54 protein-coding genes, 2 tRNA genes and 1 riboswitch (2 of these 57 running past the window's edge) are annotated in these 55,851 nt (G+C 64.9%); of the genes, 38 read left to right on the forward strand and 18 right to left on the reverse strand.

The features are described 5' to 3' along the window. The 5 genes from JQN66_RS04615 to JQN66_RS04635 form a co-directional block, all read left to right on the forward strand. Positions 1–220, forward strand: the end of a protein-coding gene (locus JQN66_RS04615) for a glycine C-acetyltransferase (protein WP_188947581.1). Its footprint begins 980 nt before the window's first position; the window shows 220 of its 1,200 coding nt (coding positions 981–1,200); its start codon lies beyond the left edge, outside the window; its stop codon occupies positions 218–220. A gap of 70 nt (positions 221–290) precedes the next feature. After that, the gene (locus JQN66_RS04620; RefSeq protein ID WP_204676823.1) at positions 291–1,307 is read left to right on the forward strand and encodes a LacI family DNA-binding transcriptional regulator; all 1,017 of its coding nucleotides are present in this window, start codon (positions 291–293) and stop codon (positions 1,305–1,307) included. Positions 1,308–1,441: 134 nt separating this feature from the next. Further along, positions 1,442–2,800 carry an ABC transporter substrate-binding protein gene (locus JQN66_RS04625; RefSeq protein ID WP_204676824.1) on the forward strand — a complete coding sequence of 453 codons (1,359 nt, stop codon included), beginning with the start codon at positions 1,442–1,444 and terminating at the stop codon, positions 2,798–2,800. Positions 2,801–2,868: 68 nt separating this feature from the next. After that, entirely contained in the window at positions 2,869–4,008 is a 1,140-nt protein-coding gene (locus JQN66_RS04630) for a carbohydrate ABC transporter permease (protein WP_204676825.1), read from the forward strand. Next, complete coding sequence (locus tag JQN66_RS04635; RefSeq protein WP_204676826.1) at positions 4,005–4,952, forward strand: carbohydrate ABC transporter permease; 948 nt, start codon at positions 4,005–4,007, stop codon at positions 4,950–4,952. Before JQN66_RS04630 ends, JQN66_RS04635 begins: the two co-directional genes overlap by 4 nt. An 858-nt stretch (positions 4,953–5,810) precedes the next feature. Here JQN66_RS04635 and JQN66_RS04640 read toward each other — a convergent pair. Further along, positions 5,811–6,428 carry a HutD/Ves family protein gene (locus JQN66_RS04640; RefSeq protein ID WP_204676827.1) on the reverse strand — a complete coding sequence of 206 codons (618 nt, stop codon included), beginning with the start codon at positions 6,426–6,428 and terminating at the stop codon, positions 5,811–5,813. A gap of 203 nt (positions 6,429–6,631) precedes the next feature. Here JQN66_RS04640 and JQN66_RS04645 point away from each other — a divergent pair, with 203 nt between their 5' ends. From JQN66_RS04645 to JQN66_RS04700, 12 genes are all read left to right on the forward strand, one after another. After that, the gene (locus JQN66_RS04645; protein WP_204676828.1) at positions 6,632–7,471 is read left to right on the forward strand and encodes an IclR family transcriptional regulator; all 840 of its coding nucleotides are present in this window, start codon (positions 6,632–6,634) and stop codon (positions 7,469–7,471) included. 212 nt (positions 7,472–7,683) lie between these two features. Beyond that, entirely contained in the window at positions 7,684–9,363 is a 1,680-nt protein-coding gene (hutU, locus tag JQN66_RS04650; protein WP_204676829.1) for a urocanate hydratase, read from the forward strand. Between the two features lie 4 nt (positions 9,364–9,367). Next, on the forward strand, positions 9,368–10,717 hold the full coding sequence (locus JQN66_RS04655; RefSeq protein ID WP_204676830.1) for a YjiH family protein: 1,350 nt from the start codon (positions 9,368–9,370) through the stop codon (positions 10,715–10,717). 4 nt (positions 10,718–10,721) lie between these two features. Beyond that, complete coding sequence (locus JQN66_RS04660) at positions 10,722–12,005, forward strand: allantoate amidohydrolase (RefSeq protein WP_420870948.1); 1,284 nt, start codon at positions 10,722–10,724, stop codon at positions 12,003–12,005. Continuing rightward, on the forward strand, positions 12,002–13,231 hold the full coding sequence (locus tag JQN66_RS04665; RefSeq protein WP_204676832.1) for a formimidoylglutamate deiminase: 1,230 nt from the start codon (positions 12,002–12,004) through the stop codon (positions 13,229–13,231). Before JQN66_RS04660 ends, JQN66_RS04665 begins: the two co-directional genes overlap by 4 nt. After that, positions 13,228–14,427 carry an imidazolonepropionase gene (hutI, locus tag JQN66_RS04670; RefSeq protein ID WP_204676833.1) on the forward strand — a complete coding sequence of 400 codons (1,200 nt, stop codon included), beginning with the start codon at positions 13,228–13,230 and terminating at the stop codon, positions 14,425–14,427. The genes JQN66_RS04665 and hutI overlap by 4 nt, the downstream gene beginning before the upstream one ends. Positions 14,428–14,472: 45 nt before the next feature. Then, complete coding sequence (gene tpx / locus JQN66_RS04675) at positions 14,473–14,970, forward strand: thiol peroxidase (RefSeq protein WP_161447673.1); 498 nt, start codon at positions 14,473–14,475, stop codon at positions 14,968–14,970. Between the two features lie 275 nt (positions 14,971–15,245). Next, positions 15,246–15,668, forward strand: coding sequence for a hypothetical protein (locus JQN66_RS04680; protein ID WP_204676834.1), 423 nt, complete (start codon positions 15,246–15,248; stop codon positions 15,666–15,668). Positions 15,669–15,673: 5 nt separating this feature from the next. Beyond that, positions 15,674–16,612: an ROK family protein gene (locus JQN66_RS04685; RefSeq protein ID WP_204676835.1), complete on the forward strand. Its 939-nt coding sequence runs from the start codon at positions 15,674–15,676 to the stop codon at positions 16,610–16,612. Continuing rightward, complete coding sequence (locus JQN66_RS04690; RefSeq protein ID WP_204676836.1) at positions 16,609–16,824, forward strand: hypothetical protein; 216 nt, start codon at positions 16,609–16,611, stop codon at positions 16,822–16,824. The genes JQN66_RS04685 and JQN66_RS04690 overlap by 4 nt, the downstream gene beginning before the upstream one ends. Before the next feature lie 39 nt (positions 16,825–16,863). Next, a complete protein-coding gene (locus JQN66_RS04695; protein WP_204676837.1) occupies positions 16,864–17,571 on the forward strand; it encodes a copper homeostasis protein CutC in 708 nt (235 codons plus the stop codon). A gap of 13 nt (positions 17,572–17,584) precedes the next feature. Further along, positions 17,585–18,364: a DeoR/GlpR family DNA-binding transcription regulator gene (locus JQN66_RS04700; RefSeq protein ID WP_188947594.1), complete on the forward strand. Its 780-nt coding sequence runs from the start codon at positions 17,585–17,587 to the stop codon at positions 18,362–18,364. Positions 18,365–18,405: 41 nt separating this feature from the next. On the opposite strand, the gene JQN66_RS04705 is transcribed toward JQN66_RS04700, so the two are convergent. After that, a complete protein-coding gene (locus tag JQN66_RS04705) occupies positions 18,406–19,260 on the reverse strand; it encodes a phosphotransferase family protein (protein WP_204676838.1) in 855 nt (284 codons plus the stop codon). Between the two features lie 91 nt (positions 19,261–19,351). Between JQN66_RS04705 and JQN66_RS04710 the strand changes: the two genes are divergently transcribed. From JQN66_RS04710 to JQN66_RS04720, 3 genes are all read left to right on the forward strand, one after another. Beyond that, positions 19,352–20,134, forward strand: a complete 783-nt coding sequence (locus JQN66_RS04710; protein WP_204676839.1) for a CPBP family intramembrane glutamic endopeptidase — start codon at positions 19,352–19,354, stop codon at positions 20,132–20,134. Positions 20,135–20,154: 20 nt separating this feature from the next. Further along, positions 20,155–20,568, forward strand: coding sequence for a GNAT family acetyltransferase (locus tag JQN66_RS04715; protein ID WP_204676840.1), 414 nt, complete (start codon positions 20,155–20,157; stop codon positions 20,566–20,568). 124 nt (positions 20,569–20,692) lie between these two features. Further along, the gene (locus JQN66_RS04720; RefSeq protein WP_204676841.1) at positions 20,693–22,021 is read left to right on the forward strand and encodes a hypothetical protein; all 1,329 of its coding nucleotides are present in this window, start codon (positions 20,693–20,695) and stop codon (positions 22,019–22,021) included. Between the two features lie 63 nt (positions 22,022–22,084). On the opposite strand, the gene JQN66_RS04725 is transcribed toward JQN66_RS04720, so the two are convergent. Continuing rightward, the gene (locus JQN66_RS04725; RefSeq protein WP_188947599.1) at positions 22,085–22,729 is read right to left on the reverse strand and encodes a VOC family protein; all 645 of its coding nucleotides are present in this window, start codon (positions 22,727–22,729) and stop codon (positions 22,085–22,087) included. 173 nt (positions 22,730–22,902) lie between these two features. Next, positions 22,903–23,021: riboswitch (SAM riboswitch) on the forward strand. An 89-nt stretch (positions 23,022–23,110) separates the two neighbouring features. On the opposite strand from JQN66_RS04725, the gene JQN66_RS04730 reads away from it, so the two are divergent. Then, entirely contained in the window at positions 23,111–24,454 is a 1,344-nt protein-coding gene (locus JQN66_RS04730; RefSeq protein ID WP_204676842.1) for a bifunctional o-acetylhomoserine/o-acetylserine sulfhydrylase, read from the forward strand. A gap of 2 nt (positions 24,455–24,456) precedes the next feature. Next, on the forward strand, positions 24,457–25,605 hold the full coding sequence (gene metX, locus JQN66_RS04735; protein WP_204676843.1) for a homoserine O-acetyltransferase MetX: 1,149 nt from the start codon (positions 24,457–24,459) through the stop codon (positions 25,603–25,605). Positions 25,606–25,678: 73 nt separating this feature from the next. Here metX and JQN66_RS04740 read toward each other — a convergent pair whose 3' ends face one another. Together JQN66_RS04740 and JQN66_RS04745 are read right to left on the reverse strand one after the other, a co-directional pair. Then, the gene (locus tag JQN66_RS04740) at positions 25,679–26,530 is read right to left on the reverse strand and encodes an SGNH/GDSL hydrolase family protein (RefSeq protein ID WP_204677480.1); all 852 of its coding nucleotides are present in this window, start codon (positions 26,528–26,530) and stop codon (positions 25,679–25,681) included. A 55-nt stretch (positions 26,531–26,585) separates the two neighbouring features. Then, complete coding sequence (locus JQN66_RS04745) at positions 26,586–26,966, reverse strand: SHOCT domain-containing protein (protein ID WP_204676844.1); 381 nt, start codon at positions 26,964–26,966, stop codon at positions 26,586–26,588. A 182-nt stretch (positions 26,967–27,148) separates the two neighbouring features. Here JQN66_RS04745 and JQN66_RS04750 point away from each other — a divergent pair, with 182 nt between their 5' ends. Then, a complete protein-coding gene (locus JQN66_RS04750) occupies positions 27,149–27,802 on the forward strand; it encodes an alpha/beta hydrolase (protein ID WP_204676845.1) in 654 nt (217 codons plus the stop codon). A 788-nt stretch (positions 27,803–28,590) separates the two neighbouring features. Next, positions 28,591–29,016, forward strand: a complete 426-nt coding sequence (locus JQN66_RS04755) for a hypothetical protein (RefSeq protein WP_204676846.1) — start codon at positions 28,591–28,593, stop codon at positions 29,014–29,016. A gap of 179 nt (positions 29,017–29,195) precedes the next feature. Here JQN66_RS04755 and JQN66_RS04760 read toward each other — a convergent pair whose 3' ends face one another. After that, a complete protein-coding gene (locus JQN66_RS04760) occupies positions 29,196–29,426 on the reverse strand; it encodes an RNA-binding S4 domain-containing protein (RefSeq protein WP_188947605.1) in 231 nt (76 codons plus the stop codon). A 181-nt stretch (positions 29,427–29,607) separates the two neighbouring features. Between JQN66_RS04760 and JQN66_RS04765 the strand changes: the two genes are divergently transcribed. From JQN66_RS04765 to chrA, 4 genes are all read left to right on the forward strand, one after another. After that, positions 29,608–30,993: a glycine--tRNA ligase gene (locus JQN66_RS04765; RefSeq protein ID WP_204676847.1), complete on the forward strand. Its 1,386-nt coding sequence runs from the start codon at positions 29,608–29,610 to the stop codon at positions 30,991–30,993. Between the two features lie 7 nt (positions 30,994–31,000). Continuing rightward, positions 31,001–31,930: a GNAT family N-acetyltransferase gene (locus JQN66_RS04770; protein WP_204676848.1), complete on the forward strand. Its 930-nt coding sequence runs from the start codon at positions 31,001–31,003 to the stop codon at positions 31,928–31,930. A gap of 83 nt (positions 31,931–32,013) precedes the next feature. Beyond that, positions 32,014–33,021 carry a DMT family transporter gene (locus JQN66_RS04775; RefSeq protein WP_204676849.1) on the forward strand — a complete coding sequence of 336 codons (1,008 nt, stop codon included), beginning with the start codon at positions 32,014–32,016 and terminating at the stop codon, positions 33,019–33,021. Positions 33,022–33,076: 55 nt separating this feature from the next. Further along, positions 33,077–34,300, forward strand: a complete 1,224-nt coding sequence (gene chrA / locus JQN66_RS04780; RefSeq protein ID WP_204676850.1) for a chromate efflux transporter — start codon at positions 33,077–33,079, stop codon at positions 34,298–34,300. On the opposite strand, the gene JQN66_RS04785 is transcribed toward chrA, so the two are convergent. The 4 genes from JQN66_RS04785 to JQN66_RS04800 all read right to left on the reverse strand — a co-directional run bounded on the left by JQN66_RS04785 (position 34,254) and on the right by JQN66_RS04800 (position 37,523). Next, entirely contained in the window at positions 34,254–34,844 is a 591-nt protein-coding gene (locus JQN66_RS04785; protein ID WP_204676851.1) for an RDD family protein, read from the reverse strand. The two genes, chrA and JQN66_RS04785, sit on opposite strands and share 47 nt — an antisense overlap. A gap of 50 nt (positions 34,845–34,894) precedes the next feature. Next, entirely contained in the window at positions 34,895–35,176 is a 282-nt protein-coding gene (locus tag JQN66_RS04790) for a putative quinol monooxygenase (protein ID WP_204676852.1), read from the reverse strand. A gap of 209 nt (positions 35,177–35,385) precedes the next feature. Next, positions 35,386–37,059 carry a DUF5671 domain-containing protein gene (locus JQN66_RS04795; protein ID WP_204676853.1) on the reverse strand — a complete coding sequence of 558 codons (1,674 nt, stop codon included), beginning with the start codon at positions 37,057–37,059 and terminating at the stop codon, positions 35,386–35,388. Positions 37,060–37,061: 2 nt separating this feature from the next. Continuing rightward, positions 37,062–37,523: a hypothetical protein gene (locus tag JQN66_RS04800; RefSeq protein ID WP_204676854.1), complete on the reverse strand. Its 462-nt coding sequence runs from the start codon at positions 37,521–37,523 to the stop codon at positions 37,062–37,064. An 85-nt stretch (positions 37,524–37,608) separates the two neighbouring features. On the opposite strand from JQN66_RS04800, the gene dusB reads away from it, so the two are divergent. The 4 genes from dusB to JQN66_RS04820 all read left to right on the forward strand — a co-directional run bounded on the left by dusB (position 37,609) and on the right by JQN66_RS04820 (position 42,176). Continuing rightward, positions 37,609–38,811, forward strand: coding sequence for a tRNA dihydrouridine synthase DusB (gene dusB, locus JQN66_RS04805; protein ID WP_204676855.1), 1,203 nt, complete (start codon positions 37,609–37,611; stop codon positions 38,809–38,811). Between the two features lie 65 nt (positions 38,812–38,876). Continuing rightward, positions 38,877–40,160 carry a deoxyguanosinetriphosphate triphosphohydrolase gene (locus JQN66_RS04810; protein WP_204676856.1) on the forward strand — a complete coding sequence of 428 codons (1,284 nt, stop codon included), beginning with the start codon at positions 38,877–38,879 and terminating at the stop codon, positions 40,158–40,160. 9 nt (positions 40,161–40,169) lie between these two features. After that, complete coding sequence (gene dnaG, locus JQN66_RS04815) at positions 40,170–42,047, forward strand: DNA primase (protein WP_204676857.1); 1,878 nt, start codon at positions 40,170–40,172, stop codon at positions 42,045–42,047. 53 nt (positions 42,048–42,100) lie between these two features. Beyond that, positions 42,101–42,176 (forward strand) — tRNA-Asn (locus JQN66_RS04820). Between the two features lie 54 nt (positions 42,177–42,230). On the opposite strand, the gene JQN66_RS04825 is transcribed toward JQN66_RS04820, so the two are convergent. Then, positions 42,231–43,052: a hypothetical protein gene (locus JQN66_RS04825; RefSeq protein ID WP_204676858.1), complete on the reverse strand. Its 822-nt coding sequence runs from the start codon at positions 43,050–43,052 to the stop codon at positions 42,231–42,233. A gap of 197 nt (positions 43,053–43,249) precedes the next feature. Between JQN66_RS04825 and JQN66_RS04830 the strand changes: the two genes are divergently transcribed. Then, complete coding sequence (locus JQN66_RS04830) at positions 43,250–44,071, forward strand: DUF4190 domain-containing protein (RefSeq protein ID WP_204676859.1); 822 nt, start codon at positions 43,250–43,252, stop codon at positions 44,069–44,071. Between the two features lie 76 nt (positions 44,072–44,147). Here the strand turns inward: JQN66_RS04830 and JQN66_RS04835 are convergent, their stop codons facing one another. The 4 genes from JQN66_RS04835 to JQN66_RS04850 are packed head-to-tail and all read right to left on the reverse strand — an operon-like array spanning position 44,148 to position 46,395. Then, complete coding sequence (locus JQN66_RS04835; RefSeq protein WP_275439070.1) at positions 44,148–44,915, reverse strand: ABC transporter permease; 768 nt, start codon at positions 44,913–44,915, stop codon at positions 44,148–44,150. Further along, entirely contained in the window at positions 44,912–45,682 is a 771-nt protein-coding gene (locus JQN66_RS04840; RefSeq protein ID WP_204676860.1) for an ABC transporter ATP-binding protein, read from the reverse strand. Before JQN66_RS04840 ends, JQN66_RS04835 begins: the two co-directional genes overlap by 4 nt. A gap of 2 nt (positions 45,683–45,684) precedes the next feature. After that, positions 45,685–46,056 carry a DUF1048 domain-containing protein gene (locus JQN66_RS04845; protein WP_204676861.1) on the reverse strand — a complete coding sequence of 124 codons (372 nt, stop codon included), beginning with the start codon at positions 46,054–46,056 and terminating at the stop codon, positions 45,685–45,687. Positions 46,057–46,059: 3 nt separating this feature from the next. Beyond that, positions 46,060–46,395, reverse strand: a complete 336-nt coding sequence (locus JQN66_RS04850) for a PadR family transcriptional regulator (RefSeq protein WP_204676862.1) — start codon at positions 46,393–46,395, stop codon at positions 46,060–46,062. Positions 46,396–46,573: 178 nt separating this feature from the next. On the opposite strand from JQN66_RS04850, the gene JQN66_RS04855 reads away from it, so the two are divergent. Then, complete coding sequence (locus JQN66_RS04855) at positions 46,574–47,203, forward strand: maleylpyruvate isomerase family mycothiol-dependent enzyme (protein ID WP_204676863.1); 630 nt, start codon at positions 46,574–46,576, stop codon at positions 47,201–47,203. A gap of 57 nt (positions 47,204–47,260) precedes the next feature. Here JQN66_RS04855 and JQN66_RS04860 read toward each other — a convergent pair whose 3' ends face one another. The 3 genes from JQN66_RS04860 to JQN66_RS04870 are packed head-to-tail and all read right to left on the reverse strand — an operon-like array spanning position 47,261 to position 52,373. After that, positions 47,261–49,603, reverse strand: coding sequence for a GNAT family N-acetyltransferase (locus JQN66_RS04860; RefSeq protein ID WP_204676864.1), 2,343 nt, complete (start codon positions 49,601–49,603; stop codon positions 47,261–47,263). Between the two features lie 8 nt (positions 49,604–49,611). Beyond that, entirely contained in the window at positions 49,612–50,922 is a 1,311-nt protein-coding gene (locus tag JQN66_RS04865) for a lysine N(6)-hydroxylase/L-ornithine N(5)-oxygenase family protein (protein WP_204676865.1), read from the reverse strand. Continuing rightward, positions 50,919–52,373 (reverse strand): pyridoxal phosphate-dependent decarboxylase family protein, encoded by a 1,455-nt coding sequence (locus tag JQN66_RS04870; RefSeq protein ID WP_239464143.1) that lies wholly within the window; start codon positions 52,371–52,373, stop codon positions 50,919–50,921. Before JQN66_RS04870 ends, JQN66_RS04865 begins: the two co-directional genes overlap by 4 nt. A gap of 398 nt (positions 52,374–52,771) precedes the next feature. On the opposite strand from JQN66_RS04870, the gene JQN66_RS04875 reads away from it, so the two are divergent. The 4 genes from JQN66_RS04875 to JQN66_RS04890 form a co-directional block, all read left to right on the forward strand. Beyond that, positions 52,772–54,037 (forward strand): MFS transporter, encoded by a 1,266-nt coding sequence (locus JQN66_RS04875; protein ID WP_204676867.1) that lies wholly within the window; start codon positions 52,772–52,774, stop codon positions 54,035–54,037. Positions 54,038–54,087: 50 nt separating this feature from the next. After that, positions 54,088–55,203, forward strand: coding sequence for a glycosyltransferase family 4 protein (locus JQN66_RS04880; RefSeq protein WP_204676868.1), 1,116 nt, complete (start codon positions 54,088–54,090; stop codon positions 55,201–55,203). A gap of 96 nt (positions 55,204–55,299) precedes the next feature. Next, positions 55,300–55,372, forward strand: a tRNA-Asn gene (locus tag JQN66_RS04885). 270 nt (positions 55,373–55,642) lie between these two features. Then, positions 55,643–55,851: the start of a phage holin family protein gene (locus tag JQN66_RS04890; protein WP_204676869.1), read on the forward strand. 634 nt of this gene lie beyond the right edge of the window; 209 of the gene's 843 nt are visible here — the first part of the coding sequence; the start codon lies at positions 55,643–55,645; its stop codon lies beyond the right edge, outside the window.

Below are 55,851 nucleotides of genomic sequence, written 5' to 3' on the forward strand. Positions count from 1 at the left end.
CCTGCTGGACGGGGAGCACGCCATCGTCCCGGTCATGTTCGGGGATGCGGTCAAGGCCGCAGAAGTGGCCGGCAAGATGCTGGAGCACGGCGTCTACGTGACCGCCTTCAGCTTCCCGGTGGTTCCGAAGGGCGCAGCGCGCATCCGCGTGCAGCTCTCCGCCGCCCACTCGGCCGAGGACATCGAGGCTTGCGTGCAGGCGTTTGTCGCCAGCCGCTGACCAGCGGTGTTGGCCCGGCGCCGTGTTTCAATTGGGATGACGAGTTGGCATAACCAAAGGCGGAGGGCTCATGGCTACCAGGAATGACGTGGCGCGCTTGGCTGGCGTATCTCCCAGTACCGTGTCCTACGTGATCAGCGGCCGGCGCACCATTTCCGAGGCGACCAAGTCCAGGGTCCTGGCGGCCATGCGGGAGTTGAACTATACCCCGGATGCATTCGCCCAGGGCCTGGCCGGATCGCGCCGGGGGATCCTTGCCCTGCACTTTCCCACCAGCGTGGACGGCTATTCATCCACCGAGTTCGAATACGTCACCGCCGCCATGGAGCGCGCCCGCGCGCTGGGCTATCACATGCTGCTGTGGTCCAATCCAATGACCGACGTCATGGGGTTGGAAAGCCTGGTCGGGCAGAAGCTGGTGGCCGGGGTGTTGCTGATGGAAGTATCGATCAATGACCCGCGCTTCGATGTCTTGCGCCGCGCAGGCATCGCCTTCGCTTCCATTGGCCGGCCCGATGACAGCGCTGACCTGTCCTATGTCGATAATGATTTCGCCGAGGCCGGGCGCATCGCGGTGGACTATCTGGCAGGCCTCGGCCATCAATCCATCATGTACATCAACGTATCCGTGGAAGACCAGGAAGCCGGTAACGGCCCGGCCATCCGCACGGCCCGCGCCATCTCGGATGCCGTGCGCGTCCGCGGCATATCGATGCGGGAAGTGCCGGTGGAAAACAATGCGCGCGGTGGACGTGCGGCGCTGGATGCCTACCTGGACCTGCAACCACGCCCCACCGCGGTGCTGGCGCTCAAGGAATTCGCCACCGCAGGTTTCGTCAACGCCGCGGGCATGGCATCGTTGCGCATCCCCGAAGACCTCTCGGTAATTGCACTGGGTGTCGGCGATCGATCGGCCGAAATGGTTGCCCCGGCACTGACCACTGTGGCACCGCCGAGTGAGGCAGTCACCTATGCAGCGGTGGACGCACTGGTGCAGAAAATCGAAGGCCGTTCCCAAGACGTCATGCAACAGCTCATCGCGCCGCTGATGACCGTCCGAGACAGCACGGGCCCGGCACCGCGCTGACCGTCCCACACCAATTTATCCCCGTTGTTCATTCCTAAGTGTTGACGCGCGTCGATGATCTGCGTCACTATTGAGGGGATCGTTCGTGCCAGGCTGATTCACTCGGCAAGGCACTAGTCAACGTGGAGGGCATCATGAAGAAAGCACAACGTAGGCTGAAGCTCGCGCCGATTATCTCGATGGCGGCCATCGGCATGCTCCTGGCCGGTTGCTCGGGCGGAGCAGACCCCAATGACCCCAACGCCTCCGGAGACGGCGGAGCCCAGGTGGGCGAAGCCGACGGTGTCGTCGACATCTACGGTCCGGTCACCGGACTGGAAGCGGAACTGTTGGAAAAGTCGTGGGCTAAATGGTCCGAGGAGAACGGCATCAAGATCCGCTACACCGGCGACAAGAACTTCGAATCCCAGATCGGGATCAAGGTCCAAGGCGGCGATACCCCGGATTTGGCAGTCTTCCCGCAGCCCGGATTGCTGCAGGCCACCGTGGCCCAGGGCAAGGTGCAGCAGCTGCCCGAAGCGGTGCAAGCCCAGCTGCAAAGCAACTGGTCCGAGGACTGGCAGAACTACGGCAAGGTCGACGGTGTGCAGTATGGCGTGCCGTTGATGGCCAGCGTCAAGGGCTACATTTGGTACTCACCCAAGCAGTTCGAGCAGTGGGGCGTGAACGTGCCGGAGACCTGGGATGAGATGACCGCACTCGGCACCGAAATCTCGAAGAAGACCAATGAGCCGGCCTGGTGCGCCGGATTCGCATCGGGCGAAGCGTCGGGTTGGCCGGGCACCGACTGGATTGAAGACGCGGTGCTGCGCCAGTCCGGGCCCGAAGCCTACGACAAGTGGGTTGCCGGCGAGCTGAAATTCACCTCGCCTGAGATTACCAGCGCCTTCGAGTCCGTTGGAAAGATCCTGCTTGACCCCGAGCAGGTCAACGCCGGATATGGAGATGTGAAGTCGATCAACGCTACCGCTTTCGGCGATGTTGGAACGGTCGTGGCCAAGGGAACCTGCCCGCTGACCCACCAGGCGTCCTTCCTGGAAGGATATGTGCTCGATTCCAAGAACGCCGATGGCGAGAAGGCTACCGTGGCACCTGACGGAGATGTCTGGGCCTTCATCGCCCCGCCAGTCAAGGCTGATGATCCGGTATCCATCGTCGGCGGTGGCGAATTCGTGGCAGCCTTCTCCAACGATGAAGATACCGCCAAGGTCCAGGAATACCTGGCCAGCGCGGATTGGGCCAATAGCCGAGTCTCACTCGGCGGCGTGATCTCAGCCAACTCCGGGCTCGATCCAGCGAATGCCAGCAGCGACCTGCTGCGCTCTGCCGTCGAACTGTTGCAGGATCCGAACACCACCTTCCGCTTTGACGGGTCTGATCTGATGCCCAAGAGCGTGGGCTCCGATTCCTTCTGGAAGGGGCTGGTGGACTGGATCGACGGCAAGCCGACCGAGGAAGTGCTTGAAAACATCCAGTCCGGTTATGACTCCTAGTCACCACCTTGCAAGCCGCCAACGGCCGGGAACCCCGGCCGTTGGCGAGATTACAGGAGGCTGAGGCCATGTCCGAATTCTTCCAATGGCTTGCTGGCGTCCCGCCGCTGATCCAGGTGCCGGTGGTGCTGTTTGCCTTCGCGATCCTGATCGCGGCGATCCTCGGCTTTGTCGAGGTAGCGACCAAGGGCGGACGCGCATTCGCCGTGGTGCGCTTTCTCGCCGCAGTCGTGGTTCCGGTAGCGATCCTGCTGGTCCTGGGCCTGTACAACTCGGTGATGTGGGTGGCCGCGCTGGCCGCCGTGCTCGGCGCGGTGCTGTTCTTCGTGGACCGGCGCTCCCGATCCGGCGCCGGCTCGCTGCTGCAGCTGTCAGGCTTCCTGGCTCCGGCCATGCTGCTGCTTACGATTGGGTTGATCTACCCCATGATCCGCACCGCGATCAGCGCCTTCATGGCCAATGACGGGTCGGGCTTTGTCGGCCTGGGAAATTTCCGCTGGGTTTTCACCAGCCCCGATGGCCTGACCGCACTGCTCAACACCTTGGTCTGGGTTCTGGTGGCGCCCGTGGTCTCCACCATCATCGGATTGGCCTATGCGGTCTTCATCGACAAGAGCCGCGGCGAGAAGTTCTTCAAGCTTCTGGTATTTATGCCCATGGCGATTTCCTTCGTGGGCGCTTCGATCATCTTCAAGTTCTTCTACGACGTTCGCCAGGGCGATCAAATCGGCGTGCTCAACGCGATTATCACGGCATTCGGCGCCAAGCCGGTCGACTGGCTTGGGCTTGAACCGTGGAACACGTTGTTCCTGGTGGTCATCTTGATCTGGACACAGGCGGGATTCGCCATGGTCATCCTGTCCGCGGCCATCAAGGGCGTGCCCGCTGAGCAATTGGAAGCAGCGGCCCTGGACGGAGCCACCCCATGGCAGCGCTTCGCCAATGTCACCCTGCCGGGAATTCGTTCCACGGTCATTGTCGTGTTGACCACCATTTCCATTGCCTCGCTTAAGGTCTTCGATATCGTCTCATCGATGACCGGCGGCCGCTCGGATACGACGGTCCTGGCCTACGAAATGGTGCGCCAGTTCCAGCTCGGGGCACGCACCGGCTACAGCTCGGCCCTGGCCGTCATCCTGTTCATCCTGGTGCTGCCGATCATCATCTACAACATCCGGCAGCATAAGAAGCAAGGGGCAATGCGATGAGCACCGTGGGCGAATCCTCTCGGCGACTATGGGTGGCCACCGAGAGAACCAGCGGGAAACTGCGCAAAGCCACCACCTCCCGCGGAGCCACGATTGCGGCGTTCATCATTGCCGCAGTGTGGACCGTCCCCACCTTCGGGCTGTTCGTCTCCTCCTTCAGGCAGGCTGACGACATCAAGACCTCGGGCTGGTGGACGACTCTGTCCAACCCGTCGTTCACGCTGGATAACTACGCGCAGGCCTTTGTCTCCGGCGACAGCCTTCCGCTGTCCAAAGCCTTCCTGAATTCGCTGGTCATCACCATCCCGGCGGCGATTGTGCCGATCCTGATTGCCAGCTTGGCAGCTTACGCTTTCGCCTGGATCAACTTCAATGGACGCAATACGCTCTTCGTGCTGGTGTTCGCCCTGCAGATCGTTCCAATCCAGATGGCGTTGGTTCCGCTGCTCCAGCTCTTCTCGGACGGCGTGAAAATTGGCGGGCTGTACATCCTGCCCGGTTTGGGAGTCAACGGATTGGACGGAGCCTACGCCAAGGTCTGGATCGCCCACACGATCTTCGCCTTGCCGTTGGCGATCTTCATGTTGCACAACTTCATTTCGGAGATCCCGGATGAGGTCATCGAGGCCGCGCGCGTTGACGGTGCCGGGCACGGGAAGATCTTCTCGAAAATCGTCCTGCCCTTGACAATGCCGGCCATTGCTTCCTTCGGAATTTTCCAGTTCCTCTGGGTATGGAATGACCTGCTGGTGGCAACGGTCTTCACTTCGGGTGGAGAATTGCCGATTACGAAGGCGCTCCAGGACCTCTCGGGTACGTACGGGCAATCCTGGGAACTGCTCACCGCAGGTGCTTTCATCTCGATGATCATTCCGCTGGCCGTTTTTTTCGCGCTGCAGCGGTTCTTCGTGCGCGGATTGTTGGCTGGCGCCACCAAGGGTTGAGACAACGTGGATTGCGTCAGCGCACTCGGCCCTCGGCTCCCCGATGCATTTGGCATTTGCCCGGGGAGCTAGGCATTGGTCAATTAGCCGGATGCTGGCAAGCTGCGTCTGGAATCCCGGAGCGCAGCAGGATCTGACAATGGATGCGCTTTCCGAATAACGCGTAGCTTCTGATTGACGACGCAATCGGAACTGTTCTGGGAAACTGCGTGATTCCAGTGCCGACTCGCCTCACCACATTGCCCGATTCTTGCTAGCGCCTGGCACTCGGTGCGGATCACGCCGCGGAAGCCGCGAGGCGTTTGTCCGGAAAGTACTACGGGACTGGTGGCCTTGCATTGACCCGATCGAAAACCAGCTAGCTCGGCAACGGTGAACTTCGCATTCTGATTTGTCAGTGGGCATGGGTCTGCCCGGAACCGCAGGGATCAGAAGGCAAAACCCATGAAGTCTCCTGCGGCTGCAATGGCCAGGTTTCCCCGGGCGATTTCGCGAATGAACATACGTGAAGATTCGAGGACCGGTGGGATCCTTCGCGGCAGTCCCGAGTTTTGTGCAGCTTCGCCAATGCCCGGGCTTTGACCACAGCTAGGGCCTCGTCGCGGGTCGGGGCTCCAAAGATGGCCATGGGACCGGCTTCGATTCCAAGCCATTCACCCCGGTCGGAGTGCCGGGGTCTCTGCCAAGTCATCTCGTCTACCCGGTTTGTTCCCTCATCGGTTTGTTTTCACGGTGCTCGTTCCAACTTTGGGGGACAAATCAGACCGGTGCTCTTTTTTTGATCCAAGCTTTAAAAGGCCCCGCGACCAGATTTTTGTTCTGTTCAAGGGGCTTTGCTCAGGTCCGGGGTATGAGGACTTATTCATCTGTGAGATCCAGTGAGATGACCGCCATGAAGCCGCGGCCGCTGATGCGCGGCGAATCCTCTTCGCCGCCGATCACGGTGTCGCGAAGCTCCAGCGCCGACTCGGAGTTCTCGCGCAGGACGCTGGCCTTGCCCTGCAGCAGCACCCCGAACTGGGAGCCGAACAGGTGCTGTTCACGTTTCTTCGACAGCTCCACGATGCGCACGTTGCCGCGTACCTTGCCGTTGCGGGTGATGAGGTTCAGCGCCAGGATCTCCCCGGTGGGCAGCGCCGCGGAGGTGGCCGCCGCGCCGGGGAACTTGAAGGGACGGTAGATCTCCAGCGCCTGCGAGGCGTCGTCGACGGTGAGTTCAAGCAGCTCCCCGGCGATGACCGTGAGGGTGCGATCGCAACCGTCGTAGGGCGTGAAGTCCCCGGCTTTCTCGATGGATGCGACCGAAATCCGCCAGTCCCAACCGCCTTCCGGAGCAGTGGCCAGTGATCCGTCATCGGCCAGGATGCCCTTGGCGATTTCCCGGATCTGCCCCTGGGCTGCTCCCCACGGTTTCTTGGGGCTTGAAGAAAGCTGGATCTGAGTTCCGGTGGACAGCGAGGCATTGCTTTGGCTCATGGTTCGAGCCTAATCGTCCGGACTCGTGAATGCGGGCCCTGACACTTATTGAGCTAGCTACAATTTGCCGTGCACGGGAGCAACACCGTGCGCTGCCGCCGCTGGAACCAACTGGAACAACCAATGGGACGCCGAGCCGCTCGCCGGTGGGCCCCAATGCCAGGGGAGGCGCGGAGCCCCTTCTATGCGCATAGGATCAGCGCATGGGGAAAAACAACCATCCGCAGGTGCCGGCCGCAAAAAATGTTCTCTCGGTGCTGCGTTATATCGCGGCACAGGCGGGCTCTGTCGGCGCCGGCACGATCATCAGGGATGTCGGATTGCCCCGGTCGACGACCTACCACCTGCTGGCCGCATTAATCGATGACGGATTTGTAGTCCACCTGCCCGAGGAACGCAAATACGCGCTGGGTGTGACCGCCCATGAACTGGGTACGGGGTATTCCAGGCAAGCACCATTGCAACGGATCGCGCGGTTCCCGATGCAGCGGCTTGTTGAACGGACCAAACGCACGGCGCACCTGGCCATCATGCACGGCCGCGACGTCATCTACGTCATTGAGGAGCGTGCCAAAAGACAAGCTGAACTTGTCACCAACCCCGGGGTGAGGCTGCCGGCCCATCTCACCGCCAGCGGGCGAGCCATGCTGGCGACATTTTCTTCGGATCAGCTGGCGGCCCTGTACCCGGGCCCGGAAGCCTTTCCCACGAGGTACGAGACCGGAGTTCATTCCGTCGAAGCGCTCAAAGAACTTCTGGCCCAAATTCGCGAGGTGGGTTACTCCTGGGAACAGGACGAAGTGACCGAAGGGTTCTCGTCCATCGCCGTCCCCGTAAAGGACCACGCGGGGCACGCAGTTGCCAGCGTGACTCTGACCATCGCCAACAGGGCGAAAGCCGGCAAAGCGGTTTCGGCCCGCAGCGCATCGCCCGGGCTCGCGGCAGAGAGAACGGTGCACTTGGAAGACCTGGTGTCCCAGTGGCTTCCCGAGGTGACCAGAACAGCAACCGAAATTTCCCGCCGCCTACGTCCGGCCGGTTAAGACGAACTTGTCAGCGGTGACGCCCCGCGCAAGGACCGCCCCGTCCGGCAAATCAGAAGATTCCTGCCCACATCGCATCAAAGTCTCGTATCCCAGACTGATTAGTGTGCCTCAGGGCACATTTCCGCTCGTATGAATGCTTGGATGGAAATCAAGCAACGGGCCGCAGAACACCAACCTGCGTCTTCATTATTACGAACGAAGGAATTTCGATGAGCTTCACCCAGCACGACCCGTCACGGGTCATCCGAGCACCTCGCGGCACCACCCTCACCGCCAAGTCCTGGGCCACCGAAGCCCCGCTGCGCATGCTGATGAACAACCTTGACCCGGAGGTCGCCGAGCGTCCCGAAGACCTGGTGGTCTACGGCGGCACCGGCCGCGCCGCCCGCTCCTGGGAAGCCTACGACGCCATCATCAAGACCCTGACCGATCTTGAAGAGGATGAGACCCTGCTGGTCCAGTCCGGCAAGCCGGTCGGCGTGTTCAAGACCAACAAGTGGGCGCCGCGCGTGCTGATCGCCAACTCGAACCTGGTGGGCGACTGGGCCACCTGGCCCGAGTTCCGCAAGCTCGAGGCCGAGGGCCTGATGATGTACGGCCAGATGACCGCCGGTTCCTGGATCTACATCGGCACCCAGGGCATCCTGCAGGGCACCTACGAGACCTTCGCCGCCATCGGTGTCAAGCGATTCAACGGCACCCTGGCCGGCACCTTGACCCTGACCGGCGGCTGCGGCGGCATGGGCGGCGCCCAGCCGCTGGCCGTCACCCTCAACGGCGGCGCCTGCCTGATCGTTGACGTCTCAGAGGACCGCCTGCGCCGCCGCATGGGCAAGCGCTACCTGGACGACGTGGAGCTGGACCTGGACGCAGCCGTCGCCAAGGTCACCGCAGCCAAGAACGAAAGCCGCGCACTGTCCGTGGGCTACGTCGGCAACGCCGCCGAGGTCTTCCCTGAACTGCTGCGCCGCCAGAAGGCCGGCGAGATCTCCATCGACATCGTCACCGACCAGACCTCGGCCCACGACCCGCTGTCCTACCTTCCGGTGGAATACACCGTGGAGCAGTGGGACACCGAGGCGAAGGCCGACGAAATCGGCTTCACCAAAAAGGCCCAGGCCGCCATGGCCGCCCACGTCGAAGCCATGGTCGGCTTCCAGGACATCGGCGCCGAGGTCTTCGACTACGGCAACTCGATCCGCGACGAGGCACGCAAGGGCGGCTACATGCGGGCCTTCGAATTCCCGGGCTTCGTTCCGGCCTACATCCGCCCGCTGTTCTGCGAGGGCCTTGGCCCGTTCCGCTGGGTGGCCCTGTCCGGCGATCCGGAGGACATCCGCGTGACCGACGAGGCACTGAAGGAACTCTTCCCGGAAAACGAGCACCTGCGCCGCTGGCTCGATGCGGCCGCCGAGCACGTTGAATTCGAGGGTCTTCCGGCCCGCATCTGCTGGCTGGGCTACGGCGAGCGCCACAAGGCCGGCCTGCTGTTCAACAAGCTGGTCGCCGAGGGCAAGGTCTCCGCACCGATCGTGATCGGCCGCGACCACCTTGATTCCGGTTCGGTGGCCTCCCCGTACCGCGAAACCGAAGCCATGAAGGATGGCTCGGACGCGATTGCCGACTGGCCGCTGCTCAACGCCATGACCGCGGTGTCCTCCGGCGCCAGCTGGGTTTCGCTGCACCACGGCGGCGGAGTCGGCATTGGCCGCTCCATCCACGCCGGCCAGGTCTCGGTGGCCGATGGCACCGAGCTGGCAGCGGCCAAGCTCGAAGCGCTGCTGACGAACGACCCGGGCATGGGCGTCATCCGCCACGTGGATGCCGGCTATGAGCGCGCGGTAGAAGTTGCCAGCGAGCGCGGCGTGCGCATCCCGATGGCGGAGTAGCGACATGTCGAATGACGGCGCCATTGGACGGCTTGTAGAACGCGAACGCGAGGACGACGGCCCGCGCGGGGTCTGGCGGTTCTTCGTCTTCTCCCTGATCGGGATCTTCATGTTCTTCATCCCGATCAGCATCGGGGGCAAGGAGACCATTCCGCTGGACCACCTGGTGGGCTGGATTACCGGCCTGCTGGGTCCCAGCGTGAAGTACTTGATCCTGGGACTCATCCTCGCGGGAACCGTCTACCCCTTCGCCACCGGCAGGTGGAAGGAATCCAGGCTGAAGACGCTCTTCGCGTTCCTGAACGTGCTGGGTCTGGCCACGGGTATTGCGCTGGTCTTCAACGTGGGACCGGTCTGGCTCTTCGACCCGGATATGGGTCCTTTCCTGTTCAACAAGTTGGTGATGCCGGTAGGGATGATCGTTCCGATTGGCGCCGTCTTCCTGGCCCTCTTGGTCGGCTACGGACTGATGGAGTTCGTCGGCGTGCTGGTGCAGCCGGTGATGCGCCCGGTGTGGCGCACCCCAGGCCGCTCGGCCATCGATGCGGTGGCCTCCTTCGTGGGCAGCTACTCGCTGGGTCTTTTGATCACCGACCGCATGTACCAGGCAGGCCGCTACACCGGGCGGGAGGCGGCCATTATCGCCACCGGCTTCTCCACGGTCTCCGTCACGTTCATGCTGATTGTGGCCAAGACTCTGGACATCATGCATCTGTGGCTGCCGTACTTCTTTCTGGCTTTCGGCGTCACCTTCCTGGTGACCGCGATCGCCGTGAGGATTCCGCCGCTCAGCCGCATCCCGGATGAGTACTTCCACCTGTCCACCCCGCAGCCGGAGGCGAAGGTCACCAGCCGACGCTTCGCCACGGCGTGGAAGGAAGCCATGGGGATGCTGGGCAACGCACCGAAGCTCGGCGCGAACATCCGCGAGAATTTCAAGGACGGGTTGCTGATGGCCATGGCCATCCTTCCCTCCATCCTCTCCGTGGGCCTGATCGGCCTGGTGCTGGCCCGCTTCACCCCGGTCTTCGACTGGCTGGGCTACCTGTTCCTGCCGATCACCTGGGCGCTGGGCCTGCCCGACCCGCTGCTGGCGGCCAAGGCCTCCTCGGTGGGCATCGCGGAGATGTTCCTTCCGGCGACCATCGTCGCCGGGCACGAATCCGACGCGCTGCGCCTGGTCATTGCGGTAGTCTGCGTGTCGGCGATCATTTTCTTCTCCGCCCTGGTGCCCTGCATCCTCGCAACCCGCATTCCCATCAAGGTATGGCATCTGCTGGTCATCTGGGCGCAGCGTGTCGCCCTGACCCTGCTGATCACCACCCCGATCGCCTACCTGATGGTGGGCAGATAGGACCATGACGATGCCTACACACGGCGTAAATTCCCTGCTAGCCGCGATCAGCGGCGAGGGCCGCGACGCCAAGCGCGGCGGCTACTCGCGCCCGGTCTACTCGGACGCCGAGATCACGCTGCGCGAGTGGTTCATTGCCGAAGCCTCCGTGCGCGGGCTGGAGGTGTCCACGGATGCCAACGGCATCATCTGGGCCTGGTGGGATCTTCCGGGGTCCGCCGGGGACGACGCCTCGCGCAAGGGTTCGCTGGTCACCGGCTCCCACCTGGACTCCGTGCCCGGCGGCGGCGCCTTCGACGGCCCGCTGGGCGTGGCCAGCGCGCTGGCCGCATATGACGTGCTGGCCGACCGGGAAGCCTCCGGCGAACTGGTGCGAAACCGTGCCCTGGCGCTGGCCGTCTTCCCGGAGGAGGAAGGCTCGCGCTTCGGGGTGGCCTGCCTGGGCTCCCGGCTGCTCAGCGGCGCCATCGACCCGGTGAAGGCGCTGAACCTGCGCGACGCGGAGGGCAACACCTTCGCTGACATCGCCGCCGCCAACGGGCTGGACCCGGCGCGCATGGGCCGCGACGAGAAGGCCCTAACCCGGATCGGCGACTTCATCGAGCTGCATGTGGAGCAGGGCCGCGGGCTGAACACCGAACAATACACCGACGCCGCCGGCCGCGGGCCGGCCGTCGCGGTGGGCAGCTCCATCCTTGGCCACGGCCGCTGGCGGCTGAGCTTCAGCGGCCAGGGCAACCACGCCGGCACCACCTTGATGATCGACCGCGCCGACCCGATGGTGGCCGCCGCCCAGCTGGTGCTGAAGGTCCGCGAGATCGCCACGGCGCAGCCCGACGCCCGCGCCACGGTGGGCCGGCTGGAGCCGGTGCCCGGCGGCACCAACGTGATCGCCTCCCGCGTGGACATCTGGCTGGACGTGCGCCACCCGGACGACGCGGTCACCGCCCTGCTGGTGGAGAAGATCCACGGCCAGGCGCAGAAGATCGCCGCCTTCGAGGGCTGCTCCGTGGTGCTGACCGAGGAATCGCTCTCCGGCACCGTGCACTTCGACGCCGCGCTGAGCGCCTCGCTGGAACGCTCCGTGCACCGACTGGTTCCCGACGCCCCGGCGTTGCCCACCGGCGCCGGCCACGACGCCGGCGTGCTGGCCGCCTACCTGCCCACCGGCATGCTGTACGTGCGCAACCCTTCGGGCATCAGCCACTCGCCGGAAGAATACGTGGAAGACGCCGATGCCGAGGCCGGCGTGCTGGCCCTGGCCGACGCCCTGGAGGACCTGCTGTGAGCGGAAAAACCACTACCGTTCCGGCGCCGGTCAACGCGCACTCGCACGCCTTCCACCGGATCCTGCGCGGCCGCACCCACCAGGGGGAAAACGGCGGAGCCGGGAACTTCTGGACCTGGCGCGAACAGATGTACGCCGCCGCCGCCGGGCTCACCCCGGCCTGCTACGAGCAGCTGGCCACCGCGGTCTTCGCGGAAATGGTCGTCAACGGCTACAGCGCGGTGGGGGAGTTCCACTACCTGCACCACGACACGACCGGTGCGCCCTACGCCGGGACAGATGAGCACGGTATGGAGCTCGCGCTGGGCCGCGCGGCGAAGGCCGCGGGCATCCGCCTGGTCCTGCTGGACACCTGCTACCTGCAGGGCGGGCTGGACGCCCTGGGCAACGCCATCGAGCTGAACGAAACCCAGCGGCGCTTCACCGACGGGGACGCCGCCGGCTGGCTGGCCCGCCACGCGCGGCTGCGCGAGGCCCTGGCCGAGCTGGACGCAGGGGAAGGGCTGCTGAGCCTGGGAGCCGCCATCCACTCGGTGCGCGCGGTGCCCCCGGCCCAGCTGGAAGCCATCGCCGCCGGGCTGGACCCTGCCTTGCCGCTGCATGTGCACCTGTCCGAGCAGCCGGCCGAGAACGCGTCCTGCCAGGCGGCCTTCGGGCTGAGCCCGACCGGGCTGCTTGAACGCCACGGCCTGCTGGCCCCGCGGCTCTCGGCAGTGCACGCCACCCACCTGAGCGATGCGGACATCGCCGCGCTGGGCGCCGCTGGCGCGGGCATCGTCATGTGCCCCACCACCGAGGCGGACCTGGGCGACGGGATCGGCCCGGCCCGCGAACTGGCGGACGCCGGTGCCGTGATTTCGCTGGGCAGCGACCAGCACGCGGTGCTGGACCCCTATCTGGAGCAGCGCGCCCTTGAACACGGCGAGCGGCTGCGCAGCGGGCAACGCGGGCGCTTCTCCCCGGCGGAAATCTCCGCCGCCGCCCGCGAGGGCGGTCTGCGCTCGCTGGGCCTGGCGGAGAACGAGGACCACCTCGTGGTGCGCACCGACACCATGCGCACCTCCGGGTCGCGCACCGCCCAGCTGCCGCTGAGCGCCACCGCCGCAGATATCGCGCAGGTCCACGTCAATGGCAAGCTGGTAGCCAGCAATGGCCTGCACACCACGCTGGGAGACCCGGCGGATTTGTACGCAGCATTCTTCACCGAGTACCCGGAGTTTTCATGAGCACCACACTGATCACCAACATCTCCGAGGCCTTCCTCTCGGACGCGGCGCACACCCTGATCGAGAACGCCGCCATCCTCATCGACGGCGAGGACATCGCATGGGTCGGCGAAGCGGAGCACGCCCCGGAAGCCGATTCCGTGATCGACGCCGGGCAGCGCGCCGCGCTGCCGGGCTGGGTGGACTCCCACAGCCACCTGGTCTTCGCCGGGGACCGCAGCCGCGAATTCGTGGCCCGCATGGCGGGGCAGGACTATGCCGCCGGCGGCATCGCGGTAACCACCAAGGCCACCCGGGCCGCCTCCGACTACGACCTGACCCGGCTCGTGATGGGACGGGCCGCGGAAGCGCTGGCCGGCGGCACCACCTACCTGGAAACCAAAACCGGCTACGGGCTGAATGTGGAGGAAGAAGCCCGCCACGCACGCATCGCCTCCACCGTGGTCGACCAGGTCACGTTCCTCGGAGCCCACCTGGTCCCTTCGGACATGGACGCCCAGGAGTACACGGACCTGGTGTGCGGCGAGATGCTCGAACGCGTGCTTCCCTTCGTGCAGTTCGCCGACGTGTTCTGCGAGCGCGGCGCCTTCGACGAGGCGCAGTCGCGCCAAGTGCTTGCCGCGGCGAAGGACGCCGGGCTCGGGCTGCGCGTGCACGGCAACCAGCTGGGTCCGGGCCCCGGCACCCAGCTGGCCGTGGAATTCGGCGCGGCCAGCGTGGACCACGTGAACTTCCTTGACGCAGAGGATGTCGCGGCGCTCGCCGGATCCTGGGCGGACTGGGATGCCCGGGCCCGTACCGGCACCGCGGGGACCGTGGCCACCTGCCTGCCCGCCTGCGACCTGTCCACCCGCATGCCCTTCGCCCCGGGCCGCGAGCTGATCGATGCCGGGGCGCAGATTGCCCTGGCCTCGAACTGCAACCCGGGCACCTCCTACACCTCGTCGATGGCCTTCTGCGTGAGCACCGCGGTGCTGCAGATGCACCTGAGCATCGAGGAAGCGATCGTCGCCGCCACCTACGGCGGCGCGCTGGCGCTGGGTGTGCAGGATCGTGTGGGAAGCCTGGAAGTGGGCAAGAGGGCGGACATCCAGCTGCTGAACGCCCCGTCCGTGGCGCATCTGGCCTACCGCCCCGGCATGAACCTCTCCGGTCCGGTCTTCCGGGCCGGGCAGCTTGCGGCGGGGCAAATTTAGCGAGTCCGGTAGTGGGGCCGGGCACCTTCGTGGTAAACAAGGAGTATGGCTAATACTGCATTCAAAGGTACCCCTGTCCAGACCATTGGCGACCTGCCAGCCGTAGGCTCGCAGGCACCTGCCTTCACCCTGACCGACACCGGCCTGGCCGACGTCACCAGCGAATCGCTGGCCGGACGCCGCGTCGTGTTGAACATCTTCCCGTCCGTTGACACCGGTGTGTGCGCAGCCAGCGTCCGCCGCTTCAACGAACTGGCCGCCGGCCTGGAGAACACCACCGTGGTGTGCGTCTCCGCTGACCTGCCATTCGCCATGGGCCGCTTCTGCGGCGCCGAGGGCATTGAGAACGTCGTGTCCGGCTCCGTGTTCCGCTCGGACTTCGGTTCCGATTACGGCGTCACCCAGATCGACGGCCCGCTGGCCGGCCTGCTGGCACGCTCCGTTGTCGTGCTGGACGAGTCGGGCAAGGTCATCTACACCCAGGTGGTCCCGGAGATCACCACCGAACCAGATTACGATGCAGCTATCGCAGTCCTGAACTAGCAATCAACCGGCGGCAGCCAGCCGCTGAGGTGGTTCTCCAATGGCGTCTTTGCCGACCTGTGGTCGACGAAGACGCCATTTTTTGTGCGCGCCCGAACCTGCTGTCCAAGATTCCCCAACGACTTTGCCCCGGGGGATTCTCAAGACGCACTTCTATCCCCATATTCTTTGTAGATTGCTTATGATTGTTATGATCGAAAAGAAATCATAAAACATCAGATACTTTTCACTGAGTGGTCAAACGGTTTCACTGTGAATGATGAGGGAGAATATCGATGAGCGAGCGGTCCCTTCTGGGTGCGCACATGGAACAGGAGCTGGTTTCCCAGCCAGAGATGTGGCGCCGCGCCATCGCCGAGCAGCAGCCCGAAGACCTGCTTCCGGCCAAAGGCGCCAAGGTCGCAGTGGTCGGATTCGGTGCCTCCTGCTTCATAGCCGATGCCTACCCGGCCATGGGCCACCGCCACGACCCGATCTCCAACGCAGCGCCGAACCGAGTAACGTGGATACTTGGCACCCAGCCCGAAGGCCTGGACACCGACGTGACTCGCACCGGCGCGATCTACGCGAACGAGGACCGCCGCCCGCTGGCCGACCTCGCATCTATCCACCGGGTGACCCTGGACCGGGCTCGCGCGTGCAATCTCGATCCGGATAGCCCACGCAACCTGACCCGTTCGGTCATCCTGGAAGGCTAAAGGCCATGAGTGAACATTTCCTGCTCTTCGACGTCGGAGGCACTGACATCAAGGCGGGGCTGGCCAACACCAATGGCGATATCCTCCAGGTGCTGCGCGAACCAACCCGCAAAACAGCACCTGAGGAATCCGCCGCCGAGCGGGTCACCCAGCTCGGCGAAATCTCGCGCCGCCTGACGGCCGAATCCGGTACCACCCCGGTCTCCGCCGGCCTGGCTGTCTGCGGCCTGGTCGACCCTGAAAACGGCATCGGCATCTTCTCCGCTAACCTGGGCTGGCGCGACGCGCCGCTACAGGCCATGGCCCGCGAAACACTCGGCGTCCCGGTGGGCTTCGGGCACGACGTCGCCATGGCCGCTCGCGCCGAGCTCGAACTGGGCAGCGGCGCCAAGGACGCGGCGCTGCGCCGCAATGCCGTGGTCATGGTCATCGGCACCGGGATTGCCACTGCGCTGATGGTCGACGGGCGGCTGATCAGCGCCGGGGGATACGCCGGGGAACTGGGCCATGCCCAGGTGCCCGGCGGGCTGCCGTGTGCCTGCGGCGCTACCGGCTGCCTGGAAACCCTGGGATCCGCCGGGGCCATCGCCAAACGCTATCTGGCGGCCACCGGCAAGCGCGGCGGAGCCCGTGAAGTGTTCGCCGCCCGGGCAGCAGGAGACCAGGTCGCCGCGGGCATCATCCACGATGCCATTGAGGCGTTGACCTTCACCATGGCCCAGCTGTGCTCCTCGGTGGCTCCCGAGGGCATCGTGCTGGGCGGTGGACTGGCCCAGGCCGGCCCGTCGTTCTTCGCCGAGCTGCGCGAATCCCTGCACCGCAGGCTGTCCTTCCACCGCGAACCGCGGCTGATCCCCGCGCACCTGGGTGCCGACGCCGGCCTGCAGGGCGCGATGATCCTGGCTCGGGATGCCGCCGGGCGCTCGGCGCGCATCGCCCTGTGATCCTGGCGCTGAGGCCGACCCCGGCGACCGACAAAACCTGCGTGGTCCCCGGGGGCGGACCTGCTGGAACGAATTCGCTGCCGAGAACCAAACCGCTGAGCGTGGCACTGGCCAAATTCATCGGCCAGTACGCGACCGCCTGGCCAGAAGTCTTCGACGTTTCCATCGTGGCTATCGTGCCGCTCATCATCCTTTTCGCGCTGAATGAATAAGCGCCTGAGTGGCGGCCTGGCCGCCGGAACGGTCAACTAATGTCGCAAAATACAGCTCTGGAAATCGTCGCCACCAGCGGAGCCTGCGCCCGGAGGGCTTTCGCCGCCGGCGCAGACCGCATCGAGGCCTGCGAAGCACTTGAACTGGGCGGCATCAGCCCGGGGCCTGAAGTCTTGGAAGATATCTTGGAGCACCGACCAGCGCTAGGCGTGCACGCACTGCTGCGCAACCGGCCCGGGGACTTCCACAACGGCGAGGCGGATCTGCAGGTCATGGAACGCCAATCAAGGCGGCTGGCTCGCACCGGCGTGGACGGTCTGGTGCTCGGCGCGGTGGATGCCAGCGGGACGGTGGATCTCAAGGCGGTCGCACGGATGGCGGCGGCTGGACTGGAGGTGAACCCGGAGCTGGAAATCACCATGCACCGGGCCATCGATGCCAGCACGGACCCGGTGGCATCCGTGACACAGCTTTTGGACCTTGGCATCCACCGAGTGTTGACTAGTGGAGGGCAAGACTGCGCTGGTGAAGGCCTGGAAGTCATAGAGCGGATGGTGCAGGCCGCCGGCGGCCGGATCCAGATCATGGCCGGAGGCGGCATGAAGGCCCGGGACATCGGCCCAGCGCTCCGCGCCGGAGCCGCGGCTGTGCACTTCTCCGCCAAGACACAGCATGCCGGCACCATCAGGGTCTCGGAGCAACATGTGGAGCAGCTGCGCAACATGCTGAACGCGCTGACCGATTAAGGAGGCAGGATCCATGAAACGCGAGGAGCGACTTAACCATATCCTCGACCTGCTGGCCAGCCGCGGCCAGATCGATGTCGATGAGATTGTGCAGCAGCTGAGCACCAGCCCGGCGACTGCCCGGCGGGACCTGGATTCCCTGGCTGCGGCCTCGCTGCTGACGCGCACCCACGGCGGGGCGGTCTCCAACTCCGTGGCCTACGACCTGCCCTCGCGCTACCAGCGCGAGGAACACGACGAAGAAAAAGTGCAGGTGGCCAAGGCTGCCGCGGCGCTGGTGGAAAAAGACATGGTCATCGGACTGTCCGGCGGCACCACCACCAAGGCCATCGCCACCGAACTGGGGCTGCGCCAGGAATTGGTCGGAGAACCGGGCAGGGTTACCCTCACCGTGGTCACTAACGCGGTGAATATCGCCTCGCTGTTGGCAGTGCGCCCGCATATCCGGGTCATGGTCACCGGCGGGGTGCTCAACGACCGCTCCTACGAGCTGGTCGGGCCTATGGCACAGGCTTCGCTGGCGAAGATCACTCTGGATCTGTCTTTTGTCGGGGCCAACGGACTGGATGCGCAGACCGGCCCGATGGTAGGAGACGAGATGGAAGCGGCGGTCAACGAGCAGCTGATCCGCCAGTCAGAGCGCAGCTTCGTGGTGGTGGACTCCTCCAAGATCGGACAGCGCTCGTTTGTCATTCTGGACAGGGAACACCTCACCGGGATCATCACCGATACCAAGGTCACCGATGCGCAGCGGGCGGCATTGGCTACAGGCGGCATGCCGGTGTACAGCTAGGCAGACCCCTGTCCGGAAACGGCGGGCGGCCGTCCGAAGTGCTACCGGTTGCGGGCGCCGGCCGCGGCGGCCGCGCGCAGGATGCGCGGGCCGATCTTGCGCATGAGCTTGTCCAGCCGGGGATTGTCGCTGCGCGAGAGGGCATCCGAAAGCCGTTCCAAGCCCATCAGGCCCAGCCAGATCCTGGCCCGGCGGGCCTGCTCGGCGTCCGGGGCGATCTGTTCGACCAGGTCCTGCCCGTGCCACAGCGCCAGGTATGCGGTGTTCAACGCAGGGTCCCAGGCGCAGGCCAGATCCCAGTCCAGGATCCCGACCAGCTTCCCGTCCGCCCAGTGCATGTTCTGGCCCGCCAGATCGCCGTGCACCAGCGAGGGCGGCACCTGATCCAGCTGGGCGATCTGCGCAAACACGGACTCGGCCGCGGTGCGCAGCTGCCCGGACAGGTAGCCCAGGCAGCGGCTCCGCGAGCCGTCGTTCCATCGGCCGCGGAACGCGAACGGCTCGGCCAGGTCCGCGGCCAGCGGTTGGAGGTCCACGGCCGCGAGGTCCTGCACGATCCGGCGCAGCACCGCAGGATCCCCGCGATGCGGTGCGTGGGCGGTGCCGGGGATGAAGCGCAGGGCCACCGCGTTGCGTCCTTCGAATTCGAGCATCGCGCTGCAGGCGGTGGGCACCCGGTATGGCAGCTGCCCTGCCACGAGGTTGTGCAGCCGGATGCTGCGCGGCATCTGGGCGCTGGAGGCTTCGGTACGAGCCATGCGGATGACGGCTTGGTCGTTGGCCAGCAGCACGGTGTGGAACTGCCCGGCCTCATTGACCACCCCGCCCTCCCAGGGCAGCTCGGGGCACAGGGCCCGGCCCAGGTTGATCTCGGCTTCGGTGGCGGGACGGGACACGGCAACTCGCTTCGCGGATCAGGGAAAACAGCCTCTTCAGGCTACCGCATGGCGTGCCGATCGCTGGGTGTCCGCACAGCTTGCGCGGTCTATGATCAAAGACGTGAATGCACAGACCAGCACCCAAACCGTGTACCGGCGCACGCTGAAGATCGAGATCGCGCTGGTGATGGCCCTCTGCCTGGGACAGAGCGCGGTGTACTCGATCATCAGCTTCGCCGACAAGGTCACCAAGGCGCCGCTGTCCGAGCAGACGACCTCGATGAACAACCCGCTGAGCACCCGCGAGTACTTCGACCTGGCCTACCAGCTGCTGGACATCGTTTTCGCCCTGGTTCCCGTGCTGCTGGCGCTTTATCTCATGAAGCGCAGCACCGGCACCACCGTGTCGATGATCGGCTTCGACCTGCGCAAACCCGGGCGGGATACGCTGCTGGGCGCCGGCCTGTTCCTGGCCATGGGGCTGGGAACCCTCGGCGTCTACGCTGCGGGAAGGGCGCTGGGCATCACTACGGCGCTGTCCACCGCTAATCTCGGGGACTACTGGTGGAGCATCCCGGTGCTCATGCTCTCGGCCGCGCGGCATGCGGTGCTGGAGGAGGTCATCATGCTCGGCTTCCTGTTCACCTACGCCAGCAAGCTCAAGCTGGGCCTGTGGACCACGATCATCGCCTCGGCGCTGATCCGCGGCAGCTACCACCTCTACCAGGGCGTCGGCCCGATGATCGGCAATGTTGTCATGGGTGTGGTGTTCGGCTGGGTCTACCACCGTTACGGCCGGGTGATGCCCCTGGTCGTCGCCCACTTCCTGCTCGACGCCATCGGCTTCGTCGGCTACCTGCTGCTCGGCCCGGCAATTGGCATCGGCGCCTAGCCTGGACGTAGCCTTCTGACATGGAAATCATCGAACTCTCCGAGACGTGGGTGGACCAGGCCGTCGAGCTATGGGAACGCACCGGGCTGACCCGTCCCTGGAACGACCCGCAGGCCGATGCCCGCAAGGCCCTCGCCGGTACGGATTCCACGATCTTGGGCCTGGTCCATGGACAGCGGCTCATTGCCACCGCCATGGCCGGCGATGACGGGCATCGCGGCTGGCTGTACTATGTCGCCGTCGACCCGGGCTCGCAGCGCCAGGGATGCGGGCAGCGCATCGTGGAGGCGGCGGCGCAGTGGCTGCGCACCCGGGGCACCGTCAAGGTGCAGCTGATGGTTCGCACCGGCAATGATGCGGTGACGCGGTTCTACGAGAAGCTCGGCTACGAACGCCAGGAGGTCTCGGTGCTGGGCAAGCGGCTGGTTCCCTGACCGGCGGGACATTTGAAGCGCACGTTCAGAAAAAGCGGATAAAGTAACTCCGGTACAAATATCCGCCACTGTGAAGAAACCCTTCCTGATGAAAGAGCATCCGGCAGGGACTTGAAGGGACGACATGCCGTTCGCCGAACTCTGGAGCAAATCGCGCGCCTGCCTGGCACTGATGGCGATGCTGATTCTGACCGAGCTCTTGGCGCTGCTGGTCCCGGTGGAGATCGAAAATACCAGCAGGGAAGGCCTGAGCGTCGTTTCCTCCTTCGGCGTGCTCTTCTGCGGCGCGGTGTTGGGCACCTACGCTGCGTGGGTGGGAAGCCGCTTCGGCGTGCAGGCCCTGCGCCGCGTCCGCGGAGCGCACCGCATCGCGGCGACCGCCCTGAAGCTGTTGGCGCCACCGCTCGTTGTCGGCGCCAGCGCCTACCTGCTGGGCTACGCCACGGCCATGTACCGGATGCGCGAGATAATCTTTCCCGATCCCGGCCTGTTCCTGCTCTCGATGCTCATGATGCTGGGTTTGTGCCTGGGCGGCCTGGGGCTGGGATTGCTGTTCAGGCCGGGGCCGGCCATCACCTTGAGCATCGTGCTGTTCTCTGGGCTGCAGCTCTTTTCGTTGCTGGCGCCGGGCCCGGTGCTCTCCAACATGGCCGGACTTTCTGGATGCTGCAGCCTGGATTACGGGCCGAACCCCGGGGTGATCCAGGCCGTGGCCCTGTGCTACCTGGGCTGGGCGGCGCTCGGTCTCTGCGCGATCTGTCTCAGGGTGCAGGCAGTGGGCAAAACGCTGCGCCGGCTCCTGGCGGTGGCCGGTGCGGCGTCGCTGGCCGTGCTGTGGGGCGGCGGGGCCTTGGCCGCCCAGGAGGCGGGATCCGAGCAGGAGCTGAGCCGTACCTCGCAGTTGCTGTGCGAGCGGCCGGGCGACGGGCACCAATACTGTTTTTGGCCCGACCAGGCCGCGCATTGGGGCGACTGGGGCACGAATATCGTCTCGGGCATTGCCCGCATGGAAGAAGCCAGCGGGATCCGGCAGCCCGAGGTCATTACCAGCAGCAAGGCCCACGCCCTGGCGACTGGAGGACTGCGCCTGGATTTCGAGGACCGTTATTCGCCCGAGTCGGTCATGTGGGAGCTGGTAATGGCAATGGCGGTCAGCCCCACCGAAGAATGCCTGGGCGGTTTGGCGGAAGATCATGTTTTGCCCGACATCGCGGCGGTCGATTCCGAAGCCCAGCAGCAGATGTGGGCGCAGTACGACCTGCTGTACCAATGGTGGGCCGGCAAAGCCGATCGCGACTACCTGGATGACGCGGAAAACCATGAGCTCGCCGGGCTGCGGGACCTGGACGAGCGGGCCCAGGCCGCCTGGGTGCGGCAGGCGGCTGCCGGTATCGAAGACTGCCAGCTGGTGCCGCTGCCCGGTTCCCAGGACGGCCGCGGGCTTTCGGGTTAAAGGACCAAAGGTAGGTGGGGACGCCGTTGTCCCCGCCTACCTTTGGTGTGGTGCCCGGTAATCCTAGAGGACCACCGTGCCCTTGCCGGTCTTGAACGTCACCGACAGGATGCCAGGAGTTCCGTTGGGTGCCTGGTACTTGGTGGTCACCGGCCCGAGATTGACGTTCTCCGGCTGTCCCAGCCATTCAAGCACGCGCTCGCGGGAGCCGGCGATGCTGATCTCGCTGATCTCACCGGTCGGATCCAGCGCGCGCGAGGGATGCAGTTCCTCGGTGCCGTCGTCCCAGCGCAGCAGGTAGGGTACCTGCGGGTCCGCGATCAGCCCCTTGATGCCGATCTGCTGCCAGGTCAGTTCGCGGCCGTCGGGGAACTTGCGGTTCCCGGGAACGGCCTTGCGTTCCAGGCGTTCTTCTGCGCCGCTCAGGTCGTCCAATGAGACGCACCAACCCATCCATCCGCCGCCCAGCTCGGAGCGGGCGCGAACGGCCTGACCGAAGGGAGCCTTGAGGCTGGCCGGATGATTCAGTACCTCGACGACCTCAAGGTACTGGTTGTGCTTCAGCGGGAAAATGACATTGCGAGTTCCAAACCGTGGATGCACGCCTCCCTTGACGAATTCCAGGCCCAGGGACTCTGCAATTCTCTCAGCAGTTGGCATCAGCCCGTCTGGGCCGCATGCGTACGTAACGTGATCTAGCCTCATCATGTGCCAATCATGACAACAATGTGATCCCAGTCTCTACTTAGTCGATCCTAAGACGCGCGTGTCCTTCGAATTCTGTGCGGCAACCGGGCGGATCGCCGTGAATATGACTGATTGAGACTCCGTCCGCGCCGGCGAGTTGTCAAAATATTCGATTCTCAGGCACACTGGAAGCAGGTCATGAGTCCCAGTAACAAGCCCCGGCTTACTGGGCGGCAACCCTCCAACCGCGGTGGGGTGCCCCGGGTGAAGACCTGGCCCTTGAGCTATTCGGCGTCGAGGACAAGCGCGGGTTACCCCTCTGGCAACACCTCCTAGAGGTACTGCCCGGCGGTGTGTGTTCAGTGGTGTACCCCCATAGTTACGGAACTTTTGGAGGCTGCCATGAGCAACAACTGGTCGTTTGAAACCCGTCAGATCCACGCAGGCCAGACCCCTGACCCGGTCACCGGCGCACGCACCCTGCCGATCTACCAAACCACGTCCTTCGTTTTCCCGTCCGCGGAGAGCGCCGCCGCGCGCTTCGCGCTGCAGGAGCTGGAGCCGATCTACACCCGCATCGGCAACCCGACCACAGAAGCCGTGGAAAACCGCATCGCCGACCTCGAAGGCGGCGTGGGCGCGCTGCTGCTGTCCTCGGGGCAGGCCGCAACCACCTTCGCCATCCTGAACATCGCCGAGGCCGGCGACCACATCGTGGCCAGCCCCAGCCTTTACGGCGGCACCCAGAACCTGCTCAAGCACACCCTGAAAAAGCTGGGAGTGCAGGTCACCTTCGTCTCCGACCCGGACAACCTGCAGGAATGGCGCGAAGCCGTCCAGCCGAACACCAAGGCGTTCTTCGGCGAGACCATTTCCAACCCGCGCCAGGACGTGCTGGACATCGAGGGCATCTCCGCGATCGCCCACGAGGCCGGCGTCCCGCTGCTGGTGGACAGCACCCTGGCCACCCCGTACCTGATCCGCCCCATCGAATGGGGCGCGGACATCGTGATCCACTCGGCCACCAAGTTCCTCGGCGGCCACGGCAACGCCATCGCCGGGGTGATCGTGGATTCGGGCAACTTCGACTTCGCCAAGAACCCGGAGCGCTTCCCGAGCTTCAACACCCCGGATGAGTCCTACAACGGCCTGATCTACGCCCGCGACCTGGGTGTCAACGGCATCCTCGGCGCCAACTTGGCCTACATCCTCAAGGCCCGCGTGCAGCTGCTGCGCGACCTGGGTTCGGCTCCGGCCCCGTTCAACGCATTCCTGATTGCCCAGGGACTGGAAACCCTGTCCCTGCGCATCGAACGCCACGTGGAAAACGCGGCCAAGGTGGCCAACTGGCTCGAAGCCCGCGCCGATGTCGAGGCAGTGGCCTATGCCGGCCTGGAATCCTCGCCGTGGTTCGAGCGCGGCCGCAAGTACAGCCCCAAGGGCGCCGGCTCCGTGCTGGCCTTCGACCTGCCCGGAGGAGTGGAAGCCGGCAAGGCGTTTGTCGATGCCCTGCAGCTGCACTCGCACGTGGCGAACCTGGGCGACGTCCGCTCGCTGGTCATCCACCCAGCTTCCACCACCCACGCGCAGCTCTCCGACGCGGAGCGCCTGGCCGCCGGGGTCCGCCCGGGCCTGGTGCGGCTGAGCGTCGGACTGGAACACATCGACGACATCCTGGCCGACCTTGAGCTGGGCTTCCAGGCCGTTGCAGCCCTTGATGGCAAGGAACTGCAGGAAACACGCTAGGCATGGCATCCATTGTGACTACCGAAGACGCCCTTGACGCCGAAGAGCTCACCGACGGGACGCACGGCATTTTGCGCCGTGCCTCGGTGGGGGAGTATTCCTTTGAATTCGGCGGCTACCTGCCGCAGGTGACCCTGGCCTATGAAACCTGGGGCACGCTGAACGCGCAGCGCAGCAACGCCGTGCTGGTCATGCACGCCCTGACCGGGGACGCCCACGTCTCCCGTGGCGATTCGCAGACCGACGGCTGGTGGGAGGACTTCGTAGGCCCCGGCCTGACGGTGGACACCAACCGCTTCTACGTGGTGTCGATCAACATGGTCGGCGGTTGCAATGGGTCCACCGGTCCCTCCTCCCTGGATGAGCAGGGTGTGCCGTGGGGTTCGCGGTTCCCGTTCGTCACCATCAAGGATTCGGTGCGCCTGGAGCAGCGCCTGGCCGGGCAGCTGGGTGTTGAACGCTGGCACACCGTGCTCGGCGGATCCATGGGCGGGGCCCGAGCGCTCGAGTACGCAGTGGAATTCCCGGACCAGGTCGCAAACCTGGTGGTCATGGCCTCCACCGGCCAAGCTAGCGCCGAACAGATAGCGTTCGCGCAGGTGCAGACCCAATCCATCCGGCTTGATCCGCATTTTGCCGGGGGAGACTACTACCAGAACCAGACGCGCCCGGACGAAGGCCTGGGGCTGGCCCGCCGGCTGGCCCACCTGACCTACCGGTCCGAGGCGGAGCTGGAGCACCGCTTCGGCCGCAAGGCGCAGGACGGCGAGGTCCCCGATGCTCCCTTCGAAGGGCGCCGTGGACGCTACCAGGTGGAGAGCTACCTGGACCACCAGGCCAGCAAGCTGGTCAACCGCTTCGACGCGAACAGCTACCTGGTCCTCACCGAGGCCTTGATGAGCCACGACGTGGCCCGCGGGCATGAATCCTTCGAACACGCGCTGGCGCGGCTGGAACAGGTCAACGTGCTGGTGGCGGCAGTGAAGTCCGACCGCCTGTACTACCCGGAGCAGTCGGTGAAGCTCGCTGCTTCCCTGGCCACGCCCAAGCCGGTGCACTACATCGATTCGCCGATCGGCCACGACGGATTCCTGACAGACGCCGCCCAGCTGGACGGGGTGCTGCGCACACTGGTTTTCGACGAGGACTAATCGAGAGCGACATGGCATGGAACGAAGGCCGCACCACCAGTTATCGGTGATGCGGCCTTCGGCATGTTCGGGGCTAGGGAGCGCTGTCGCCGGCTCCCAGCGAGTCGTTCGGCGTGCTCTCGGCAAAAGGCGTCGGGGTGGGTCGCTTGGCCGTGATGCCGTCGCCTGAGGACTGGTGGCGCAGCCGGCGCAGTACCCACGGGGCCAGATGCTCGCGGGCCCAGTGCAGGTCCTCGATCCGCGCTTCCTTCCAGCTGCGGGTGTCCTGAACGGCGTCGATGCGGGTATCGAGCGTGTGCGGGACGTTCAAGGCATCCAGCGCCATCGCCGCGATGCGCTGGTGGCCCAGCGGCGAGAAGTGCAGGCGGTCGGCGGACCACATGACCGGCTGGTGCAGTTCGCGCAGCGCCCACATGTCGGCCACGATCGCGTCGTAGCGGGCGGCGATGGTGCGGACGTTTTCGTTGTAGATGGCCACGCGGCCGCGGATGCTTCCGAGCACCGGGGTGTCGCGGATATCCGGTCCTGTGAACAGCAGGATGGTGGCCCCGGTGGAATTCAGCCGGGAAATGGTGGAGTCGAGCTGGTCGGCGATCTTGTCCGGATCCCCGCCCGGGCGCAGCACGTCGTTGCCTCCGGCGCAGATGGAAATCAGGTCCGGTTTCAAGTCGATGGTCGGCTGGATCTGCTCCTCAATGATCTGGGCAATCAACCGGCCGCGGATGGCGAGGTTGGCGTAGGCGAAGTCCGGCACACCCCGGCTGAGCTCCTGGGCCAAGCGGTCGGCCCAGCCGCGGAAAGACTGCGGGGACAGGGGATCGGGGTCGCCCACGCCCTCGGTGAATGAATCCCCGACCGCTACGTAGCGGCGCCAGGGGTGCACCGTGGAATTCTCGGAATCAGGGGTTTCGAAACTAGGGGAAATAGCCACAAGCTACATTGTTACTCGTTAGTAACGTTGTGTCAACGATTCGAGAAAACTATCCGAGCAGGACCTTGCTGCGGGCCTCGGCGTATTCCTCGGCGCTGATCAACTGCTTGGAGCGCAGGTCGTCCAGCTCACGCAGCCGGTCCTCCTTCGACTGGGCCGGGGCGAGCAACGCTGACTTCGAAGCCTTGGCCGCGATGTCGGTCTGCACGGTGAAGATGTCAACCCCGGCGTTCTTGGCCGCTCGGTAGTTGCGCACCCAGACCACAATGATGAATACGACCACCAGCGTGAAAACGACAATGAAGAGTATGGACAAGATGCTGACGCCGGTAAACACGGTTTCCATGGTGTCCATGGGATCGGAGTCGAGCAGTGACGAGGGGGTGTCGACCTCTTCGATGAACTCCACTGGGGCATCGTCAAAATTCATTGCAGGTACGGCCTTAAGTTGGCGGACATGGGCTTGAAGAAACTGATGGCACTAGTCAACCACGAGTTCCGGGACAGCGAAACAAGTAAATCCAAACGTTACAGATTCGCAATAACGTCGACCGGCGCCTCGGTGTCGATTGATATGCCACGGACCCCGACTGTCGATAGGCTTGAACCACTATGAATAATCCTGAAGCATCAACGGTTGCCCTGATTTCCCGCAACGACGAAACCCGCCTCGACACACCGCTGCTGGTGTTCCTGCACGGCTACGGCTCGAATGAAGAAGACCTCATGGGCTTGTCCCGCTACCTGCCGGAGGAGTTCACCTACCTTTCGGTGCGCGCTCCGCTGCAAGCAGGGCCCGGCTTCAGCTGGTTCCCATTGACCCAGGAAATTGACTACTCGATCGATGCAGTGGCGCAGAGCGTGAAGGACCTCTGGGTCTTCTTGGAGCCGATTGCCGCTCAGCACTCGTCGCTCACACTGCTCGGCTTCTCGCAGGGTATGGCCATGGCCACCTCGCTGGCCCGCTACCAGCGCGATGCAGTGTCTGCAGTAGTCGGCCTATCCGGTTTCGCGGTCGAGGCTCCGGAGCTTGACCTCTTTGACGACGCGAAGCTCAAGGCTAACCCGCTGCCGCTCTTCTGGGGCAGAGACCTGGCCGACCCGGTCATCACCCACGACAAGATTGAATTCACTCTCGGCTGGGTTCCAGCCCACACCGAGCTGACCAGCGAAACCTACCCGCAGATTGCCCACTCGGTGAGCATGGAAGAAATCCAGGATGTCGATTCTTTCCTCAAACGCGAGGTATTAAAGCTCAAGGGTTAGGCCTGCTTCGCAGGGCCTGGGCAATCGACTGGGCCCTGCTCAGGGTGTTGGATAATCGCAAGCAAGACTGCTCTCAATGGTGACGTGGCCCCCCCGATCCCACGACCTTTGACCGGTGCAAGCCTGAAGTGAAACCCCTGTCTATCGCCGTTTGCGAGTCCACCGACGAAGTCGGCCGCAGAGCAGGGTAAAAGCCTGGATCTAGCTGGCTTACCGCTTATGGGGCCGAGGGTTATTCGATGATGCGAAACCGTTGACAACGGTGTGTCGGATAAGACCGGTGTATGGAAAACTTTCATCATTCCCCAGCCGTGTCCTGATTGCAGCTGCCATGGCTGGACACAGGGAACTCTGCTCGGACGCTCCGAACCCGCGGGTCGGTGATGGAACCTCCGGTGTCGCATTGGAGCTGAATGAACGCATAGACTCTACTTCGGCCTCATGGACTTCCCGGATGTCGCAGATGGCGTGACCGGCGGGTAGATCGTTGCGCACCATCTGTGGGGAATTGCCGACGGTATGCCGGGGAATGATATTGACGTTTTGAATAAACCGCACTGCGCATGCACGCTTTGGGAATGAGTCCGACCCTAATCGGACTTCCGGGGTGGCAAGGAAACTTCGATACCCCGGCAACGTCTCTTGCTTGGTTCTTCAACAGGTGTTTCCATGTCCTCGACATGCGCGACGGTGTGACAAGGCCTGAATTACTTGGAACGAAGTCAACCGAGTCGAATTTAAGTGCCGGTCAAACGATGCATTGAGTCGATCGTTTGTAGGCTTGTCTTATGAAACCTCTGGTTGGCAAACTCACGAAGATGCTGGCCGTCATTCTGGCAGCAGTAGTCATCATCGTCATTTCGGTATCCACGCTCATATCAAATGCGATGGAAGACTTGATCGCGGCCGTTGAGGATTCATCGCACCACGACCCGGCTACGATGTACAAGGACGACGAACGTAAACTTGCCAATAAAATAGCGAAGCTTCCTGCCGTCGAAACATCGGATTCAGGCAAATCGGACGTCAATACGACAAGAATTCAGATCGTCTTATCTACGCCGTATCCAAGCAGCGGCGACCTTATGGCGATTTCCTCCGCCTGCACTTCGCATGCAACACTGTGGGGTCCTTTCGAGACAAGACCCGTCGTCTGCACAGTCGTTTCCGGTTCAGGTGAATCCGTGGACACATACAAGTGGCTCTTGGACTGACCTGCCTGCCATTGGGGAGTCTCGCTTCGCCACGGTGCCGGTAGGCCTCGTCGAGCATGAACCTTGGCAAAGGGGTTGTTGAAGCCGCTCCAAACTACAATGACTCAGCAAGATGGTTCACGCGGAACGGGGCACTATCGCTGGGCTAGCGCTCGCCGAGGAGGTATCGCTCCTCGGAACTAGGCGCGGCTGGAAATCTTGACGCATTCGCCGTTAACGCAGACCACGTCGTTCTGGTGGATCTGTGCCCCGCGGCGGGTTTCCACTTGCCCGTTCACTGTAACCGCGCCTTCGGAAATCAGCTCCTTGGCATGGATGCCGTCCTCGGCGAGGTTGGCCAGCTTCAGCAGCTGTCCCAGTCGGATGGACTCGTCGCGGATTTCCAGATCAAAAGCTTCGTTTGCACTCATGGGCACCATTCTTCCCTATTGAAGACGCGCCAAGTCGCGCTTCGGGGAAAAGAGCGGGGAAGTTCACCTGCCGATAACTTGGACCGACTTAGTTTCACGGGCCTTGAAACGATAGTCTTGGAAGGTATGTATTTTTCTACGGACCGCAACCAGCGGCCTCGTAATTTCCTATGGAGTTGATATGGCGCCACAGTCCAAGCTTGATCAGGTCATTTCCCTCGCAAAGCGTCGCGGGTTCGTCTTCCAGGCCGGTGAAATTTACGGCGGTTCCCGCTCCGCATGGGACTACGGGCCCCTGGGCACCGAACTGAAGGAAAACATCAAGCGCGAATGGTGGCAGTCCTTCGTGCGCGGCCGCGAGGACATGGTGGGTCTGGACTCGTCCATCGTCCTGCCCAAGGCCGTCTGGGAAGCATCCGGCCACGTCGCGACCTTCACCGACCCGCTGGTCGAGTGCACCCAGTGCCACAAGCGCCACCGCCAGGACCACCTGCTTGAGGCCTTCGAGGCCAAGAAGGGCCGCGCCCCGCAGGACGGCATGAGCGAGATCGCCTGCCCCGACTGCGGCACCAAGGGCCAGTTCACCGAACCGCAACAGTTCTCCGGCCTGATGAAAACCTTCCTCGGCCCGGTGGATACCGAAGCCGGACTGGCCTACATGCGCCCGGAAACCGCGCAGGGCATCTTCGTGAACTTCGCCAATGTGCTCACCGCCAGCCGCAAGAAGCCGCCGTTCGGCATCGGCCAGATCGGCAAGGCGTTCCGCAACGAGATCACCCCCGGCAACTTCATCTTCCGCACCCGCGAGTTCGAGCAGATGGAGATCGAGTACTTCACCGCTCCGGAAGACGCACCGAAGTTCTTCGACCAGTGGGTCAAGGACTGCTGGGAATGGTTCCTGGACCTTGGCATCAAGGAAGAGAACCTGCGCCAGTTCGACGTGCCTGATGACGAGCGCGCGCACTACTCGGCCGGCACCATCGACTTCGAGTACCGCTTCGGCTTCCAGGGCTCGGAGTGGGGCGAGCTCATGGGCGTCGCCAACCGCACCGACTACGACCTGTCCAGCCACGCCAAGGCCTCCGGCGCCGAACTGAGCTACTTCAACCAGGCCACCGGCGAACGCTACACCCCGTACGTGATCGAGCCGTCCTTCGGCCTGACCCGTTCGATGATGGCATTCCTGGTCGACGCCTACACCGAGGATGAAGCCCCGAACACCAAGGGCGGCGTGGACAAGCGCACCGTGCTCAAGCTCGACCCGCGCCTGGCCCCGGTCAAGGCCGCCGTGCTGCCGCTCTCGCGCAACGAGAACCTCTCGCCGAAGGCCAAGGATCTGGCCAACGAGCTGCGCAAGCGCTGGAACATCGATTTCGATGACGCCGGGGCCATTGGCCGCCGCTACCGCCGCCAGGATGAGATCGGCACCCCGTTCTGCATCACCGTGGACTTCGACACCCTCGAGGACCAGGCCGTGACCATCCGCGAGCGCGACACCATGGCCCAGGAGCGCGTCGCCCTGGACCAGGTGGCGGCCTACCTCGCCGAGCGTCTGAACGGAGCCTAAGCGCCCGATGAATGAACTGGAATTCCGCCCCTGGCGTTCCGGGGACGACCTTGAGCTGCTGCAGATCTTCGGCGACCCGCGGTCCCCGCAGGCGCACCAGGATCGCACCATGCTGCGCGAGAACAGCGATGCGTCGTTTTCCCGCACGCTGGTGGCCACCGTCGATACGGTGGCCGTCGGCGCGGGTGTCGTCTTCGCCTCGTCGCTGCATCCGCAGCGGCTGTGGCTGTACGTCGAGGTCGCCCCGGACATGCGCCGCCACGGCGTGGGCCGCGAACTGGCTGCGCGGCTGCGCGAGCAGATCCCGGAAGGCACCACGGCCGAACTCAAGGCCCGCTACACCGTGACCGCCGGCGACAGCGCGCAGGCCGCCGCGGGGTTCTGCGCCGCGCTGGGACTGGGCGAAATCCAGGTCTCGCGCGACGTCGTCATCGAACCCGGAGCCCTGGCGGAACCGGTGTTCGACACCAATGACCGCGTCATCGAGGAGCTGTCCACCGGCAGCGTGGAACTGACCCGCCTGGTCATGGACTTCTACAATGCGGTGCACGCCGACTGGGATCCGGCGGCCATGACCGTGGGCTCGGCCCAGCGCATGCTGCTGGACGAGAACACCGGGGCGCAGGCCGCGCTGGTGCTGCGCGACAAGCCGAAGTCCGAGGGCGGGGTGCCGCTGGCCTTCGCCGTCAGCTACATCCCGGCCCGCGAAAACGCCCCCTCCGACGTGCTGGTGGGCCACAACCCGGCCTTCAGCGACGACGAGGTGGCCGAGGCGGTGCGCGACATGGTCGCGATGCTGGTCTACCAGTACCCGGTGAAGCTCGAAGTCGACTCGTCGATGTTCGTGCTCTCCTCGCTGGTGGATGCCTTGGCCAGCGTGGAGCAGGCCACCGTCATCTCCACGACCCACATCATGGCGTCCGACGCCGTTCGCTAGCCCTGGCACACCGCAACGGGACCTGCACTGCAGGTCCCGTTGCGGTTTTCTGAACCGGAAACCTTCTGCACGAAAGCCAGCTTTTGACCTCCCGTACCACCCCGCCGCCGGTTCACGCCGGCGGCACCCTGCTTTTCATCCTGCTCAGCGCGGCCTCCGGGCTGCTGCTCTCCCTCCAGTCGAGGATTAACGGCGCACTGGCCACGGCGCTGGGCGATCCGATCGCCGCGGCCACCTTCAGCTTCGGGGCGGGCTTGCTGGCGTTGGCGCTCACCGCGCTGGCAGCTCCCACGGCCCGCCGGGGCGTGCGGCGGATCCCCGCGGTGCTGCGCGGGCGCCGTGTCCCGTGGTGGTACCTGGCCGCCGGAGCGGTCGGCGCGCTGATCGTGTTCAGCCAGTCCGCCACGGTCCCGCTGATCGGGGTGGCTCTGTTCACCGTCTGCCTTGTCACCGGCCAGTCCATCGGCTCCATGGCCATGGACCGCGTGGGCTTCGGCGGGGCGGCGCCGCGCAGGATCAGCATTCCGCGCATCATCGGCGTGGCGCTGACCATCGTGGGCGTCATCTGGGCGGTGGACCCCGGCGCCGCCGGCACCGGGCTGTCCGGGCAGCTGCTGCCCATGGGCTTCGCCGTGCTGGTGGGCATGCTGATGGGGTTCCAGGGCGCGGCCAACGGGGCGCAGTCCGCGGCCTACGGCAGCGCGATCGCCGCCACCTTGGTGAACTTCGTCGTGGGCTTCGCGGTGCTGGGCGCGGTGATGCTGGCGCGGCTGGCCGGCGGGGCACGGCTTGCGCCGCTGCCGGCGGAGCCCTGGTACTACATCGGCGGGCTGCTGGGCTGCATCTTCGTGGGCCTGACCGCCACCGTGATCAAGCGGCTGGGAGTGCTGGTCACCAGCCTGGCCGCGGTGGGCGGGCAGCTGGTGGGCTCGCTGGTCCTGGACATCGTGGTACCCGCGGCCGGAAGCCGCGTGAGCACCGCGACGGTGCTGGGCACCGCGCTGACCCTGTTGGCGGTGGCGCTGGCCTCGGTGTCCGGGGCGCGCGGCACCGCGGCGGCGGTGGAAACCCGGCAGAAGATCCGCCGCTAGCGGCACCGGAAGCGCTGTTTACCTGGCGTTTTCCTTGCCCGCGTAGGCTGGTCGCATGAACAGCGAGCAGCACACCCGCAGGGGATCGGCAGGGGAAGTGTTCCGCGTCTTCCTGAAGCTTGGTCTAACCTCCTTCGGCGGCCCGATAGCGCACCTGGGGTATTTCAGGACCGAGCTGAGCGAACGCCGCCGGTGGGTCACCGACACCCAGTATGCGCAGCTGGTGGCGCTGTGCCAGTTCATCCCCGGACCCGCCTCCAGCCAGGTGGGTTTCGCGCTGGGCCTGCACCGGGCCGGGCTGCGCGGGGCTTTGGCCGCCTTTGCCGCCTTCACCCTGCCCTCGGCGGTGCTGCTGGCCCTGTTCGCCTACGGCGCCTCGTTGTTCACCGGAACCGTGGGGGCGGGGCTGCTGTCCGGGCTGAAAATCGTGGCGGTGGCCATCATCGCCCAGGCGGTGCTCGGCATGGCCAAGACACTGACCCCGGATGCCACCCGCGCCTCGATTGCGGTGGCGGCGGCGATGGCAGCCTTGCTGCTGGGCGGAAGCCTGGGACAGGTGCTGGCGATCGTGCTGGGGCTGGCGGCCGGCTACTTCCTTTGCCGCACACCCCCGTCCGCGAAGACAAGCAGTGACGAGGCGCCGCTGCGGTTCACCGTCAGCCGCCGTGCCGGCGTTTTCAGCCTGGGCGCGCTGGCCCTGCTGCTGGTGGGCGTCCCGCTGGCCGCGGCCGCCACCGGGTGGGGAGCGTTCTCGCTGTTTGACGCGTTCTACCGTTCGGGCGCACTGGTTTTCGGCGGCGGGCATGTCGTCCTGCCGCTGCTGCAGGGAGCGGTGGTGGACACCGGCTGGGTCTCGAACCAGGACTTCCTGGCCGGCTACGGTGCGGCGCAGGCCGTCCCGGGACCGCTGTTCACCGTCGCAGCCTATCTGGGAACCATCTCCACGGTGGGTCCCGGCGGCATGCTCGGTGCCGCGATCGCCTTGACAGCCATCTTCCTTCCCGGATTCCTGCTGCTGGTGGGGGTGCTGCCGTTCTGGAACGTGATTTCTCGCCGCCCGCGGGCGCAGGCCATCATGCGCGGCGCCAACGCCGCGGTGGTGGGGATCCTGGCCGCCGCGTTGTACAGCCCGGTGTTCACCAGCGCGGTCACCGGGCCCGGGCAGTTCGCCCTGGGTCTGCTGTGCTTCGTGCTGCTGGTGTCCTGGAAGCTTCCGCCGTGGAGCGTGGTGGTTATCGGAGCCCTGGGAGGAGTTCTGCTGGCGCTGGCCGGAGCCTGACGACCTTGGTGCCGGCCGCCAGGTCATGCGGTCCGCGGCCCTCGCGCTGCATCCCGACCATCAGCAGGTAGACCGCCGGCAGCACGTTGGCGACAACCGCCGCCGTGTACAGCCAGACCGGAAACGTGGTGCTGCCGGTGGAAGCGATGGCCGCGAAATTCCAGACGGAGAAATGCGCCATCTCCCACGGCAGCAGCTTGACCGCGGTGCGCAGCAGGATCCGCGGCGTGGAGGCCCGTTCGCCGGTGCGCCCGTCGACGACCTGCAGCTGCAGCCGGCGTTTGCCCAGTGTCGCTTGGGCGGCGGAGGACTCGGTGAGAAACAGGTAGATGCCCACGGGCAGCACCAAGACCGCGAAACCCAGCAGCTGGGCGCCGGCCGGGCCCAGCTCAAGCCAGTTGCAGAACTTGCCGGTGCTCAACCGGAGCAGAGCGACGGTGGCCGCGAGCGCCAGCATCCACCCGAGGATCACCAGGTAATCCACGAGCGAGGCCAGAACCCGACTCCACAAAGCGGGCCTGGTCGACTCCTGCGCGGCCGCCATGGCTGTACGCTAACACGACTTTGGAGGGCCTGCCATGGCTTGCGGCGTTATCAGTCCAGTCCGCTGATCGTGTAGTCGCGGGTGATTGCGCGGGTCATCCGTCCCCATAAGCTCGAAGCCCCGCGTTCTTGGTGGGCCCTGAACGCCGCTGGATCGGTGAAACGTTCCTCGACCGACCAGATCAGCGGATCCTGCGTCGGCGCGACCTCGAAAAAGATGCAGCCCGGCTCCTTGCGGGTGAGCTCGATATGCCCGGGGAGATAAGCCGTCACCAGTTCGGCTTCCGCCGTGTTCTTGCACAGCAGCCGGCCGCTCAAGCGCACGTGGTCCATTCGTCAATTCTCCGTTTCGGTTGAGTCCCGGTCGGATTCCTTCGCCCTTTGATGTCCGTGGGTTCACTACCGATCGACCCCTGCAGGCTTCGAGCCCAATGGCAAGAGGCGAAGGCGCCCTGCCCTGTTGTTGTCCGCCGTGGGATCCCGCGTCGTCCCCGGCCAGAAGCGCGCCTTCCTTGCCACACCCCTCGCGGCGGTGCCCGGGATCAGTCCGCCAGTTCCGTGAAACTCACCTGTCCGTCGGCACCGGCCACGGCCAGCAGCGAGCCGGGCCGGGTGGCCAGGGTTTCGGTGATCCGGTTGACCAGCTGCTGGGTGATTTCCTCGGGCAGGCGCGGGCCGCTGGAAGCGATCCAGCGCACCACCAGTCCTTCGGTGAGCTGCAGCGTGGCGAGCAGATGGTCGCTGCCATGCGGCGCCACCACGATTACCGTCCGTGCTGCTGCCGGGGCCGGCTCGGCCGGAACCGGGGAGCCTGCTGACGGGGCCGCCGGGGCTTGCGGCCGCTGGGCGGCCAGCCGTTCCCGGTCCGACTTCCACAGGGCGAAATGGTAGGCCGACACCCCCGCGGTGGCGAGCAGCCATCCCAGCGGGGCGCGGATGTAGTCCAACAGGTTCAGCGCAGCAGACGTGCCGGCCACCAGGATCTCGAAGACGCGGTAACCGACAATCAACAGCGCAACCAGGGCGACCACGGCGCTGACGCCAAAGAAGAGCACCAGGTACACGCGCCGGGACTCGGGATCTGCCGGGACCCCCGGACGGAAGTACAACGCCCAGAACACCACACCGACCACTGCCAGCGCGATGCCGGTGCGCAGCACCGACGGAGCGGTGTCGGAATTCAGCGGCGAGGAGACCGAAGCGAGCAGCGCGTTCACGACCATGCCCAAGCCGCTGGCCAGCAACGCGAGCGAAATGCCGCTGATGATCTGCCGCGACACCGTTACCACCAGCAGGCCGCGGCCGGCGAGCTGCCAGTGGTGGTAGGTCCAGAAAATGGCGCCGGACAGCAGCGCGGAGATCGCCAGCGGCCCCGAGTCCGCGAAACGCCGGCCCATCTCGGTGAAATCCCACGGCAGCGGGATGACGATGTTCAACGTCGCCGCGGCCGCCAGCAGCGTGGCCAGCGCAGCCAGGCAGACGCCGACCAGCATCACCACGAAGGAGCTGAAGATATCGCGCAGGGCCTGGACCCGTTGCAGCTTCCAGTGCCAGAACCACAATAAGGCGGCGCCCAAGACCCAGATCACCGAGCCCAGCAGGCGCGGCAGCGGGCTCTGGCCCACCAGGATCACGGACGGAACGAACAGCAGATCCAGCGCGGTGCGCAGTGCCGCGGCCAGGGAGAATGCGGTCAGGCCCAGCGCATAGGCGTTGCCCAGGCAGGCCGCAAGGTGCGGCAGCTCGCGCGGCGCGTACTTCACTGAATTCAGCATCCGGAATTGCCAGAAGGCCACCAAGCCCCAGCCCACGACGGTGCCGGTCAACTCCTGCCAGGAATTCGAGGCAATGCCGTCGACCAGCCCGGAAAGCAGACGCAGCAGCGCGACCGAGGACATCACCAACGCGATCAGGTAGACGGCCGCCCCCTGCAGGGACCAGATGGCCGCGTCGGTGGGGTGCGCGTCGATTAGCTTCTTGCGGATCCACACCCACAGCAGCCAGGCCAACGGCCCGGGGATGACGGTGAAGGCCAAGGCGGTGGCCAGGACCAGCTGCCGGTCGTCGTCGACGACCAGACCACGCAGGGCCATGCCGACGAGCAACGACAGCCCCGTGCCCAGCAGGATCAGCAGGACCAGCAGCAGGCCGTGCAGGATCAGGCCGCGCAGGGCGTTGACGGTCTGCCCGGTGGCGGATTTAGACGGTGAGCTCATGGCTAGAGCCCCATTTCTTCGGCGGTGCACAGGCCCATCTGCCACGGTGTGGCGGTGATCAGCCAGGTGCCGTTGACCTTCTTCAATTGGAAGACGTCCTGCGATTCGTAGGATTCGAAGAACAACCCGCCTTCGCTCCCGTAGGCCATGGACACGGTAATGGTCGACGTCTGTTCGGTGGTGGCCTCGCGAACCAGGCTGACCTGCGCGGTCTCACCCTCGCTGGAGTAGGGGTCGCAGACCTGCTTGTCGCCGCCGTCCTCGACAAGCTTCTGCGCCGCGGACAGGTCCGAGGACTGGAACGCGAGCACGTAGCGCTGGACGACCCCGGCAGGGGTGTCAGCATCGCGCAGTGGAGGGGCGGGGCGCAGGGAAACAACAATCAGGGCGGCTATAATCAAGCCCACACTGAGCGTTGCCAGGGCGATCAATGCGCCCTTCGCAGGCACGGAAATACTTGTCATAGCCTAATTTTCTACTACCGCGGATTGATAAACCAGTACTGTGACATTGCGGTTTGATCAAGATCTCACCACGGGATTTGCCCCCATGGGCGATAATGGAGTGGTGACGACCCTGACTGATGTGCAAAGCGAAACGCCGACCCTCAAGCTGCCCCCGCTGCAGCTGGGCAAACTCACCATCGAGACCCCGGTGGTGCTGGCCCCGATGGCCGGCGTGACCAACCGCGCCTTCCGCCGGTTGTGCCGCGAATATGGCGGCGGACTGTACGTCACCGAGATGGTCACCGCCCGCGCGCTGGTGGAGCGCAACCCGGAATCCATGCGCATCATCTCGCACGACGATGACGAAGACATCCGCTCCATCCAGATCTACGGGGTGGACCCTGCCACCGTCGGCGCCGCCGTACGCCTGGTCGTGGAGGAAAACCGCGCGGACCACATCGATTTGAACTTCGGCTGCCCGGTGCCCAAGGTGACCCGCAAGGGCGGCGGCTCGGCCCTGCCCTGGAAGTCCGACCTGTTCACCGGCATCATCGAGGCCGCCACCCGCGAAGCGGCCAAGGGCGATATCCCGCTGACCGTGAAGATCCGCACCGGCATCGACAACGACCACCTGACCTACCTGGAGTCCGCGAAGATCGCCCGCGACCACGGAGCGGCCGCGGTGACCCTACACGCGCGGACCGCGGGCCAGTACTACGCCGGCCACTCCGACTGGTCGGCCATCACCACCCTGCGCGAGGCCATGGACGACATGCCGGTGCTGGGCAACGGGGACATCTTCAGCGCCGAGGACGCCATCGAGATGGTGGAGCAGACCGGCGCCGCCGGCGTCATGGTCGGCCGCGGCTGCCAGGGCCGCCCGTGGATCTTCGGCGACCTGCAGGCCGCCTTCGAGGGACGCGCGGACCGCATCCGCCCCGGCGTGCGCAAGGTCGCGGACACCGTGTACCGCCACGGCGAGCTGCTGGCCGAGTTCTTCGAGGACGAGGGCAAGGGCATGCGCGACATCCGCAAGCACATCGCCTGGTACTTCAAGGGCTACCCGGTGGGCGGCGAAATCCGCTCCCAGCTGGCCCAGGTCCCGTCCCTTGAGCGCCTGCGCGAACTGCTGGACCAGCTGGACCTGGACCTGCCGTACCCGGGCGATGCCGCCGAAGGCACCCGCGGACGCGCCGGCCACCCGAAGAAGACCCACGTGCCGGACGGCTGGCTGGATTCGCGCATCATGACCGATGCGCACCGCGAAATGATCAAGGCCGCGGAGCTGGACATCTCCGGCGGCTAAGCCCGCAGCTACGCCGACGGTGGATAAACCCGGCGGCCCGCCAATTAGTCACTAGACTTGGAGCTATGACTCAGATCCCCGGATACACCGACATGGATGCGGAACGCTGGGTGCCCGAGCCGGCCAAGAAGTCCTACCGCACCGCCTTCGAGCGCGACCGCGCCCGCGTGCTGCACTCCTCGGCGCTGCGCCGGCTGAGCGCCAAGACCCAGGTGGTCGCCCCGACCCAGGACGACTTCGTGCGCAACCGGCTGACCCACTCCCTGGAAGTGGCCCAGGTGGGCCGCGAACTGGGGGCCGCGCTGGGCTGCGATCCGGACGTGGTGGACACCGCCTGCCTGGCCCACGACCTGGGCCACCCGCCCTTCGGGCACAACGGGGAGAAGGCGCTGGACAAGCTCGCAGCGGACATCGGCGGGTTCGAGGGCAACGCCCAGACCCTGCGGCTGCTGACCCGGCTGGAGACCAAGACCTTCCGGCACAATGGCCACTCGGCAGGCCTGAACCTTTCCCGCGCTTCGTTGGACGCGGCCTGCAAGTACCCGTGGCTGCGCGCCGACGCGCCGCAGGTGGACGGTAAAACCACCCGCAAGTTCGGCGTCTACGCGGACGACGCGCCGGTTTTCGACTGGCTACGCTCGGTGCCCGAAGCCCGGGAAGCCGTGGTGTGCATGGAGGGCCAGGTCATGGACCTGGCCGATGACATCTCCTATTCGGTGCATGACGTGGAGGACGCCATCGTCGGCGGCAACCTGCAGCTGCGCTGGCTGAAGAAGGACGCCGCCCGCACCCGGGCGCTGCAGGTCACCAAGGACTGGTACCTGCCAGCCACCGCGGACCAGGACATCGAGGCGGCGCTGCGCCGCCTGGAGCAGAGCCAGGAATGGGTGGCGCACTTCGATGGCTCGCGCCGTTCCATGGCAGGGCTGAAGGACATGACCAGCCAGTTCATCGGGCGCTTCGCCGCGGCCGCCATGGACGCCACCCGCGCCCGCTACGGAACCGGCCACCTGACCCGCTACAACGCGAGCCTGATCGTCCCGGAGGAAACCGAGCACGAGATCGCTGTCATGAAGGGCATCGCGGCCAGCTACGTGATGACCTCGGAGGGGCGCCAGCCGCTCTACGACCAGCAGCGCACGCTGCTGGCCGAGCTGGTGGAACTGCTGCTGGAGACCGGCAGGGACAACCTGGAGCCGATCTTCGCCGCGGACTGGGAGGACGCGGCGGACGCGGACGCGCAGCTGCGCGTGGTGATCGACCAGGTCGCCTCGCTCACCGACGTCTCCGCCACGCAGTGGCACTCCTATCTGGTCAAGGGCGAGGCCCCGGACGCAACGCTGTTTTAGAAGGGAATCATGGCAGGGCTGATCAAGCGCGAAGACATCGACGAGGTGCGCAACCGCACCGACCTGCGCGAGGTCGTCGAATCCTATGTCACGCTCAAATCCGCGGGCATCGGATCCTTCAAGGGCCTGTGCCCGTTCCACGACGAGCGCAGCCCCTCCTTCCACATTCGCCCGCAGCTGGGCACCTTCCACTGCTTCGGCTGCGGCGAATCCGGCGACGTCATCGCCTTCATCCAGAAAATGGACCACTCCTCCTTCACCGAAACCGTGGAGCTGCTGGCCGCCCGCATCAACTACGAGCTGCATTACGAGGACGGCGGCCCGGGCCCGCGCCGCGAGGACTACGGCAAGCGCCAGCGCCTGGTCGATGCGCACAAGGTCGCCGAGGAATTCTTCCGCACCCAGCTGGAAACCGGCGAGGGCGCGGCGGCGCGCGAGTTCCTCACCGGCCGCGGCTTCGACGCCGAGGCGGTGGCGCACTTCTCGGTGGGCTACGCGCCCAAGGGCTGGGACGGGCTGCTCAAGCACCTGCGCAGCCGCGGCTTCGTGGACGAGGAGCTGAAGCTCACCGGCATGTTCTCCGAGGGCAACCGCGGGATCTACGACCGCTTCCGCGGCCGGGTGGTGTGGCCGATCCGCGACCTGTCCGGGGCCACCATCGGCTTCGGCGCGCGCAAGCTCTACGAGGACGACCAGGGCCCGAAATACCTGAACACCCCGGAAACCCAGCTCTACAAGAAGTCCCAGGTGCTCTACGGCCTGGACCTGGCCAAGAAGCAGATCTCCAAGGGGCGGCAGATCGTGGTGGTGGAAGGCTACACCGACGTCATGGCCTGCCACCTGGCCGGCATCACCACCGCGGTGGCCACCTGTGGCACCGCCTTCGGCACCGACCACATCAAGATTTCGCGCCGTCTGCTGCAGGACGACGGCACCGGCGGCGAGGTGATTTTCACCTTCGACGGCGACGAGGCGGGCCAGAAGGCGGCGCTGCGCGCGTTCGAGGAGGACCAGCGCTTCATCGCCCAGACCTACGTGTGCGTGGAGCCGACCGGGGTCGACCCCTGCGATCTGCGCCTGCACCGGGGCGACGAGGCGGTGCGCGAGCTCATTGCGAACAAGCGGCCGCTGTTCGAATTCGCCATCCGCGCCGAGTTGAAGAAGTTCAACCTGGACACCGTGGAAGGGCGGGTCCAGGCCCTGCGCCAGACCGCGCCGATTGTCGCGGCGATCCGCGATTCGGCCATCCGCCCGGCCTATGCCCGCGAGCTGGCCGGCTGGCTGGGCATGAACAACGAGGACGTCAACCGTTCGGTGGCCGCGTCCATCAAGCGGGCCAAGCTGCCGCGCAACACCCCGCCCGCGCAGCCCCAGGCACAGGCCCAGTCCCAGGGCACCCCGAACGCCCTTGCCTTCGAGCGCCCGGACCAGCGCGACCCGGTGATGCGGCTGGAACGGCAGGCGCTGGAAGTGGTCATCCAGCAGCCGCAGCGACTGGCCGACGAGCAGTGGCAGGCCTTCTACGAATCGCGCTTCATGGCCCCGGCCCACGCCGCGGTGCATGACGGGATCGTCGCCGCCTCCACCGCTGGCTCCTCGGCCGCTTCCTGGGTGGAAGTCATCCGCGAGGAGGTGCCCGAGCAGCTGCGCAGCTTCGTTTCGGAGCTCGCGGTGACCGTCATTCCGGCGCTGGACGAGCACAACCTGAACCGGTACTGCTCGGACATCATCAACGGCTTGATTGAGCTTCAAATCACACATCGCAAGGCGGAGTTGATCGGCCGGCTGCAGCGCGCCGAAATGGACCCGGATGGCGAGGAATATTCACAGGTCAATAAGGAATTGATGGAGCTGGAGATGCGCCGGCGGATCCTTCGGGGAACCTAGCGCGCCGATTTTGCATTCGGGAAAACCTCGGGTAAAGTTATATCTCGTTGCAATCCTCCATAGCTCAATTGGCAGAGCATTCGACTGTTAATCGAAGGGTTACTGGTTCAAGTCCAGTTGGAGGAGCCAAGGAAAATCTCCCAGCCGTTTCATACGGTTGGGAGATTTTTGTTTCGCCGGAAATCAGTGCTCCCAGAGCCTGCGGGATTCCAGGTACCAGAAGTAGGCGAAGAGCCCGATCTGGAACCATTCGACGATGAACACCGCCTGCCGCACACCCAGCCATGCGAGCACCGGCCAGGCGGCCAGACCCGCCCCCATCAGCCACAGGATCCCTGCATAGTGGATCCGCCGTCCGCCGCTGGTGTCGTGCTCGCACAGGCCGCCGGCGCCCAGATGGCTGGCGATCGCCAGGGCCATCGAGCAGACCAGCAGGAACGCGGCGGTGACATGGACGCCGGCGAAGTACGTGCCCTCGACAACCCGCCAGAGCACCAGCAGCAGGAAGACTGCCAGCAACACTGCACACAGGATCATCAGGAACCGCCGCCGCGGCGTGCCCAGCAACTCGGGGCCCGGCCAGCGCATGGTCCTCCACCCCAGATAGGCGAAGACGGCCGTGACGACGAGTACGGCGATGATGGCCACGCGCACGGACAGGATGGAACGTGTTCGCCCCGCCTCATCGAGCAGGGCCAGCGAGGCCTCGAAACGGGTGGGAACCAGCGCGACGAACATGGCGTAGAACCCCGCCAGGTTCAGGGCCAGGTCCTCCACCGGCGGACCGGAATACACCACCAGCAGGATGCCGGTGCTGACCACCATGGCGACGAAAAGGTCCCGGGCCGGCCCCAGGTAGTAGGAGCTGATCGAGTCCTCGATCCGATGATTCACCACCGCGTAGACGAGAATCGCAATGATCAGCAGCAGCGGCACGACCAAAAGCATCAGCCGCACGTAGCGCAGGGTCTCCAGTCCATGGGGACGATCCGTCATGTTGCCCATATCCGCATTCTGCACCGGGACCGCGTGCCCTGGCTAGGGGGCAGGGACGGCAGGCCGGCAGCGGGCCATAGTGTCGGTCGCCCTTGGCATGATGAAGTCCAGGTCGTTCCAGACCTCGGCACACAGGAGTACAACATTTCCCGCCGCTGCCGAAACCCGGTGCGCTGGGCGCACCATCATCACTCGAGGAATCATTCATGTCTGTTGGAAATCAGCTGGACCCCGGCCACCAGATGCCGGCACCGGCTCCCGCCCCGGTCGCGAAGTCGTCGGCCGGCAAGGGCCTGGGCGTCGCCGCCCTGGTCATCGGCATCGTTGCACTGTGCCTGTGCTGGGTGCCGATCGTCAACAACTTCGCCGCGGTGCTGGGCTTCATCGCCCTGGTCCTCGGCGTCGTCTCGCTGGCCATCGCGTCGAAGAAGAACGGCGGCAAGGGGCTGGGCGTCGCCTCGAGCATCATTGCCGTTGTCGCCATCGTGCTCGTGTTCGTGACCCAGGCCGCCTACGTGAAGGCGTTGGACGGGTTGTCGGCGGCCATCGAGGATGCCGGCGACGGCGAAGTCGCCGCCTCGGAAGAGGTGCTGGAACAGGCGCAGGATCCTGCGCAGGCCCTGGGCCTGGGGCAGGCCGCCGCCATCGGAGAATACACGGTCCGCGTGGATGCGGTGAACCTGGAAGCCGACAAGGAAATCGCCGCCGCGAATTCGTTCAACGAAAAGCCCGAAGGCCAGTACGTGCTGGTTGACCTCGCTACGGAGTACAACGGTGCCGAGGAAGGCGACCCGTGGATCGACCTGACGGTCGAGCTGGTCGGCTCCGACGCGCGCATCTACAGCACTGCGACCAACATGGCGGTGACGGAGCACCCGGCGACGGACGTGCCGACCCTGACCGCCGGGGGCGAGGGCTCCTACCAGCTGGCCTTCGACGTGCCGGCCGCAGCCGTCGAGGACGCCAAGATCCGCGTTACCGAAACGCTGTCCTTCAAGGACGAGTCGGGCCTCTGGGCCACCAAGTAGTTCCAGAGCGCACGAACAGCCGCAGGATGCAATCCTGCGGCTGTTCGTTGTCCGGCGCTGCTTGCGGCCTGCAGGGTCAACCGCGGGTCTTGCGTGCGAAGACGTAGAGGGAGATGCCCCAGGCCGCTGCGAGCAGGCCCAGCAGCCAGGCCGCGGAGACCCAGATCGATGCATCCACGCCGCTCCCGGTCAGCAGCGAGCGCAGCGAATCGACGATGGCGGTGATTGGCTGGTGCTCGGCGAACCAGGCCACGGCCTTGGGCATGGAATCGGTGGGGACGAACGCCGAGCTGATGAACGGCAGCAGGATCAGCGGGTAGCTGAACGCGCTGGCCCCGTCCACGGTTTTGGCGCTGAGCCCGGCGATGACCGCGACCCACGTCAGCGCCAGGGTCGTGGCCAGCAGCAGGGCCGCGACGGCCAGCCAGTCCAGGACGGAGGCCTGGGCGCGGAAGCCCGCAAGGAAGGCCACGCCGATGACCAGCAGCAGGGAGATGGCATTGGCCGCCAGCGAGGTCAGCACATGGCCCCACAGCATGCTGGACCTGGAGATGGGCAGGGAGCGGAGCCTGAGCATCATGCCTTCGGACATGTCCAGGAACAACCGGTAGGAAGTGTAGGCGACGCCCGAGGCAATGGTGATGATCAGGATTCCCGGCAGCATGTAGTCCACATAGGATTCGCTGCTTCCGGTGTTGATCGCCCCGCCGAAGACGAAAACGAACAGCAGCATCATGGCGATCGGCGTGATCGCGGTGGTGATGATGGTGTCGGGGCTGCGCAGAATGTGGCGCAGGGAGCGACCGGTGAGAAGACGGGAGTCGTGCAGGGCTGCGATGCTCATGACGTGGCTCCTTCCGGGGTGCTGGCGGAACCGACGAGGTTCAGGAAGATGTCTTCCAGCGTCGGTTCCTTGGCAACGTGTTCGATCGTGGCCGGGGGCAGCAGCTTGCGCAGATCGGCCAGGGTGCCTTCCTGGATGATGGTGCCGTCGTGCAGGATGGCGATCCGCTCCGCCAGCTGTTCGGCCTCGTCCAGGTACTGGGTGGTCAGCAGGACGGTGGTGCCGGAGGCGGCCAGTTCCCGGATGATGTTCCAGGTCTGGATCCGGGATTGCGGATCCAGCCCGGTGGTCGGCTCGTCCAGCAGCACGAGCGGCGCGCCGCCGACCAGTCCCATGGCGAGGTCAAGCCGTCGGAGCATGCCCCCGGAATAGGTCGAGGCCCGGCGCGATGCGGCTTCGGTGAGGTCGAAGCGTTCGAGCAGCGCGTCGGCTGCGCGCTCCGGATCGGGTTGCCGACGCAGCCTGGCGAGCAGGAGCAGGTTTTCCCGACCGGTGAGCACCCCGTCAATGGCGGCGAACTGCCCGGTCAGGCTCAATGACTCGCGCACCTGGCGGGGCTGGGTCGCGGTGTCGAAGCCGTTGACCAGTACCTGCCCCGCATCGGCGGACAGCAACGTGCTCAGGATCTGGACCAGCGTGGTCTTGCCCGCTCCGTTGGACCCGAGCAGTGCGTAGATGCTGCCGGGCTGAACGACCAGGTCCACGCCGCGCAGCACGTGCAGGTCCTTGTAGGACTTGTGCAGCCCGTGGACCTCGATTGCATGCATGGCTACTGCCCTTCTTCCTTCCGTTCGGCCTGGTCGATTGCCTCGATCAGCCGTGTGCGTTCCTTGTCGATCCAGCGCTGGCCTCCATAGGCCGCGGTGAATTCCTCGGCGAACTCCACCGGGTTTTCACCGACGATTTCGCGTACCGGGGTGCCGGCTGCGGCGGCGCCCTCGAAGAGATCGGCCAGGTCGCCGAGCATGGCGACCAGGATGTCGCCGTCCGTGACCCCGCCTTGGTAGAGGAAGTAGCGCTGCAGCGCGGCGGTGGTTTCCTTGTAGGGGGAGGCCAGCTCCTGGAGCCGTGCGACATTGCGCTTGTACTGCTTTTTCTGTTCCAGGGATCCGGTCATCATTTCGATCCATTTGGCTGCCATGATTCAGCGTCCTTTGCTGTTGTGGGGGAGGTTTTCGATGCGGCTGACCAGCTCGTTCCACGTAGACCAGAAGTCCTTGAGCTGGGCCCGGCCTGCGTCGTTGAGGGTGAAGACCTTGCGCGGCGGCCCCTTGGCGGAGGGGACCTTGTCCACCGCGACGAGCTTCTTGGTTTCAATGCGAATCAGCAGTGCATAAATGGTGCCTTCGGCGATATCGGTGAAACCGCGTTCTCGAAGTTCGGCGGTGATTTCGTAGCCGTACGCGGGGCGTTCGGCGAGGATCGACAGCACAATGCCTTCGAGGGTGCCTTTCAGCATTTCGGTCATCTGTGTTCCCATGGCATCTCCTGTCTACTTAGCGATGTTGAGTACAGGTAGATAGTAGAACTAAGTAGCAGTAACTAGCAATACTTAGTAGTGAAGTTTTTTCCTGTTCAAGCAAAAGCGATTCCCACAGGGGACTGGAACACGCAAATTTTCCGGACGGAAGAACCCGACAACGAACTAGGCTGGGGCCATGGAAAACGCAGCCAGATGGCGGTTGATCGATGAGGAACGCCGGCGCCTGGACAACGTGCTGGCGGCGCTGGAGCCCGGGCAATGGGAACTGCCGACGCTGTGCGGGGACTGGGACGTGCGGCACGCGGTCGCGCACCTCAGCGCGGCCGGGTCCACCGCGTCCCCGCGATGGCTGGTGAATATGGCGCGCTCGGGGTTCAACACCGACCGGCATAACGCGCGGCTGCTGGCCGGGCAGCTGGGGCGGGACTGGTCCCAGACCCTGGAACGCTATCGCCTGGTCTGCACCCGCCGCATCGCCCCGCTGGGATCCAGCCAGGGCCTGCTCGGCGAGGTGCTGGTGCACGGGCAGGATATTGCCAGGCCGAACAAACTGCGCCTGGACCCCTCTGTCCCGGCGGTGCGCGAGGTCGCAGAATTTTTCGCGGCCAAGGATTTCGCGGTGAACAGCAAGACTCTGTCCAAGGGGCTGGCGCTGGCCGCGGTGGACGATGATTTCTCCGCCGGTTCCGGCCCTCAGGTGCGTGGAACCCTGCTGGACCTGGTGATGGCGATGGCCGGGCGGCGCGAAGCCTGCGACCGGCTTGAAGGCGAAGGCGTCGCGGCCCTCGCCGCCCGGATCGGGTAGGCGCCGCACCGGAACGCACGGCGTTCCCGGCGCGGCGCCCGCGGAGAAGGAAAAATCCTACTCCATGGCAACGAGCGCCGATGCCAGCGGATTCTCCAGATCTCCGGCATACAGCAGGCCGCCCGACTGGTCCGCAAGATTCAGCATCTGCTGGTTGTTGCGCAGCTGGAGACGGTTCAGGCAGGAAAGCGGAAAGTCCTGGGCAAACAGCCCCAAGCGGTCGAAGTCTTCGGCGAAGTCCGGATGCCCGCTGCGGTAGGCCAGCAGGCGCTCGGAGACGATGCGCCAGAAGTCGTCCTCGCCCAGCACCTTTTCGGCGTCCAGCAGCGGCGCGAGGAAGCGGAAGAACGAATCGAACACGTCGGTGAAGATCGACAGCACGGGATCGCCTCCGGTGCGTACCCGGCGGACCTCTTCGGGCAGTTCAACCCGGTCGGAGAGCACCGCAATCTCCTCGCCCAAATCCTTGAGTAGCACTCGCTGCACCGCCCCGTCCTTGAGCACCAGGATGACATTCTCGCCATGCGGCATGAACACCAGGTCGTAGGCCGCCAGGCAATGGACCAGCGGAACCAGGTACGCATCGAGGTAGGTTGCCAGCCACTGCCCGGCGTCCAGGCCGCTGCCGCGGATCAACGCCGCGGCGAACGACCGGCCCTGGTCGTCAACGTGCAGCAGGCTGGCCATGGTGGCCAGGCGCTCGCCCTCGGCCAGAGCGCCGATGGGGGATTCACGCCACAGGGCGGCAAGCATCTTGCGTTGCGCCGCCGAGACGTCGGTGGCGGCTTCGAACTGCGGGTTGCGGTATCCCACCGCGGCGATTTCGCGCAGCAGCGCCACCGGCTGCGTGCTCAGCACCGGGTCCTTCTCGAACAGCTCGCCCAGCCACTGGTTGATCGCCGGGGTGGCCTTCATGTATTCGGCGCTCAGGCCGCGCATGAAACCCATGTTGAGGATCGACATGGCCGTCTTCACGTAGTGCCGTTCCGGGTGGTCCACGTTGAAGAAGGTGCGGATGGACTGCTGCGGCTGGTAGTGATCCGCGCTGGCGCCCAGCCAGATCAGCTGGCGGGCGGCGATGTCGTTGGCGAAGGTGATGGACAGCCTGTTCTCCCACTGCCATGGATGCACCGGCAGCAGGATGTAGTCCTCCCGATTCCCGCCCGTACCGTCCAAGGAATGCTGAAGCCTCCGGTCCAGCCGCGCGCGTTCGGCCGAACTCAGCTCCGCGGCCAGCAGCCCCTCGTAGTCCAAGGTATCGAGCGAGCTGAAATGGGCCCGCGAACGATGGGCGGCGACCCAGCCCAGGCGCAGCGCTGTTCCGGTCTCCGGGGCGTAGCGCAGGAAGTCGGTGCGGCCCAGTCCCATGCGTCCGTTGTTGGCGACGAAGCAGGGGTGCCCTTCGGTCATCGCGGCCTCGATCCGCTGGAACGACTGCGCTGCAGTGCCGGCGAACCGCGCCAGCTGCGCGCTGGAGTGCGAAGCCTGCAGCTGCTTGTAGCAGTGGCTGCTGAGCGTCGAGGACAGTTCTTCCAGATAGGTGGGCAGCTGCGCTTCACCCAGGGTGAGTTCACTGCGGTAAAGCGTGACGAAATCGAGCACGTCGACCGGAGCCGGCTGCCAGGATCCATCGGCCCAGCGTTCGTGGCGGATCGACTGCGGCTGCACCAGCCAGTGGTTCATCCGGTACCTCCCGGCGGTGAACCGGTAACGGTGCCCGTCCTTGTGCAGGCTGTACGACCGCTCGCCGTGCTCGGCAGGCTCCAGCAGCCGTTCATGGCTGAATTCACCCAGCGCCTTGGCCAGCACATGGCGGTTGGCGCGTTCCCAGCGTTCGGGGGACAGCACGGTGCCGGTTGGCACCGTGCCGGTGGCTTGCTCGAAATCGGCGCGGGTGATGATCGACAGCAGCGCATGCTTGGTGCCGCCGTTTGCCTCCACCAGCCGAACCGGCCCGCAGGGCCTGAATCCCACCTTGGCGTTGAGCGCTTGGATCGACTTGTTGCGCAGGTCCGGCTCCACGATGATCCGTTGCACCCGCGGATCGGCGAAGCCTTGCTCCACGGCGGCGGACAGTGCACGGTAGGTGAACCCTGCTTCGGGCGCAGTGGTTGCCGGGGCCAGGAAGTGCAGTCCTAGATCGCCGGGGACATGGCGGTAGGCGCCGGCCAGCGGGGAAGCCAGCGGATCGTAGAGTTCCACCAGGAAGCGGGCGGCCTGGTGCTCGACGCCCAGCAGCACCTGGTACCGCGGCGTGCCCAGCAGCTCGGCGTAGGCCGACTCGATCTCCGTGGCGGTGGCGTGCGGCATGCCCCAGAACGCTGCGTGTTCGGTGGCGATCCAGGAATGCAGCAGCTCGGTGTCTTCGGGCAGGCGGACGGAACGGAATTCAAAAGTCATGGGTGCTCCTAGGCGTGGGTGGCCGTTGCAGTGGGCAGGATGTCGAGGGAAGCGGCGCCGAAGCGCTGGAAGGCGATGCGATCTTCCACCGGGTAGGCGGTGCCCTGCATGATCCGGTTGAGCAATACCGAGTTGCGGTAGGCGCCCATACCCAGATCCGGGGCGGTGAACCCGTGGGTGTGCAGCTCCGCGTTCTGCACAAAAATGCCCGGACCGATGCCGTACTCCCGGTCCACGTCCAGCCGCCCGTCGGGCAGGGTGTTGATCCGAGTGCTGATGCCGGCCAGGAAATCCGGCAGCTGGCTCGTGTAGCCGGTGGCCAGGACCAGCTCGTCGGTCACGAATGACAAGTCCCGTGCCGTGCATTTGTGGTGCAGTTTCACGGCCAGGCCTTCGTGGCGCAACTGGATGTCGGTGGCGGCGCACCCGGTGCGCAGATGCACGTTGGGGCGCCCTGCCACGCTGCGTTCGTAGAGCTCGTCGTAGATCTCGTTGACCAGGTCCGCATTGATGCCCTTGTAGAGCCCCTTTTGCCCGGCGGCCAGCCTGTCGCGTGCACTTTGCGGGAGCGCATGGAAATGGTCGATGTATTCCGGCGAGGTCATCTCCAAGGTCAACTTGGTGTATTCCAACGGGAAGTAGCGTTCCGACCGCGTTGCCCAGATGAGATGGTCCTCCTCGGGCAGGCTGCGCAGCAGGTCCAGGAAGATCTCCGCCGCACTCTGCCCGCTGCCCAGCACGGTGGTGACCTTCGGACGTGAGGTGCGCGGCTGCAGCAGGCGGTCTCGATGGCGCAGGTAGTCGCTTGAATGGACGGCCTTGGCCGCGGCGGCTTCGCCGAGCGCCGGTGGGAGGTAGGGCTGGGAACCTGTCCCGAGCACCAGCTTGTCGCAGCTGAATTCGTCAACGCCACCGGCGGTAAGCACCGAAACCCGGTAGCGGCCCGCGGCATGCTCGACCGCGAGGACCCGATGGCCCAGATGGACGCTGTCGAGTTCTTCGGCCGCCCAGGCAAGGTAGTTGCTGTACTCGGCGCGCAGCGCATAAAAGTCTTCGCGGATGTAGAACGGGTAGATCCGGCCCTGCTGCTTGAGGTAGTTCAGGAAGGAGAACCGGCTGGTGGGGTCGGCCATGGTGACCAAATCCGCCATGAAGGGCACCTGGAGGTGGGTGCCTGGCAGCATCATGCCGGGGTGCCAGCTGATCGTATCCCGGGCTTCGAAGACGGCCAGGCTCAGCTGCTCCAGCGGCTCGGCCAGCGCGGCGAGACCGAGATTGAAGGGGCCGGCACCGATGGCGATGACGTCAAAATGCTTCACAGTGGTATTCCAGCTTTCTGATCGGAGAGTACTTCGCGGCCTACCCGGCAGATGGCGTCGAGAATGGCGCTGATATCGGACAGGGAGGTGTTCGGGTTCAACAGGGTGAGCTTGAGCAGGCGCTCGCCGTGGTGGGTGGTGGCAGCGATCATGGCTTCGCCGGAGGCATAGAGCCGATGGCGGATCTGGTCGGCGAGCTGGTTCTTCTGCGTCCGGGACAAGGCGGCGTGCGGGGCATCGAAGGCGAACACCAGGGTGCTCAGCTGCACCGGGGCGACCAGCCGCAGCTCGTCGCGCAAGGCCACTTCGCGCTCGGCCATTTCCGCCAGCTCGATCACCTGGTCGAACATGTCGCCCAGTTCTCCGGCGCCCAGCGTGCGCAGCGTGGTCCATAGTTTCAAGGCATCGAAACGGCGCGTGGTCTGCAGGGACTTGTCCACCTGATTGGCGCTGCCGGCCGCTTCGGACCGCGGATTGAGGTACTCGGCGTAGTGGGCGATGGAGCCGAAATCCTGGCCGCGGGCCAGGATGAGCGCGCTGGATCCGATGGGCTGGAAAAACGACTTGTGGTAGTCCACCGTGACGGAGTCCGCGGTTTCGATGCCGGACAGCCGGTGGCGGTGGCGCCGGGAGATCAGCAGCCCGCAGCCGTAGGCGGCGTCGACATGCAGCCAGGTCCCGTGCTCCGACGCGATGCTCCGCAGTTCGGGCAGCGGATCGATGGCACCGAAATCGGTGGTGCCCGCCGTTGCGCTGATGCTCATCGGTTGCAGCCCGGCCTGCACGTCTGCCTCGATCTGCCGGCGCAGGGCCGCGGGATCCATGCGGTGCAGGGGGTCGGTGGGAATTGCAACGGCGGCTTCGACGCCCAGGCCGAGCAGCATGGCGGAGTTGCGGATGGAGAAATGCGCATCGACGGAGCAGTAGATCCGGAGCTTCGACAGGCGGTGGGGCAGCGAACCCCGCAGCTTGGCGGTGGCAATGTTCCGGGCGATCAGCATGGCCTGGAGGTTGGATTGGGTGCCGCCGGAAGTGAAGATCCCGTCAGCCTTCTGGGGGTCGAAGCTGATGAGCCCGGAGGTCCAGTCAACGAGCTTGCGTTCGATCAGGGTAGCCCCGGCGCTTTGGTCGAAGGTGTCCATCGAGGTATTCACGCTGGTGACCATGGCCTCGATGGCCGCAGCGGGGATGGCCACGGGGCAGTTCAGGTGGGCGGCGTAACGGGTGTCGTGGAAATAGATCGCATCCCTCAGATAGAGCCGCTGGATCTCTTCCAGGGCATCGGTGAGATTGCCCAGCGGAGTATCGAGGTCCACGGCCTCGATTGCCGGTCGGAGCTCCTCGGGGCTGGCACCGGTGGCGGGGGAGGCTATGCCGGATAGCTGTACGGCCAGGTGACTCAGTACGAGGGCCGACTCGGTTTCGAATTGTGCCGCGGTCTGTGCAGACAACAGCGAGCTGTCATGAAGTCGTGAAATGACGGTGGCTCTTTGCATGGAAGGCAATGGGGTACCCAAGTGCATGCTCCTCAGCTTTGCGGGAATGTATGGTCAGGCTTACCTAACGAGAACTATTAAGAACATAAGATATTTAGTTAATGCAAGCCGGGTAACTCAAATTGAAAGTTTCATGACGCTGATGCCATTGGGCGCGTTTGTGGTAACGCCGACCATCTTTGGCCGCTTTGACCTGTACGTTTCCGAATGCGACACGGTAGCGTCGCGGAGCCTAGCGGAGCAATTTCCCCCGGATCGGGTTGCTTGAAACTTTGAGCTAATCGATTGACTTGCAAGTAGGAGTGAAAATGGCATGTTGACTGGTAGGTTTCAAGAACCAGGGGAGGTGGCATATGGCTGATCTGCGCAAGTCGCAACGAATGCTGCTACGCTCGAATGCCGCAGATGCCGCCGGCCGGACTCTGGGTGAATTCACCGTGGAGCTGCTCTTCATTTCCACCTTGGCCGCCAACGCATTCGACATGGGTTTGCTTAACGCCCTGGGGACGTTGGCGTTCGTGGCGGCCACGCTTCCGGCGGGATATGTGGTGGATCGTCTCGGACCGCTCCGAGTCCTGCGGCTCGGACTCGGCGCCAAATTCGGGCTCATGGGTTGTTTGCTGATCCTCAGTGCTGCCGGCGCGCTGAGTATCGCGCTGGGGCTGGTCCTGGCGACGCTTCTGGGCTTCTGCAATGTTTTCAGCGAAACGTCCCAAGCCGCTGCGGCGCCCGCGCTGACAATTGAGCGGACCTCGATGGCCGGGCTCATTGCACGGCTGGCCGCAGCCGATCAGGCATTGAGCATCATCATTCCGGCCGCCGCGGGAACGCTGTTCGCGCTTTTGGGCGCTCCGCCGTTGCTGGCGGCCGCCGCGGCCTTGCTGCTTGCGGCATTCGGCACCTCGTGCGCCATCCGCGGGAAGGAAGCAGCTCATTCAGCGGGGGCTGAAACCGTGCGAAGCGTATCTGAACGAGGGTCCTTCGCCGCCGGCATGCGCTACGTGTGGGGCAGCCCGATGCTCAAGGCGCTGACCTTGAGTGTCGCGTTTTCCAATCTGGGACTGGCGATCGGTTCGGCCGTTGAAGGCCTCTTCATCGTCAATGAGCTGGGGCTGGGTGCCACGGGGTTCGGACTGTATGCGGCACTTGGCGGACTTTCCGGCTTGGCGGGTGCCCTGCTGGCTCCGCGGTTGGCAGAAAAATTCACGCCAAGCCAGCTCGCGCTGCCGACTATCGCGGGGCAGGTCGTTTTGTCGGGTCTGGTGCTCGCTGCGGGATTCGCCGCGCCGCCGCTGGCGGTCATTCTGCTCGCCGCGCAAGCGTCCGGGTGGGGGATGCTGCTCCTGGTGTTCAACGTGGCAATGGCAGCGTGGGTAGCCGAGATTACCCCTGAGCAGCTGCTTGGGCGCGTTACCAGCGCACGTCGATTGTTCACGTTCGGCGTCGTGCCACTCGGGGGCCTGCTGGGCGGAGGCATCGGCGCAGTCTTCGGCATCCGCGCGGCATTGGGGGCTTGGGTGCTGGCAAACGTTGTGGGATTGGCATGCTACCTGATGCTTTCCAAGGCTGGCCGGCATGCGCAGGATCCGTCTGTCGATGAAGAAGTCCCTGGAACCTAGCGGATAGGCTTAACTTCCAACCGCTGCCAACGACGAAGGCGACTCACCTCGTGAAACTCGTTATCGATGCCCGATACACCCGCATTACCCACCATGACGGGATCAGCCGTTTCACGGCAGGGCTGATTGCGGCGGCTTCCGAGCTTGCCGAGGTCACGATGCTGATCAATGATCCCCGGCAACTGCCAATGCTGCCGGACGTGCCCTACCTGAAGGTGTCGTCCCCGACCAGCCCACTTGAGCCGCTGGTAGCGCTGCGGGTCAACAAGCTGAACCCCGATGTCGTGTTCTCGCCGATGCAGACCATGGGGACGCTCGGGCGCAAATATCCGGTGATCCTGACCCTGCACGACTTGATCTACTACTCGCATCCCCATGCCCCGAAATTCCTGCCGGCGCCGATCCGGCTCGGCTGGTACCTGTTCCACCAGGTGTACTGGCCGCAGCGCTGGCTCCTGAACCGGGCAGATGCGGTGGCCACGGTATCCAATACGACCGCTTCCCTGATGCGCGAACACAACCTGACGCGCAAGCACATCGGGCTGGTCTCGAATGCGCCCAGCGGAACTTTTGCCCGGCGCTCGGAAACTGCCGAACCCAGGAAGACCCTGCTGTACATGGGCTCATTCATGGAATACAAAAACGTCGAGACGCTGCTTGCAGGCATGGAGTTCCTGCCCGACTTCGAACTGCACCTGTTGAGCGCCATCGCGGATCAGCGCCGCGGCGAACTTGAGCAGCGGATCCCCGAGGGTGCAAGAGTCGTCTTCCACAACGGCGTCAGCGACCAGAAGTACGAAGAAATGCTGGGAGAATGCACCGCCTTGGTGACCTTGTCGCGTGAAGAAGGATATGGGCTGCCGCTGGTCGAGGCCATGAGCATGGGAACCCCGGTAGTCGCCACCGACATGCCGATTTTCCGTGAAGTCGCGGATGATGCTGCTCTCTTTGCTGCGCCCGACGATCCCCAGGGCTTCGCGGCGCAGGTGCGCCGGCTGGCGGACAGCGCGACATGGAGCCGATTTTCGCGACGCGCGGTGCAGCGCGCGGAAAATTATTCCTGGGAACGGTCTGCCCGCCAGTTGATCGAGCTCGCAGAGTATGCTTCAAATCACAGGGCGAGGTTGAAGGGTAGCGCGGGAAAAACTTTCGGTGCCATGGGGTGAAACCCGGAAAATCAACGGGAAGATGCCTCTCAACCCCATGGCTGCTGCCGATTTGAAAACCCGGCTTGGCCAGTGATAAGGTATATCTCGTTGCAATCCTCCATAGCTCAATTGGCAGAGCATTCGACTGTTAATCGAAGGGTTACTGGTTCAAGTCCAGTTGGAGGAGCGAAAAGAACCTCCCAATCACCTCTGGTGATTGGGAGGTTTTCTCATTTTCGTGGGCAGAAGCGCTCAGGTACTGGTCAGGGCGCGCACAAATTTTTGCATCGCTTATAGTCAACCGGGTTCAGGCGATAGACTTTCGATCGAGAACAGATACACCCGTGGCATGAGATCGAGCCGTGGGTATTACGCCTGAAGACTGAGTCGCCTGCGACAACTGGAGTGCTAGCGTGAGTACTACCGGTTATCCGGCGATCAAGAATATGGAGAAACCATGTCTGAAGCTGAATCGACCCAGACTGATGAAAGTCTGAAGTCGAGCGTCAAGAGTGCCAAGGCACAAGTCGAAGGCCTCAAGGAACTTGTTCCGCAGCAGATCTCGGACGAACTGAAGCTCGCGACGACCCTGCTTAAGAGCAAGGGCATCAGCCTGGGCATGGCTGGCGCCATGGCCGGCGCGGCCTTGGTCCTTGTCCTGCTGTT

It is taken from the genome of Glutamicibacter protophormiae, assembly GCF_016894325.1.
GTDB classification, from domain to species: Bacteria; Actinomycetota; Actinomycetes; order Actinomycetales; family Micrococcaceae; genus Glutamicibacter; species Glutamicibacter protophormiae.

What these genes read in the sequence shown, in the direction of transcription:
- JQN66_RS04710 (WP_204676839.1), top strand. Translation starts at nt 19,352, where the DNA reads ATGATCAAAGACGTGAATGCACAGACCAGCACCCAAACCGTGTACCGG.
- JQN66_RS04635 (WP_204676826.1), top strand. Translation starts at nt 4,005, where the DNA reads ATGAGCACCGTGGGCGAATCCTCTCGGCGACTATGGGTGGCCACCGAG.
- JQN66_RS04680 (WP_204676834.1), top strand. Translation starts at nt 15,246, where the DNA reads ATGAGCGAGCGGTCCCTTCTGGGTGCGCACATGGAACAGGAGCTGGTT.
- JQN66_RS04845 (WP_204676861.1), bottom strand. Translation starts at nt 46,056, where the DNA reads ATGGCAGCCAAATGGATCGAAATGATGACCGGATCCCTGGAACAGAAA.
- JQN66_RS04875 (WP_204676867.1), top strand. Translation starts at nt 52,772, where the DNA reads ATGGCTGATCTGCGCAAGTCGCAACGAATGCTGCTACGCTCGAATGCC.
- JQN66_RS04765 (WP_204676847.1), top strand. Translation starts at nt 29,608, where the DNA reads ATGGCGCCACAGTCCAAGCTTGATCAGGTCATTTCCCTCGCAAAGCGT.
- JQN66_RS04760 (WP_188947605.1), bottom strand. Translation starts at nt 29,426, where the DNA reads ATGAGTGCAAACGAAGCTTTTGATCTGGAAATCCGCGACGAGTCCATC.
- dusB (WP_204676855.1), top strand. Translation starts at nt 37,609, where the DNA reads ATGGGCGATAATGGAGTGGTGACGACCCTGACTGATGTGCAAAGCGAA.
- JQN66_RS04800 (WP_204676854.1), bottom strand. Translation starts at nt 37,523, where the DNA reads ATGACAAGTATTTCCGTGCCTGCGAAGGGCGCATTGATCGCCCTGGCA.
- JQN66_RS04840 (WP_204676860.1), bottom strand. Translation starts at nt 45,682, where the DNA reads ATGCATGCAATCGAGGTCCACGGGCTGCACAAGTCCTACAAGGACCTG.
- JQN66_RS04790 (WP_204676852.1), bottom strand. Translation starts at nt 35,176, where the DNA reads ATGGACCACGTGCGCTTGAGCGGCCGGCTGCTGTGCAAGAACACGGCG.
- JQN66_RS04860 (WP_204676864.1), bottom strand. Translation starts at nt 49,603, where the DNA reads ATGACTTTTGAATTCCGTTCCGTCCGCCTGCCCGAAGACACCGAGCTG.
- JQN66_RS04640 (WP_204676827.1), bottom strand. Translation starts at nt 6,428, where the DNA reads ATGAGCCAAAGCAATGCCTCGCTGTCCACCGGAACTCAGATCCAGCTT.
- hutI (WP_204676833.1), top strand. Translation starts at nt 13,228, where the DNA reads ATGAGCACCACACTGATCACCAACATCTCCGAGGCCTTCCTCTCGGAC.
- JQN66_RS04620 (WP_204676823.1), top strand. Translation starts at nt 291, where the DNA reads ATGGCTACCAGGAATGACGTGGCGCGCTTGGCTGGCGTATCTCCCAGT.
- JQN66_RS04810 (WP_204676856.1), top strand. Translation starts at nt 38,877, where the DNA reads ATGACTCAGATCCCCGGATACACCGACATGGATGCGGAACGCTGGGTG.
- JQN66_RS04835 (WP_275439070.1), bottom strand. Translation starts at nt 44,915, where the DNA reads ATGAGCATCGCAGCCCTGCACGACTCCCGTCTTCTCACCGGTCGCTCC.
- JQN66_RS04625 (WP_204676824.1), top strand. Translation starts at nt 1,442, where the DNA reads ATGAAGAAAGCACAACGTAGGCTGAAGCTCGCGCCGATTATCTCGATG.
- JQN66_RS04730 (WP_204676842.1), top strand. Translation starts at nt 23,111, where the DNA reads ATGAGCAACAACTGGTCGTTTGAAACCCGTCAGATCCACGCAGGCCAG.
- JQN66_RS04700 (WP_188947594.1), top strand. Translation starts at nt 17,585, where the DNA reads ATGAAACGCGAGGAGCGACTTAACCATATCCTCGACCTGCTGGCCAGC.
- hutU (WP_204676829.1), top strand. Translation starts at nt 7,684, where the DNA reads ATGAGCTTCACCCAGCACGACCCGTCACGGGTCATCCGAGCACCTCGC.
- JQN66_RS04655 (WP_204676830.1), top strand. Translation starts at nt 9,368, where the DNA reads ATGTCGAATGACGGCGCCATTGGACGGCTTGTAGAACGCGAACGCGAG.
- JQN66_RS04630 (WP_204676825.1), top strand. Translation starts at nt 2,869, where the DNA reads ATGTCCGAATTCTTCCAATGGCTTGCTGGCGTCCCGCCGCTGATCCAG.
- JQN66_RS04715 (WP_204676840.1), top strand. Translation starts at nt 20,155, where the DNA reads ATGGAAATCATCGAACTCTCCGAGACGTGGGTGGACCAGGCCGTCGAG.
- JQN66_RS04685 (WP_204676835.1), top strand. Translation starts at nt 15,674, where the DNA reads ATGAGTGAACATTTCCTGCTCTTCGACGTCGGAGGCACTGACATCAAG.
- JQN66_RS04720 (WP_204676841.1), top strand. Translation starts at nt 20,693, where the DNA reads ATGCCGTTCGCCGAACTCTGGAGCAAATCGCGCGCCTGCCTGGCACTG.
- chrA (WP_204676850.1), top strand. Translation starts at nt 33,077, where the DNA reads ATGAACAGCGAGCAGCACACCCGCAGGGGATCGGCAGGGGAAGTGTTC.
- JQN66_RS04770 (WP_204676848.1), top strand. Translation starts at nt 31,001, where the DNA reads ATGAATGAACTGGAATTCCGCCCCTGGCGTTCCGGGGACGACCTTGAG.
- JQN66_RS04825 (WP_204676858.1), bottom strand. Translation starts at nt 43,052, where the DNA reads ATGGGCAACATGACGGATCGTCCCCATGGACTGGAGACCCTGCGCTAC.
- dnaG (WP_204676857.1), top strand. Translation starts at nt 40,170, where the DNA reads ATGGCAGGGCTGATCAAGCGCGAAGACATCGACGAGGTGCGCAACCGC.
- JQN66_RS04695 (WP_204676837.1), top strand. Translation starts at nt 16,864, where the DNA reads ATGTCGCAAAATACAGCTCTGGAAATCGTCGCCACCAGCGGAGCCTGC.
- JQN66_RS04725 (WP_188947599.1), bottom strand. Translation starts at nt 22,729, where the DNA reads ATGATGAGGCTAGATCACGTTACGTACGCATGCGGCCCAGACGGGCTG.
- JQN66_RS04645 (WP_204676828.1), top strand. Translation starts at nt 6,632, where the DNA reads ATGGGGAAAAACAACCATCCGCAGGTGCCGGCCGCAAAAAATGTTCTC.
- JQN66_RS04850 (WP_204676862.1), bottom strand. Translation starts at nt 46,395, where the DNA reads ATGGGAACACAGATGACCGAAATGCTGAAAGGCACCCTCGAAGGCATT.
- JQN66_RS04755 (WP_204676846.1), top strand. Translation starts at nt 28,591, where the DNA reads ATGAAACCTCTGGTTGGCAAACTCACGAAGATGCTGGCCGTCATTCTG.
- JQN66_RS04855 (WP_204676863.1), top strand. Translation starts at nt 46,574, where the DNA reads ATGGAAAACGCAGCCAGATGGCGGTTGATCGATGAGGAACGCCGGCGC.
- tpx (WP_161447673.1), top strand. Translation starts at nt 14,473, where the DNA reads ATGGCTAATACTGCATTCAAAGGTACCCCTGTCCAGACCATTGGCGAC.
- JQN66_RS04745 (WP_204676844.1), bottom strand. Translation starts at nt 26,966, where the DNA reads ATGAATTTTGACGATGCCCCAGTGGAGTTCATCGAAGAGGTCGACACC.
- JQN66_RS04830 (WP_204676859.1), top strand. Translation starts at nt 43,250, where the DNA reads ATGTCTGTTGGAAATCAGCTGGACCCCGGCCACCAGATGCCGGCACCG.
- JQN66_RS04795 (WP_204676853.1), bottom strand. Translation starts at nt 37,059, where the DNA reads ATGAGCTCACCGTCTAAATCCGCCACCGGGCAGACCGTCAACGCCCTG.
- JQN66_RS04785 (WP_204676851.1), bottom strand. Translation starts at nt 34,844, where the DNA reads ATGGCGGCCGCGCAGGAGTCGACCAGGCCCGCTTTGTGGAGTCGGGTT.
- JQN66_RS04660 (WP_420870948.1), top strand. Translation starts at nt 10,722, where the DNA reads ATGACGATGCCTACACACGGCGTAAATTCCCTGCTAGCCGCGATCAGC.
- JQN66_RS04750 (WP_204676845.1), top strand. Translation starts at nt 27,149, where the DNA reads ATGAATAATCCTGAAGCATCAACGGTTGCCCTGATTTCCCGCAACGAC.
- metX (WP_204676843.1), top strand. Translation starts at nt 24,457, where the DNA reads ATGGCATCCATTGTGACTACCGAAGACGCCCTTGACGCCGAAGAGCTC.